50 protein-coding genes and 3 rRNA genes (2 of these 53 running past the window's edge) are annotated in these 57,671 nt (G+C 60.5%); 42 read left to right on the top strand and 11 right to left on the bottom strand.

The window, feature by feature from the left end; all coding sequences use genetic code 11:
* Positions 1-542 carry the 3' portion of a tRNA (adenosine(37)-N6)-dimethylallyltransferase MiaA gene (miaA, locus tag JOD50_RS07300; RefSeq protein ID WP_204880993.1) on the top strand. The gene continues 370 nt to the left of window position 1, outside the view, so the window shows 542 of its 912 coding nt (coding positions 371-912); the start codon falls outside the window, past its left edge; its stop codon occupies positions 540-542.
* Positions 543-551: 9 nt separating this feature from the next.
* Positions 552-1,493 (top strand): hypothetical protein, encoded by a 942-nt coding sequence (locus JOD50_RS07305; RefSeq protein WP_204880994.1) that lies wholly within the window; start codon positions 552-554, stop codon positions 1,491-1,493.
* 54 nt (positions 1,494-1,547) lie between these two features.
* On the opposite strand, the gene JOD50_RS07310 is transcribed toward JOD50_RS07305, so the two are convergent.
* Positions 1,548-2,156, bottom strand: coding sequence for a class I SAM-dependent methyltransferase (locus JOD50_RS07310; protein WP_204880995.1), 609 nt, complete (start codon positions 2,154-2,156; stop codon positions 1,548-1,550).
* Between the two features lie 179 nt (positions 2,157-2,335).
* On the opposite strand from JOD50_RS07310, the gene hflX reads away from it, so the two are divergent.
* Complete coding sequence (hflX, locus tag JOD50_RS07315; RefSeq protein ID WP_204880996.1) at positions 2,336-4,081, top strand: GTPase HflX; 1,746 nt, start codon at positions 2,336-2,338, stop codon at positions 4,079-4,081.
* Positions 4,078-6,159 (top strand): ATP-dependent DNA helicase, encoded by a 2,082-nt coding sequence (locus JOD50_RS07320; RefSeq protein ID WP_204880997.1) that lies wholly within the window; start codon positions 4,078-4,080, stop codon positions 6,157-6,159. The genes hflX and JOD50_RS07320 overlap by 4 nt, the downstream gene beginning before the upstream one ends.
* 89 nt (positions 6,160-6,248) lie before the next feature.
* On the opposite strand, the gene lexA is transcribed toward JOD50_RS07320, so the two are convergent.
* The gene (gene lexA / locus JOD50_RS07325) at positions 6,249-7,052 is read right to left on the bottom strand and encodes a transcriptional repressor LexA (RefSeq protein ID WP_204880998.1); all 804 of its coding nucleotides are present in this window, start codon (positions 7,050-7,052) and stop codon (positions 6,249-6,251) included.
* Positions 7,053-7,358: 306 nt separating this feature from the next.
* On the opposite strand from lexA, the gene JOD50_RS07330 reads away from it, so the two are divergent.
* From JOD50_RS07330 to JOD50_RS07365, 8 genes are all read left to right on the top strand, one after another.
* Positions 7,359-7,763, top strand: a complete 405-nt coding sequence (locus tag JOD50_RS07330; RefSeq protein ID WP_204880999.1) for a LysM peptidoglycan-binding domain-containing protein — start codon at positions 7,359-7,361, stop codon at positions 7,761-7,763.
* Between the two features lie 143 nt (positions 7,764-7,906).
* A complete protein-coding gene (locus JOD50_RS07335; protein ID WP_204881000.1) occupies positions 7,907-9,016 on the top strand; it encodes a histidinol-phosphate transaminase in 1,110 nt (369 codons plus the stop codon).
* Positions 9,017-9,181: 165 nt separating this feature from the next.
* Complete coding sequence (hisB, locus tag JOD50_RS07340; protein WP_204881597.1) at positions 9,182-9,802, top strand: imidazoleglycerol-phosphate dehydratase HisB; 621 nt, start codon at positions 9,182-9,184, stop codon at positions 9,800-9,802.
* Positions 9,799-10,443, top strand: a complete 645-nt coding sequence (hisH, locus tag JOD50_RS07345) for an imidazole glycerol phosphate synthase subunit HisH (protein WP_204881001.1) — start codon at positions 9,799-9,801, stop codon at positions 10,441-10,443. Before hisB ends, hisH begins: the two co-directional genes overlap by 4 nt.
* Positions 10,443-10,700, top strand: a complete 258-nt coding sequence (locus tag JOD50_RS07350; protein WP_204881002.1) for a hypothetical protein — start codon at positions 10,443-10,445, stop codon at positions 10,698-10,700. Before hisH ends, JOD50_RS07350 begins: the two co-directional genes overlap by 1 nt.
* Positions 10,701-10,759: 59 nt before the next feature.
* Positions 10,760-11,515, top strand: a complete 756-nt coding sequence (gene priA, locus JOD50_RS07355) for a bifunctional 1-(5-phosphoribosyl)-5-((5-phosphoribosylamino)methylideneamino)imidazole-4-carboxamide isomerase/phosphoribosylanthranilate isomerase PriA (RefSeq protein ID WP_204881003.1) — start codon at positions 10,760-10,762, stop codon at positions 11,513-11,515.
* Positions 11,516-11,556: 41 nt separating this feature from the next.
* On the top strand, positions 11,557-12,513 hold the full coding sequence (locus tag JOD50_RS07360) for an SseB family protein (RefSeq protein WP_204881004.1): 957 nt from the start codon (positions 11,557-11,559) through the stop codon (positions 12,511-12,513).
* A 3-nt stretch (positions 12,514-12,516) separates the two neighbouring features.
* On the top strand, positions 12,517-13,839 hold the full coding sequence (locus JOD50_RS07365; RefSeq protein ID WP_204881005.1) for an MFS transporter: 1,323 nt from the start codon (positions 12,517-12,519) through the stop codon (positions 13,837-13,839).
* A 115-nt stretch (positions 13,840-13,954) separates the two neighbouring features.
* On the opposite strand, the gene JOD50_RS07370 is transcribed toward JOD50_RS07365, so the two are convergent.
* Positions 13,955-14,344 carry a DUF1844 domain-containing protein gene (locus tag JOD50_RS07370; RefSeq protein ID WP_204881006.1) on the bottom strand — a complete coding sequence of 130 codons (390 nt, stop codon included), beginning with the start codon at positions 14,342-14,344 and terminating at the stop codon, positions 13,955-13,957.
* A 458-nt stretch (positions 14,345-14,802) separates the two neighbouring features.
* On the opposite strand from JOD50_RS07370, the gene infC reads away from it, so the two are divergent.
* The 8 genes from infC to pheT all read left to right on the top strand — a co-directional run bounded on the left by infC (position 14,803) and on the right by pheT (position 22,702).
* Positions 14,803-15,441 (top strand): translation initiation factor IF-3, encoded by a 639-nt coding sequence (infC, locus tag JOD50_RS07375; RefSeq protein WP_338052066.1) that lies wholly within the window; start codon positions 14,803-14,805, stop codon positions 15,439-15,441.
* A 196-nt stretch (positions 15,442-15,637) separates the two neighbouring features.
* The gene (gene rpmI, locus JOD50_RS07380) at positions 15,638-15,832 is read left to right on the top strand and encodes a 50S ribosomal protein L35 (RefSeq protein WP_035757002.1); all 195 of its coding nucleotides are present in this window, start codon (positions 15,638-15,640) and stop codon (positions 15,830-15,832) included.
* Between the two features lie 122 nt (positions 15,833-15,954).
* The gene (rplT, locus tag JOD50_RS07385) at positions 15,955-16,335 is read left to right on the top strand and encodes a 50S ribosomal protein L20 (RefSeq protein ID WP_109304286.1); all 381 of its coding nucleotides are present in this window, start codon (positions 15,955-15,957) and stop codon (positions 16,333-16,335) included.
* Positions 16,336-16,481: 146 nt separating this feature from the next.
* The gene (locus JOD50_RS07390; protein ID WP_204881007.1) at positions 16,482-17,348 is read left to right on the top strand and encodes a TrmH family RNA methyltransferase; all 867 of its coding nucleotides are present in this window, start codon (positions 16,482-16,484) and stop codon (positions 17,346-17,348) included.
* Positions 17,349-17,390: 42 nt separating this feature from the next.
* Positions 17,391-17,906: an NUDIX domain-containing protein gene (locus JOD50_RS07395; protein ID WP_338052067.1), complete on the top strand. Its 516-nt coding sequence runs from the start codon at positions 17,391-17,393 to the stop codon at positions 17,904-17,906.
* A 306-nt stretch (positions 17,907-18,212) separates the two neighbouring features.
* Positions 18,213-19,019: a hypothetical protein gene (locus tag JOD50_RS07400; protein WP_204881008.1), complete on the top strand. Its 807-nt coding sequence runs from the start codon at positions 18,213-18,215 to the stop codon at positions 19,017-19,019.
* Positions 19,020-19,057: 38 nt separating this feature from the next.
* On the top strand, positions 19,058-20,152 hold the full coding sequence (gene pheS / locus JOD50_RS07405; protein ID WP_204881009.1) for a phenylalanine--tRNA ligase subunit alpha: 1,095 nt from the start codon (positions 19,058-19,060) through the stop codon (positions 20,150-20,152).
* Positions 20,153-20,155: 3 nt separating this feature from the next.
* A complete protein-coding gene (gene pheT / locus JOD50_RS07410; protein ID WP_204881010.1) occupies positions 20,156-22,702 on the top strand; it encodes a phenylalanine--tRNA ligase subunit beta in 2,547 nt (848 codons plus the stop codon).
* A gap of 93 nt (positions 22,703-22,795) precedes the next feature.
* On the opposite strand, the gene JOD50_RS07415 is transcribed toward pheT, so the two are convergent.
* Positions 22,796-23,761 carry a quinone oxidoreductase family protein gene (locus JOD50_RS07415; RefSeq protein ID WP_204881011.1) on the bottom strand — a complete coding sequence of 322 codons (966 nt, stop codon included), beginning with the start codon at positions 23,759-23,761 and terminating at the stop codon, positions 22,796-22,798.
* Between the two features lie 171 nt (positions 23,762-23,932).
* Here JOD50_RS07415 and argC point away from each other — a divergent pair, with 171 nt between their 5' ends.
* From argC to argR, 6 genes are all read left to right on the top strand, one after another.
* Positions 23,933-24,964 (top strand): N-acetyl-gamma-glutamyl-phosphate reductase, encoded by a 1,032-nt coding sequence (gene argC / locus JOD50_RS07420; protein ID WP_204881012.1) that lies wholly within the window; start codon positions 23,933-23,935, stop codon positions 24,962-24,964.
* Positions 24,964-26,187, top strand: coding sequence for a bifunctional glutamate N-acetyltransferase/amino-acid acetyltransferase ArgJ (gene argJ, locus JOD50_RS07425; protein WP_204881013.1), 1,224 nt, complete (start codon positions 24,964-24,966; stop codon positions 26,185-26,187). The genes argC and argJ overlap by 1 nt, the downstream gene beginning before the upstream one ends.
* 191 nt (positions 26,188-26,378) lie before the next feature.
* Complete coding sequence (gene argB, locus JOD50_RS07430; RefSeq protein WP_338052119.1) at positions 26,379-27,305, top strand: acetylglutamate kinase; 927 nt, start codon at positions 26,379-26,381, stop codon at positions 27,303-27,305.
* Between the two features lie 3 nt (positions 27,306-27,308).
* Positions 27,309-28,643, top strand: a complete 1,335-nt coding sequence (locus tag JOD50_RS07435; protein WP_204881014.1) for an acetylornithine transaminase — start codon at positions 27,309-27,311, stop codon at positions 28,641-28,643.
* Complete coding sequence (argF, locus tag JOD50_RS07440; RefSeq protein WP_204881015.1) at positions 28,640-29,611, top strand: ornithine carbamoyltransferase; 972 nt, start codon at positions 28,640-28,642, stop codon at positions 29,609-29,611. The genes JOD50_RS07435 and argF overlap by 4 nt, the downstream gene beginning before the upstream one ends.
* Complete coding sequence (gene argR / locus JOD50_RS07445; RefSeq protein ID WP_204881016.1) at positions 29,608-30,171, top strand: arginine repressor; 564 nt, start codon at positions 29,608-29,610, stop codon at positions 30,169-30,171. The genes argF and argR overlap by 4 nt, the downstream gene beginning before the upstream one ends.
* 46 nt (positions 30,172-30,217) lie before the next feature.
* Here argR and JOD50_RS07450 read toward each other — a convergent pair whose 3' ends face one another.
* Positions 30,218-30,757 (bottom strand): ankyrin repeat domain-containing protein, encoded by a 540-nt coding sequence (locus tag JOD50_RS07450; RefSeq protein WP_204881017.1) that lies wholly within the window; start codon positions 30,755-30,757, stop codon positions 30,218-30,220.
* A gap of 108 nt (positions 30,758-30,865) precedes the next feature.
* Here JOD50_RS07450 and argH point away from each other — a divergent pair, with 108 nt between their 5' ends.
* Together argH and JOD50_RS07460 are read left to right on the top strand one after the other, a co-directional pair.
* Entirely contained in the window at positions 30,866-32,338 is a 1,473-nt protein-coding gene (argH, locus tag JOD50_RS07455) for an argininosuccinate lyase (protein WP_204881018.1), read from the top strand.
* A 76-nt stretch (positions 32,339-32,414) separates the two neighbouring features.
* The gene (locus tag JOD50_RS07460) at positions 32,415-32,981 is read left to right on the top strand and encodes an adenine phosphoribosyltransferase (RefSeq protein WP_239541799.1); all 567 of its coding nucleotides are present in this window, start codon (positions 32,415-32,417) and stop codon (positions 32,979-32,981) included.
* A gap of 84 nt (positions 32,982-33,065) precedes the next feature.
* Here JOD50_RS07460 and JOD50_RS07465 read toward each other — a convergent pair whose 3' ends face one another.
* Together JOD50_RS07465 and JOD50_RS07470 are read right to left on the bottom strand one after the other, a co-directional pair.
* On the bottom strand, positions 33,066-33,983 hold the full coding sequence (locus tag JOD50_RS07465) for a hypothetical protein (protein WP_204881019.1): 918 nt from the start codon (positions 33,981-33,983) through the stop codon (positions 33,066-33,068).
* 201 nt (positions 33,984-34,184) lie between these two features.
* Positions 34,185-35,081: a hypothetical protein gene (locus tag JOD50_RS07470; protein WP_204881020.1), complete on the bottom strand. Its 897-nt coding sequence runs from the start codon at positions 35,079-35,081 to the stop codon at positions 34,185-34,187.
* Between the two features lie 215 nt (positions 35,082-35,296).
* On the opposite strand from JOD50_RS07470, the gene JOD50_RS07475 reads away from it, so the two are divergent.
* The 6 genes from JOD50_RS07475 to rrf all read left to right on the top strand — a co-directional run bounded on the left by JOD50_RS07475 (position 35,297) and on the right by rrf (position 45,675).
* Positions 35,297-37,597 carry an AAA family ATPase gene (locus JOD50_RS07475; protein WP_204881021.1) on the top strand — a complete coding sequence of 767 codons (2,301 nt, stop codon included), beginning with the start codon at positions 35,297-35,299 and terminating at the stop codon, positions 37,595-37,597.
* Between the two features lie 49 nt (positions 37,598-37,646).
* A complete protein-coding gene (tyrS, locus tag JOD50_RS07480) occupies positions 37,647-38,945 on the top strand; it encodes a tyrosine--tRNA ligase (RefSeq protein WP_204881022.1) in 1,299 nt (432 codons plus the stop codon).
* A 78-nt stretch (positions 38,946-39,023) separates the two neighbouring features.
* Positions 39,024-39,539: a ferritin gene (locus tag JOD50_RS07485; RefSeq protein WP_204881023.1), complete on the top strand. Its 516-nt coding sequence runs from the start codon at positions 39,024-39,026 to the stop codon at positions 39,537-39,539.
* Between the two features lie 706 nt (positions 39,540-40,245).
* Positions 40,246-41,776: ribosomal RNA gene (locus JOD50_RS07490) — 16S ribosomal RNA — on the top strand.
* A gap of 505 nt (positions 41,777-42,281) precedes the next feature.
* A 23S ribosomal RNA gene (locus tag JOD50_RS07495) occupies positions 42,282-45,391 on the top strand.
* 167 nt (positions 45,392-45,558) lie between these two features.
* A 5S ribosomal RNA gene (gene rrf / locus JOD50_RS07500) occupies positions 45,559-45,675 on the top strand.
* Together the 16S, 23S and 5S rRNA genes form the textbook arrangement of a ribosomal RNA operon.
* Positions 45,676-45,919: 244 nt before the next feature.
* On the opposite strand, the gene JOD50_RS07505 is transcribed toward rrf, so the two are convergent.
* The 3 genes from JOD50_RS07505 to JOD50_RS07515 form a co-directional block, all read right to left on the bottom strand.
* Complete coding sequence (locus JOD50_RS07505; protein ID WP_204881024.1) at positions 45,920-47,395, bottom strand: aldehyde dehydrogenase family protein; 1,476 nt, start codon at positions 47,393-47,395, stop codon at positions 45,920-45,922.
* A gap of 40 nt (positions 47,396-47,435) precedes the next feature.
* Positions 47,436-48,551 (bottom strand): NAD(P)-dependent alcohol dehydrogenase, encoded by a 1,116-nt coding sequence (locus JOD50_RS07510; RefSeq protein WP_204881025.1) that lies wholly within the window; start codon positions 48,549-48,551, stop codon positions 47,436-47,438.
* Between the two features lie 442 nt (positions 48,552-48,993).
* Positions 48,994-49,347, bottom strand: a complete 354-nt coding sequence (locus tag JOD50_RS07515; RefSeq protein WP_204881026.1) for a hypothetical protein — start codon at positions 49,345-49,347, stop codon at positions 48,994-48,996.
* 27 nt (positions 49,348-49,374) lie between these two features.
* On the opposite strand from JOD50_RS07515, the gene JOD50_RS07520 reads away from it, so the two are divergent.
* From JOD50_RS07520 to xerD, 8 genes are read left to right on the top strand one after another with little or no spacing between them, the layout of a single operon-like run.
* Positions 49,375-49,992, top strand: coding sequence for a tetratricopeptide repeat protein (locus tag JOD50_RS07520; RefSeq protein ID WP_204881027.1), 618 nt, complete (start codon positions 49,375-49,377; stop codon positions 49,990-49,992).
* Positions 49,989-50,864, top strand: a complete 876-nt coding sequence (locus JOD50_RS07525) for an HAD-IIA family hydrolase (RefSeq protein ID WP_204881028.1) — start codon at positions 49,989-49,991, stop codon at positions 50,862-50,864. Before JOD50_RS07520 ends, JOD50_RS07525 begins: the two co-directional genes overlap by 4 nt.
* Complete coding sequence (locus tag JOD50_RS07530) at positions 50,857-51,048, top strand: hypothetical protein (protein WP_204881029.1); 192 nt, start codon at positions 50,857-50,859, stop codon at positions 51,046-51,048. The genes JOD50_RS07525 and JOD50_RS07530 overlap by 8 nt, the downstream gene beginning before the upstream one ends.
* On the top strand, positions 51,045-51,878 hold the full coding sequence (locus JOD50_RS07535; protein WP_204881030.1) for an SAM-dependent methyltransferase: 834 nt from the start codon (positions 51,045-51,047) through the stop codon (positions 51,876-51,878). The genes JOD50_RS07530 and JOD50_RS07535 overlap by 4 nt, the downstream gene beginning before the upstream one ends.
* On the top strand, positions 51,859-53,016 hold the full coding sequence (locus JOD50_RS07540) for an NAD kinase (RefSeq protein WP_204881031.1): 1,158 nt from the start codon (positions 51,859-51,861) through the stop codon (positions 53,014-53,016). The genes JOD50_RS07535 and JOD50_RS07540 overlap by 20 nt, the downstream gene beginning before the upstream one ends.
* Positions 53,013-54,740 carry a DNA repair protein RecN gene (gene recN, locus JOD50_RS07545; RefSeq protein WP_204881032.1) on the top strand — a complete coding sequence of 576 codons (1,728 nt, stop codon included), beginning with the start codon at positions 53,013-53,015 and terminating at the stop codon, positions 54,738-54,740. The genes JOD50_RS07540 and recN overlap by 4 nt, the downstream gene beginning before the upstream one ends.
* Before the next feature lie 40 nt (positions 54,741-54,780).
* Positions 54,781-55,452 (top strand): NUDIX domain-containing protein, encoded by a 672-nt coding sequence (locus tag JOD50_RS07550; RefSeq protein ID WP_204881033.1) that lies wholly within the window; start codon positions 54,781-54,783, stop codon positions 55,450-55,452.
* Positions 55,418-56,428 (top strand): site-specific tyrosine recombinase XerD, encoded by a 1,011-nt coding sequence (xerD, locus tag JOD50_RS07555; RefSeq protein WP_204881034.1) that lies wholly within the window; start codon positions 55,418-55,420, stop codon positions 56,426-56,428. The genes JOD50_RS07550 and xerD overlap by 35 nt, the downstream gene beginning before the upstream one ends.
* 63 nt (positions 56,429-56,491) lie before the next feature.
* Here xerD and mgtE read toward each other — a convergent pair whose 3' ends face one another.
* Positions 56,492-57,671, bottom strand: partial view of a magnesium transporter gene (mgtE, locus tag JOD50_RS07560; RefSeq protein ID WP_204881035.1) — the 3' portion only. It continues 164 nt past the right edge of the window; 1,180 of the gene's 1,344 nt are visible here — the last part of the coding sequence; its start codon lies beyond the right edge, outside the window; it ends in the stop codon at positions 56,492-56,494.

Raw genomic sequence — 57,671 nt, forward strand, 5'->3', positions numbered from 1 at the left:
AGATCGAAGAATGGGCGGCCGGACGCACCATCGAGGAAGTCCGCGAAAGCTTGCGCGACGTTGACCCCGAGAGCGCCGCGAAGATCAACGACCTGCGCCGCATGATCCGCGCGCTCGAAGTGCACCGCATCAGCGGCCGCACCTTCACGTCCTACATGCCGCAACGTATATATCACCAGCCCACGTTTCAGGTGGGGCTCGACCTCGATCCGGCCATCCTCAACGAGGCCCTCCTACGCCGGGTTCACCGCATGTACCATGCCGGCCTGCTCGACGAGGTCCGCGGTCTCATCCCGCGCGGCCTGCGGGAAGGACGGACCGCATCGGCAGCTATTGGATATAAGCAAGCGCTAGCGGTACTCGACGGCGAGATGAGCCAAGACGAAGCGATCGAAAGCACCCACATCGCTACACGACAGTTCGCCAAGCGGCAGAGGACGTGGTTCCGCGCTGATCCGCGGGTCACACATTACGATGCGGGGGCCGGCACGCGCGAGGTCGCCCGCGCTTTCGTTGCAGAAGCATTCCCTGACGCTCGGTAGGCTGGAACTATGTTCGATTCGCTTCCGAATGACGTTCCTGCCAGGCTTTCCGGCGCGAGTTTCGCCCGCGTCACCTCTGGCGCTGTCCCGTTTCTGATCAGCTCGGAGTTGGCCTTGAACGAGTCGGAAGCGCAGTGGTTGTGCGATGACTCCGCCGGCATCGGTGCGGCAGGTGTGCTAACTGTGTCCGAGCAGGGGAACGGCAGCTGGAAGTGCGTGCTGGTTGGGGCATCAGGTGCGCCTGTTTCTGAGCTGGAACCCGATGCGGCGCTCGCTGTGGCTGCCTACCTCGATGGCGCCGGGCAACTGGCTAGCAACGGTTCGCAGCTTGAATTCGGATCGGGTGAGCAGTACACGGTGGCCCGTTCGCGGGCCAACTATAAGGTCGCTGGGGTGCGGTGGTCGTTCGCGTTCCCGCAACAAGCGGAAGCCGAAGCGAGCGACGGTACGGTCCATGCGGAGGGCCTACCCGTGCCCCGGCCGTGCCTGACGATGACCGTTGGCGCGCCGGTGTCTGTGGTTGCGCTCGCCGATGTGTCCGAGCTTGAGGGGCTACGTTTGGACGGTCACGGTCTGCAGCTGGATTCTGAGGTGCTCGAGCGTTCGTCGACGAGCTTTGTGGTTCCGCATGATCCGCTGGTCGATGGCGGTATCGCCGCGGTGTCGATGCGTTTCCACCACGCGCCGGATGACCGGGCGGGTGGCTCGGGTTACTCGGCGGGGCAAAGGCTGTCGCGCGAATACGGATCGAGCGCCGCCGCGGCAGTCGCCGGTTCGCTCGCGTTCCAGTACTGGGCGGGAGCGGGTCGTGACCTCGCGGAAGGCTGGGCTGTAAGCCAGCCAGCAGCGCTCGTGGGGGTCCGGCTTGAGCCGGGATCCGCATCGAACGCTTCCGGAACGGCGCAAGTGACGGGGCCAGCCCGGGTCATCGCCAATATCCAGCTGAGCTAGCCCCGTGAAGGTAAGTTAGCCCCGTACAGCTGAGTTAGCGATCGAATGAGCGGCTCATTCGGGGCGGGCCACGCGCAGGATGCGGAACTCTTTCTTGCGGGCGTAGCGGTCAACCGTCCAGTCGGCTGGCAGATTTGCGGCGAGCCACTTCTGCAGGGAATCGGAGCCGAGGTTTTTCTGAACCACAAGATATGCCTCGCCGCCAGGGTTGAGGCGCGGAAGCCACGTCATCAGGATCTCGTGGAGCACCTGCTTGCCTACCCGGATGGGCGGATTCGACCAGATCAGATCGAAACCGACATCGGCCGGCACATCTTCAGGGGAACACACCGTGACGTTCTGAGCGCCCGCATCGGACGCGTTAAGCCGGGCGAGATCCATCGCGCGCTCATTGACGTCCACGCCCCACACGTCCGCTTTCGGTGCGCGCAAGGCCAAGGTGAGCGCGATAGGACCCCATCCGCAGCCGATATCGAGCATCGTCCCGCGGGCCGGCGGGGTAGGCGCTTCATCCAGCAGAATCTGGGTTCCCTTATCCACGCCGGCGGGGCTGAAGATGCCTGCCGCGGTGTGGACGTCAAGCTCACGGTCTGCAAGTGAAACAGTGATGCGCTTGCGGGCTTCGGGGGTCACCGGTTCCGCTGTGAAGTAATGCTCGGCCATGAAACACAAGCCTATCTGAACCGCGGGACTGGGCTTGGGCTCGCTGAGGGATTCGATGTTCACAGGCGCCAGAGTGCCCGAGGGTCGTCCACATGCGGCGAGCGACCCTCGCTGAGGCGTAGCAGCGGCTTAGAATGGTAGGGAACCCGCGAGTGCGGGAGATACGACGTCAGGAGACCATGACCGACCACGGCAGCAACACCCCCGATACCCCTTCGGAGAAAAGCTCAACAGAACACGACCGCGAGATCCAAGCGACGATCGAAAGGATCCTCGCCGCCGATCGTGAGCGTGAGCGGCTCGCTGGCCGCGGGGGTAGCTCCGCAGATACAACAGGCTCCGCAGATTCTGTAGCGGCAGAAGGTGTAGAAGTAGGGGCAGAAGGCTCAGATGCGGCCGATGCGGTGGATCCGGACGCGCAGGCTAGCGGGCGTGGGCAGCGGGGATCGTTCTTGCGCTTCGGTCAGGCTGAAGCCCTTGACGTGGGGCAGACCGAGCATTCCCGCTTCGATGGTCTGCAACAAGACCTTGAGGAGCGCCGCGCGACCCGCCGTGTGCAAGGTCTCTCGACCGAGCTTGAAGATATTTCTGAGGTCGAATACCGCCAGCTGCGGCTCGAACGAGTCGTCCTGGCGGGCCTATGGTCTGACGGCACTGCCGAGCAGGCGGAGAACTCGTTGCGTGAGCTTGCCGCGCTCGCCGAAACCGCGGGCTCGGAAGTGTTGGACGGTGTGATCCAGCGCCGCGTGAAACCGGACCCAGGAACGTACTTCGGTTCGGGTAAAGCAACCGAGCTGCGTGACATCGTGAACGAAGTTGGCGCGGACACCGTGATTGTCGACAGTGAGCTCGCACCGTCCCAGCGTCGTGGTCTCGAAGACGTCATCAAGGTCAAGGTCATTGACCGGACCGCGTTGATCCTGGATATCTTCGCTCAGCACGCTAAATCCCGCGAAGGTAAAGCCCAGGTTGAGCTCGCACAGCTCGAATATCTCTTGCCGCGTCTTCGCGGTTGGGGTGAGTCGATGTCGCGTCAGGCTGGTGGTCAGGTTGCTGGTGGTGCCGGTATCGGTTCGCGTGGTCCCGGTGAAACGAAGATTGAGCTCGACCGTCGCCGCATTCGCAACCGGATGGCTAAGCTACGCCGCGAAATCAAAGGCATGAAGCCCGCTCGCGAAGCCAAGCGAGCCAACCGTAAGCGTCACTCGGTGCCTTCTGTGGCCATCGTCGGCTACACCAACGCAGGCAAGTCCTCGCTGCTCAATAGGCTCACGGACGCCGGGGTGCTTGTGGAGAACGCGCTGTTCGCCACGCTGGACCCAACCGTGCGTTCTACGGAAACCCCTGACGGCATCGGCTATACGCTCACCGACACGGTCGGTTTCGTGCGCAACCTGCCGACCCACCTCGTTGAGGCGTTCCGCTCCACACTCGAAGAGGCCGCGGACGCTGATGTGCTGCTCCACGTGGTGGACGCGTCCCACCCGGATCCGATGTCGCAGATCCAAGCGGTGCACGAGGTTCTCGCGGATGTTGAAGCGGACGGCCCCGAGATCATCGTGCTCAACAAGGCGGACCTGGCCGATACGCACACGCTGGCTCAGTTGCGCCGCAACTACCCTGAGCACGTTGTGGTTTCTGCTCGCACAGGCCAGGGGATCGAGGAGCTTAAGGAAGCGATCTCACGGGCGATCCCGCGCCCGCACACGGAGGTCCGCGCGCTGATCCCGTACACCGAAGGTGACCTCGTGGCGCGTCTGCACGGCCACGACGCCGAACTGCTTGAACTTGAGCACGTCGAAGACGGTACGCGGATCCACGCTCTGGTTCGCCCGGATCTTGCTGATTTGCTCGCTCCATACGCTGAAGCGGACGGTGCGGAAGACGGAACGGATAAGGGAGCGGAAGCCGGTGCGGACGCATGAGTCCAGACACGCCGGAACCCGCTGCCGCATCGGAATCAGCAACCGGATCAGCTGACCCAGCGGTTCAGGAGGTTGAGCGCTTGCTGACCACCGCCGTCGACAAGATGGGTGGCCAGCGTCGCGACGGCCAGCACGAGATGGCACACGCGGTAGCGCACGCGCTCTCGTCTGGGAGGCACCTGTTGGTACAGGCTGGGACGGGTACGGGTAAGTCTCTGGCGTATCTGGTTCCCGCGATCACGCACGCGATCGATGCGGAGAAACCCGTTGTGGTTGCGACGGCGACGTTGGCACTGCAGTCCCAGGTCGTGGGACGTGACGTTCCGCGTTTATTGAAGGCTTTGGAAGATGAGCTTCCGCGGCCGGTTGATGTCACTCTGCTCAAGGGGCGGAACAATTACGCGTGCAAATACAAGCTCGCCGGCGGGTACCCGGAGGATGACGATGCGGGCTCGCTTTTCGATGCGTCCTTGACTGCTGCTGCAACTGATGGGGGCGCGGTTGACGATGGCCCGACCTCGCCCTTGGGTCAAGAGATCATGCGGATCCGTAAGTGGGCTGAGGAGAGCGAAACAGGGGACCGGGATGAGCTGGTCCCGTCGGTTTCGGATAAGGCGTGGCGTCAGGTTTCGGTGTCTTCGCTTGAATGCTTGGGCACACAGCATTGCCCGATGGCGGAGGAATGCTTCACTGAGCGTGCCCGCGGGTTGGCGGCTGAATCCGACGTTGTGGTGACGAACCATGCGATGCTCGCTTTTTCTGCGTTCGAGCAGCTACCGGTTTTGCCGGATTTCGATGTTGTGATCGTTGATGAGGCTCACGAACTTCAGGACCGGGTCACCAACACGTATACGCGCCCGCTGACGCACACTGCGATCACGCACGCCGCGCAGGGTGCTAAGAAGCATTTGAAGGTCGCATCAAAGGCGTTATCCGATGCGGCGAAGGAGTTCGAGAAATCGGTCACGAACATCCCGACAGGGCTTCAGCCGCGCGGTTTGACGGAGGCTCAGCGTGCGGCCGTGACGCAGGTTTTCGAGTCCGCGAAAGTTGTGATGTCGGATTCGAAGCGCGAGGCGGGCGATGCCGCTCCGGACGGTGGCTGGCAATCCGCGCGTTCTGCGGTGGCTCAGATTGTTGAACTGTGTGAGCGCTTGTTGAGTGCCGGCAAGGGAGAAGAGGTTGTGTGGGCGTCTCGGCCAGGCAGCTTCGAGCCGGGGCGTGGCTATGTTGTTCCGGATGATTCGGAGCCGGCTTCGCTGATGGTGGCTCCTTTGTCTGTTGCGATGCAGATGCGGGATGGCCTGTTTGAGGACCGGACTGTTGTGCTGACCTCGGCGACGCTCGCGGTGGGTGAGGCTTTTGAGCCGGTTGCTGGTGGGCTCGGGCTGATGGGGCCGGAGGCTCCTGAATGGGATTCGGTCGATGTCGGTTCGCCTTTCGAGTACGAGAAGCAGGGCGTCCTGTATGTGGCTCAGCACCTCCCGCCGCCGGGGCGCGGGGTCTCTGAAGAGGTCATTGATGAGCTCGTCGATTTGATCAAGGCCTCCGGTGGTGCGGCTTTGGCGCTGTTTTCCTCCCGCCGGGCTACAGAGGATGCGGCCGCTGCGTGCCGTGAGCGTCTTGATGTGCCTATCTTGGTGCAGGGTGAGGCGTCGATGATGGAGCTGGTGCGTGAGTTTTCCGCTGATGAGCAGACGTGCCTGTTTGGGACGATGACTCTGTGGCAGGGTGTGGATGTTCCGGGGCGTCATTGCCGCTTGGTAGTGATTGACCGGATCCCGTTCCCACGCCCTGATGATCCTTTGATGACGGCCCGGACGCGTGATGTGAATGAGCATGGCGGGAACGGGTTCATGTCGGTTTCCGCGCATCATGCGGCGATCCGTTTGGCTCAGGGAGTGGGCCGGTTGATTCGTTCTACTGAGGATAGGGGAGTGGCCGCGATTTTGGATTCGCGGATGGCTACCCGCCGTTACGGGGCGTATCTACGTAATGCTTTGCCGCCGTTGTGGACCACTACCGACCGGAATACGGTTCTTGGTGCTTTGGGCCGCTTGCGCGAGGCCAATAAGTAGGTCAAGCGACCGCTGACGCGGAGTCCTAAAACGAACGGCGTCTAGAGCGAACAGTATCCAGTGTGAGCGGAATCTCGAGTGAACGATATCTAAAGTGAACGCAGTACGGATACGACGCGCCCCATGATCTGAGCGTGGTCGCCCAGGATCGGTTCGTATTGGGAGTTCTGAGGTAGCAACCACGTGTGGCCGTCGCGCTGACGGAACGTCTTCACAGTGGCTTCATCATCGAGAAGTGCCGCAACGATTTCGCCGTTCTGAGCGGTGTTCTGGCGGCGCACGACAACCCAGTCACCATCGCAGATCGCTGCATCGATCATCGAATCACCAGAGACTTTGAGCATGAAGAGCTCGCCGTGCCCCACAAGTTGGCGCGGCAACGTCATGACGTCCTCGACCTGCTGATCGGCAAGAATCGGGCCACCCGCGGCGATGCGACCCACAAGCGGGATTGGGGCCGAATCTTCGTCGCCCTGAGCAAAATCGAGCGTCGCGGCGGTAGATGTTGCTGGTGCCTTTGCGCGTGCCGAACCCTGCGCAATCGAGGTCACTGGCGCGAGGCCAGGGGTGCCTTCAGAGGAGGCGTCTGCAGCGGCCGAGGAAACAGGCGCAGAGCTTTCCAACGTCGGGTCGGATGGATGGAGAACTTCGAGTGCGCGAGGCAACTTAGGGTCACGGCGGATCCAGCCGAGCTTAGTCAGTTGCTGCAACTGATGCGTTACAGAGGAGAGCGACTTCAACCCGACCGCATCGCCGATCTCACGCATCGTTGGCGGGTAGCCCTGCACATTCAGGAACGATTCGATGCACTCCAAAACGGAACGCTGACGAGCGGTGAGCGGCTTCGAGGGGCGCGCCGACTGTGTGTCCGGTGACGGTGTCTCGGTGCTCATTCGTTTCCCATCCTTGTCAGGTCTCCATGCTTGATAGCTCGGCGTCGTCAGTCGTCGTCAGCTACATGCCGATGTTCGAATGTATGGCTTTCACCTAGATGCGGTTTGAGCCGATTCAGTTTCAAACTGTCAGGGGGTCGTTCTTCACTGTAAACACAGGCCACATCGGTAGTTACACCCTATACGGCTTTTGAACATATTCAAAGATATGTACGAAGTTTCTTGAGCGTGTTCGAAGATGTGTGCTAGAAATATATCGAAGAGATATTCGAATAAATGTTCTGTTCGAAATCGGAAGGAATGACCATGCTGAACTCGTCTGAGCGCACTATCAACCCGGTTGCTGGTAACGCGTCCTCTGTGGACGTTGCCGAACCAGGTACGAATGACAGCTCCGCAGGTGTTCGCTTGACCCAACGTGGGCGTTTCTTGTTTTTCGGTTTGCCGACGGTCGCGCTGATTGTTGGCATCTTCCTGATGCTCTCGGCACTGCTCCAGCCGGCGCAAGCAACGACGGGTGAGCCGGTCACCGCACAAGGCGATCGCCTGGTTGAGGTCACCGTTGCGCAGGGGGATACCTTGTGGGGCCTCGCGGAACACTACGCCCCTGAGCGTGATGCGCGAGATACGGTAGCGCTGATCCACAAGCACAACTCGTTTGACGGAGCGCTTGTCCCTGGCCAGAAGGTCGTCGTTCCCGTTAGCTACTAATCAAGCGCTGGCGTGAGCGTCAAGTCGCGGTGTGAGTGGATGAATCTACCCTGATGAGGCATGACTGCTGCTGGGGTGGTGTTCCGTCGCAACAGGGCGACCCTAATTCGAAACGCCGCTCAGCCGATCTCTAGACTTGAACCATGTCTCAGGATGCTTTGCAACGGCTCAACCAGCTCCCATTGAGGGAGAACCTTCGCGGGCTCTCACCATATGGCGCCCCTCAGATTGACGTTCCAGTCCAACTGAATGTCAACGAAAACACGCACCCGTTGCCACAAGAAGTGATCGACGAGATCACCACGTCAGTGCAGGCCGCCGCGCGCACGCTGAACCGCTACCCAGACCGAGAATTCACGCAGCTACGGACCGCGCTCGCTGAGTACCTCGGACGCGGACTCACCGCAGACAACCTGTGGGCGGCCAACGGATCCAACGAAGTCCTCCAGCAGATCCTGCAAGCCTTCGGCGGGCCTGGCCGCACCCTCCTGAGCTTCCCTCCGACCTACTCGATGTACCCGCTCCTGGCGTCTGGAACGGACACGACCTATATCGCAGGTCACCGAGCAGACGACTACAGCCTCACCGCAGAATCTGCAGCGGAACAAGTTCGCGCGCACAAGCCGAACATCGTCTTCTTGTGCTCGCCCAACAACCCCACCGGAACCGGCCTCGACCTAGATGTAGTCAAAGCCGTCTACGAAGCCGGCGAAGAATCGCAAACCATCGTTGTCGTCGATGAGGCCTACGCCGAATTCGCCCACGACCCGAACTCGACCGCAATCACCCTGCTTAAAGGCCGCCAACGGTTGATCATTTCCCGCACCATGTCTAAAGCCTTCGGGCTAGCAGGCACACGGCTCGGCTACCTCGCCGCCGCACCAGAAGTGTCCGACGCGCTACGCCTCGTCCGGCTCCCGTACCACCTCTCCGCAGTAACCCAAGCGACTGCGCTCGCGGCACTCAAACACACGGACGCGCTCCTAGCCAACGTCGAAGCGATCAAGGAACAACGCGACCGCATCGTCAACGAACTCAAAGACATGGGACTCACCCCAACACTGTCTGACTCGAACTTCGTAACCTTCGGCGACTTCGAAGACCCCAACGACGTCTTCGAATACCTCCTGGCCGGCGGAGTCATCATCCGCAACAACGGCCTGCCAGGAAAGCTTCGCGTCACCGCAGGAACGGAAGAAGAAACCACACAGTTCCTCACGTTGATGCGCCAATACATGGAACGCCCTCAGTAATGACACGCTAAGCACTAGCGCTAAGCAGGGCAGCTCCTAGCCGAACCTCCAGCCGAGTCCCTGCAACCCATCTCACATAACCGTTGCCCCTCATAGAATGAGGGCAGAACACTCCAACGCCGACGCCCCGCGCGTCTGGCGCAATACATGAAGAAAGCGAGCACCATGAGCGCCAAGCTGATCGGTACCCGTGAAGCAACCATGGAGCGGATCACCTCCGAGTCCACGGTCAACGTCACCATCAAACTCGACGGAACTGGCATAGCGGACATCTCAACAACAGTCCCGTTCTATGACCATATGCTGACGTCGCTCGCCCGTCACTCGCTCATGGACATCACGATCAAGGCGCACGGTGACACCGACATCGACGTCCACCACACCGTCGAAGACACCGCCATCACACTCGGCGAAGTCTTCAAAACCGCACTCGGGGACAAGCGCGGCATCACCCGCTTCGGCCAAGCCACCATCCCACTCGACGAAGCCCTGGCGCGCTGCATCGTCGACCTCTCCGGCCGTCCATACGTCGTTCACGAAGGTGAACCCGAGGGTCAGCAGTACCACCTCATCGGCGGACACTTCACGGGATCCATGACCCGCCACGTCTTCGAATCCTTCGCCTACCACGCAGGCATCTGCCTCCACATCGACGTTCTGCGCGGTCGCGACCCGCACCACATCGTCGAATGCCAATTCAAGGCACTCGCACGCGCACTGCGCCAAGCCATCGAACCAGACGAGCGCATGGGCGACATCATTCCGTCCACCAAGGGAGCACTATGACCCAGGGCCGTAGGCCACACATCGCCGTCGTCGACCACGGGGCAGGTAACGTTCGCTCAGTCCTGCGCGCATTCGAACACGTCGGCGCCGACGTCTCACTCACCGCAGACGGGGAAGAACTCAAAGCAGCCGACGGTGTGGTTCTGCCCGGCGTCGGAGCGTTCGCGAGTGTCATGCAGGCGCTCAAGAAGGGTTCGCTGCTACGCCACCTCGGGTACCGGATCGCAGGCGGAAAACCCGTCCTCGGGATCTGCGTAGGCCATCAGGTGCTGTTCACCGAAAGCACCGAAGGCGGCACCACTACCGCGGGCCTGGACGAATGGCCGGGTGTTGTTGAGCGCCTCAAAGCTGACGTCGTACCGCACATGGGGTGGAACAGTGTCACCCCACCGGAAGACACGCAGCTCTTCCGCGGCATTGAAGATGAGCGTTTCTATTTTGTCCACTCCTATGCCGTTCAGAGCTGGGACTTCGATGTCGTGCAGCCCCTCATGAAGCCGCCGATGGTCACGTGGTCGGAGCACGGAAGCCCGTTCATCGCGGCGGTCGAGAACGGTCCGCTCAGCTCGGTTCAGTTCCATCCCGAGAAATCGGGGGACGCCGGTGCCCAGTTGATCAAGAACTGGATGGAGACGCTCTGATGCCCTCACCGATTGTGTTGATGATTTTGGGTGGCCTGTTGGTTGGTGGAACGTATTCGCTCGCGCAGCAAGGCGTCAAACGCGTGTGGGTCATCGTGTGCGGTGCGCTCGCGGTCATGTTCTTGATCGCGGCGTGGGCTGTTGCGCAGAAGGGCCCGGACGTGGATGAGCGAGGCAACGACGCGACCGTCACGGGCGGTCAGGTGACACACGTGCTCACCGAGGTGCCGCATCGTGCGTCCATCGCCGGCCGGTAGCGTCGAACCATGCCGCATCTATTCGTGAAATTCGCCTCTTGAACTTTTGAGAAAGATCCATGACTGAGCACAAAGCAACTGAGAATAAAGAACTTGTCTTGTTCCCTGCGGTCGATATCGTCAACGGTCAGGCCGTTCGCCTGACCCAGGGCGAAGCCGGTACCGAAACTGATCACGGCGACCCGTTCGAAGCGGCTTTGCGGTGGCAAGAGGCCGGTGCGGAATGGATTCACGTTGTTGACCTCGACGCGGCCTTCTCGCGCGGCGACAACCGTCCAGTGCTCAAGCGGATCGCAAACGAGCTGGACCTCAAAGTTGAGCTCTCCGGCGGCATCCGTGACGATGAATCGCTAGACCGCGCACTCGAATGGGGCGCGGCCCGCGTCAACATCGGCACAGCGGCACTTGAGAACCCAGAATGGACCGCTAAAGCCATCGAACGAGTAGGCGACGCGATCGCAGTAGGCCTCGATGTTCGCGGAACCACGCTCTCGGGCCACGGCTGGACCAAGGACGGCGGCGACCTCTGGGACGTCCTCGCGCGCCTCGATGACGCCGGATGCGCCCGTTACGTTGTCACGGACGTAACCCGCGACGGAACCATGACCGGACCTAACACCGAACTTCTTGCCGAAATCGCGAAGCACACCGACAAGCCACTCATCGCCTCCGGCGGCATGTCCACGCTCGACGATCTGCGCGCGCTCCGCGAGATGGTCGGCTCGGGTGTTGAAGGCGCGATCATCGGCCGAGCACTCTACAACGGCGCATTCACACTCGAAGATGCGCTCGCCGTCGCACGCGGCCAGAAGTAAGGCCAGAAGTAAGGCCAGAAGTAAACAGAGGTAAGAACTATATGGGCAGACACTCCGCTTCTGAAAACCCGGCCAACAACAGCCCGGCTGACAACAACAACCGGGCTGACAACAGCAACCCCGCCAACAGCAACCCTGCACCGGGTTCGAAGGCGTTGCCGGCCCACATCCAGCAGGCTTTGCTTGCGGGAGCTGGCGGCACATCGGACACTGCGGGGCAGTCGTGGGAAGGCCGTGACCTATCCGGCGAGGGTAATCCGCTTCACCAGTTCGATGGCGATGACGGCCTACCGAACGAGGCGCTGCAGGAAGCCCTTGATGCTTTGAAAGCCGGCTATGGCCCCGAGGACGATGTGGTTGAGGCTTTGGCTGATGCGCGCGTGTTCGTTCCGATTGTGCCTCAGACTGGCCACACGGAGATCGGTGAGCATGGTCATCTGGTGGAGAAGGAAGCGGACATGGCGCTGGTTATGATCGCGGCTCCAGACGGCCGGACGGCTTTGCCTGTGTTTTCCTCGGTGGATCGCCTGACTCACTGGCATCCGGAGGCCCGGCCTGTTGCGGTGTATGCGCCCCGTGCCGCGTTGTCGGCGGTGGATGAGGGCGCGCAGCTCTTGGTTTTGGATCCTGGCGCGAACGTCACGTTCGTGGTGCGTCGCCCGGCTGTGTGGGCTTTGGCCCAGCAGAGGGTGTGGTTGCCGAGCTACCGCGACGATTCGCTCGCGGAACCTCTGCAACAAGCGGTTTCTGATATCGATGGCGTGGGCGCGTTGATCTTGGGTCCAGCGGACGGGATTGCGTCGCGGGCGGCCGACGGCACGGTGATGCGGGGTGGTGGCCACGGGCCTGAGTTGGCTGTGACTGTAGTGGTGAATAACACGGTTACAGATCAGGATGTCTCGCGTATAGTTTCTGAGGTTCGCACTGCTCTTGAAGGTGCTCAAGAGGTGCAGGAGAAAGCTGATTCGTTGACCATTAGGGTCGCTCAAGGGGGGTAACGCATGACCCAAGCGGGTGTTGGAGAGCCGAACGGTGTTTTCCAGCGTTATGCACGGGTTCTGAAGCGCCCGCATGTGCCAACTCTTTTGTTGGTGGGTATTTTTGGTCGCTTGCCGCATTCCTCGGCCGCGATTTTGTTGACGTTGCATGTCCGTAATTCGTTGGAGATGGACTTCGCAGCGGCCGGCCTGGTTACGGCGATGCTCACTATCGGTATCGCGATCGGTTCCCCGTGGCGTGGCCGGGTCGTGGATATCAAGGGTGTCCGTAGGGCTGTTCTGCCGTCGATTGTGATTGAGGCAGGCGCATTCGGTGCCGCTCCTTTTGTGAGCTTCGAGGTGCTGCTGGTCCTCATGTTTTTGGCTGGCGTTTTCTCGCTACCGGTTTTCACGGTGGTGCGTCAGTCGATGGGTGTTTTGGTGCGTGGCCCCGATCGCACCACGGCGTTCGCTCTGGATTCGGTGACCACCGAGCTCGTGTTTGTGATTGCGCCGGGCGGCGTCAGTGTTTTGGCCACGGCCATTTCGACGACGGTCTCGTTGCTGTTGGTAGGCGCGCTCGTGGTGTTTGCCGGCGTGATTTTGATGATCACGAACCCGCCGACGCGTTCTTCGCAGTTGCCGTCCGCTCCGCGTGAGGCAGTTGACGACCTAGCGGCCCCGTCACACCCTCGGGATGCGCCGTCGGTTGCCGCGGTGACTGGCGCTATCCCAGTGGTTCCGCTTCCTCAACCTCAGCCTCGTCAGCGCCGACTCATGCCGTGGCTGAGCATTTCGGCGGCCGCGATGATGGTCATGGCGCTGGGCGCGGGCATGGCGCTTTCGGGTACTGAGGTCGCGGTGGTTGGCTTCAATGAGACCTTGGGCGGCGGCGGTGACACGCTGTGGATCATGTACGGCCTGTGGTGCTTTGGTTCGTTGATTGGCGGGCTCGTGTATGGCGCGTTGTCCCGTAAGTTCGATCCGTTCGCGATCATCATCGTTCTGGGTCTCACGCTACTTCCGGTCGCATTTTCCAAGACGTTGGCATTGATGTCGATCACGCTCTTCGTATCTGGCTTCTTCGTTGCGCCGTTGCTGACTGCGGCCTCGGAGCGTCTGACGGAGACTGTTCCGGAGCGTAACCGTGGCCAGGCGATGGGCTTGTATGGCTCGGCGATGACGGCAGGCACGGCAGCGGGGACACCGCTGGTGGGCATCATGCTGGATGTTGGTGGCCCGACTCTCGCGATTTCTGCGTTGGCTGGTGTCGCGGTGGCGACGGGTGCCGCTGCGATGGTTTTGCGGCAGATTCGCCGCCGCAAGCGCGCGGCCCTGAACAAGTAACGGCGCAGCAAATAACGGCGCAGCAAATAACTTAAACAACGACGTGGGGTGAGCTTCCGTTGGGAAGCCCACCCCACGTCGTTGGTAGTGGTGTTCGCGTTGCCGCGTTTGTGTGTTAGCTGACTGGGCCGGTCCACTTTTCGCCTGGACCCTGTCCTGGCTTGTCTGGGATCAGCGAGGCTTCGCGGAAGGCGAGCTGGAGGGAACGGAGGCCGTCGCGGATTGGTGCGGCGTGCTGCGATCCGATCTCTGGGGCGCCGGCGGTCACGAGCCCTGCAAGTGCCGTGATGAGTTTGCGGGCCTCGTCGAGGTCTTTGAGCTCTTCGGCGTCGGGACCGTCAGCGAGGCCGACCTTGACTGCGGCTGCGGACATGAGGTGTACCGCGGTGGTCGTGATGACTTCCACGGCTGGAACTTCTGCGATGTCGCGGAGTTCTTGCTGGGCTTCTGCGTACTCGGAGTCCGAGAAGCTATGCACATGCTGATTCGAATTCTGATCGCTCATAATGCTAAGCTTGTCATAGACCGTCCTGCTTGTTGATGGTTTGTGCCTAAATGTGGCGATGATCGCGATGATCATTGAGGTCGGATCGCAGAGATCGGATCGTTTGCATTGGTTGCATGAATCGTTGCTATGCGGATGCGTTCCCCGGGCGAATAAGAGTTCGGTGTACGTGTTCGGCTTGAGAGCAGGAATTCAAAGCGGAGGCATCCCACCCGCGATCGCCTGAGGGCGGCCGGGTCAGGTCTAGCGAAACACGCAACACTGTATAGGTGTGCACTGTGCAAGTATGCGCAGCGCAGTAGCTTGCTGCGGATGTGTGTCTCGCTGGTATCTGGAGCCCCCGTGTTTGAACTCGGGGGCTTTTTTAGTAGGTCTTCGAGAACGTCGACCACACCATCGTATGAAGGAGCACTAACATCAGCGACCCACGCATCAACGATCGAATCCGCGTCCCAGAGGTGCGGTTGGTCGGACCTAACGGTGAACAGGTTGGGATTGTCCGCATCGAGGACGCCCTGCGCCTGGCGGTTGAAGCAGACCTCGACTTGGTTGAGGTTGCGCCTAACGCACGTCCGCCTGTGTGCAAGCTGATGGACTTCGGCAAGTACAAGTACGAAGCCGCGGTCAAGGCTCGCGAAGCTCGCAAGAAGCAGACGAACGCGTCCCTCAAGGAGGTTCGCTTCCGTCTGAAGATTGACACTCACGACTACGAGACGAAGGTGCGTAACGCGCATCGTTTCTTGTCTGCGGGTGACAAGGTCAAGGCGATGATTCAGTTCCGCGGCCGCGAGCAGCAGCGTCCTGAGTTCGGTGTGAAGTTGCTTCAGCAGTTCGCTGAGGACGTGGCCGATGTGGGTGTGATTGAGTCGCAGCCGCGCCAGGATGGTCGAAACATGGTCATGGTCGTTGGCCCTCTCAAGAGCAAGGCTGAAAGCCGTAAGGCTCAGCCTGAGAAGGCACCGCGCCGCCAGCGCCGCCAGCAGCGTCTGGATACGTCGGCCCCGCAGGATGCTTCCGGGCAGACGATTGCGGCATCGGCTCCTGAAGCGATGCGTCGCATGGCGCAGGCATCAAAGGACCAGGACACTGAGGACTAAGGTTTAGCGGCAACGCCAAACCAGTCCACACATATCAATAGTTTTTCTCCTCCAACCCATTTGCGGGCGAGTTCCAGTCGAGGATGTTCGGCAGGTGGGGGAGGAGCCCAGCGGGCGCCCGCCACACATTGTGTGCGGGTAGCTGCACCCGGTGACCTAGGGGTCATTCGGGAAGACGTACAAGGAGAAGGCTCTCATGCCGAAGTTCAAGACCCACTCTGGGGCTAAGAAGCGTTTCAAGCTCACCGGTTCTGGCAAGATCCGCCGTCAGCGTGCAAACCGCCGCCACTACCTCGAGCACAAGTCCTCGCGTTTGACTCGTCGCCTCAAGGGCGATGTGGTTGTGGCTAAGGCTGATCAGCGCACCATCCGCCGCATGCTGGGCCTCTAAACCCACGCTGGCGTGTTCGTGCGCTAACGCGCACACATACTTGAGACCTTCAAAACTTTTCTAACTGCGCCGCCAGTGTGACCGGCAGAGTGCAGTTAGACCCCACATGTTAGGAGACACACGTGGCACGTGTGAAGCGGGCAGTTAACGCCCAGAAGAAGCGTCGCGTCGTTCTGGAACGCGCATCTGGTTACCGCGGTCAGCGTTCGCGCCTCTACCGCAAGGCCAAGGAGCAGCTGCTCCACTCGTTCGTATACAACTACAACGACCGTCGTAAGCGTAAGGGTGACTTCCGTCGCCTCTGGATCCAGCGCATCAACGCTGCGGCTCGCGCCAACGGCATGACCTACAACCGTTTCATGCAGGGCCTCAAGCTCGCTGGCGTTGAGGTTGACCGCCGCATGCTTGCTGAGCTCGCTGTATCTGACGCTCACGCATTCTCGGTTCTGGTTGAGACCGCTAAGAAGGCTCTGCCAGCTGACGTGAACGCACCGCGCGCGTAAGTGAAGCTATAACGTCGCTGAGCCGCCGTGATGGCTGGGCGACGTGTCGCTCGGGGTTCCGACTCGCAAGGGTCGGAACCCCCAGCGGTTTAAGGCCCCAGCCGTTTAATGCGTGCGAACTAGCTGCGTTGCCGCAAGATGGGAAGATGAGTTCTGTGGAGATCATGGATAACCCGCGTGCAGACCGCGTCCGTGCTGCCGCGCACCTAGCGAAAGCTGCTGGCCGTAAAAAGGCAGGCGAGTTCCTTGTTGAGGGTCCGCAGGCCGTGCGGGAAGCGGTGAGTGAGCATCGCACTCAGCGCGGTTTTGTGCGTGAGGTGTTCATCACCGAAGACCGGATGGAGCGGGAACCTGAGCTCGCCGAGGTCGCCGATGCGCGGGTGAACGTCGTGACGGATCGCGTCCTGGCGGCGATCGCCGATACGCAGTCCCCGCAGGGCGTGGTGGCGCGGTGCCGTATCCCGCACACGACGCTCAAGCAGGCGGTCACTCCCAAGACGCGCCTTGTAGCGGTTTTGGGGCGGGTCCAGGATCCAGGCAATGCTGGCACCATCATCCGTGCCGCTGATGCCGCAGGTGCCGATGCGGTGGTTGCGCTCAAGGGAAGTGTGGATGTTTTCTCGCCCAAGGTGGTCCGCTCCACGGTGGGTTCGCTGTTCCACGTTCCGGTGGTCACGGGTGTAGAGCTCGATGGGCTGACGGAGCACATGACACGCTGCGGGATCGTTCTGCTGGCAGCCGACGGCGGCGGCGACCATGACTTGACGGTTCTTGAGGACGATGCGGCAGCTCGCCGGCACGGCGTGACCGTCAAGGGGTCGATGAAGCGGCCATCGCTCGCTACCGCGACCGCATGGCTTTTCGGCAACGAAGGCCAGGGGATTTCGGATGAAGAGCGCGCCGCATCGTTCGCTACTGTTTCGATTCCTTTGTATGGACAAGCGGAGTCGTTGAATGTTTCGACGGCGGCGACGCTGTGCCTGTATGCTTCTGCGCGCGCCCAGCGTAGCTAAGGCAGGCATGGTTGTCTTGACGAAGCTAGGGCAGGAGAAGTTGTGAACGGGCAGACTGATGCGACAATTCCGGGCCAGGTAGTGGGGCTCGCGATCGTGGACGATCTTGTGAATGCTCAGCAGGTGCTCGCGGCGCAGCGCGCGTATCCGGAATCGCTACGAGGCCTATGGGAGTTCCCAGGCGGCAAGGTTCGCGAAGGCGAGAATCCACTGGAAGCGCTTGAGCGCGAGATTTCCGAGGAGCTCGGGTATGTGTTCAGGGCCGGCCAGGAAATCGTTCCGCCGGCAGGTAAACCCGGATGGCCTTTGGATAACGGCATGACGATGCGGGTCTGGACGGGGGTGCTGATCGGCGCCGATGGGGTCGGTTCCGATGGGGCTGTGCTGAAGCCTGCCGACATCAATTCGGGCACGCAACCTGAAGGGGCGGACCACCTCGAAATCCGGTGGCTAACACTGGACCAGAACACCGAAGAAGCTGTCGAATGGATCCCCTCGGACAAGCCGATCGTCCGTGCTCTCGTAGAAGCTACGGGCAACATGCCGACATTCTGCTGACACGGCATTTTTCGAACACGTGTGTCTTACAGGCAGGGTCTCTCCAGCGCATGGGGTGAGGGGTGGGCGTGAAAGCCCACCCCAGACGAAGCGACACCGAGGGCATCCGCGGCAACCGCATCGTCGGAGCTTCCCATGCTCACACCAGTATTAGAACATATATTCGAATGAGTGTCACTTCGGTGTTAAATTTGTGGGGAGCACCTGAGTTCGCGCAACGTTCTTTCTATAAACACGGTGGCACCAATTAGGCTATATATGGCCCTCTTCACTAAGAGGCTCGGCCGTCGACTGAAGTAGGAGATTATGAAGTTCACCAAACCTGTCCGAGCAATAACCGCGGCTCTATTCGCCGGCGCTCTCGCGTTGACTGGTTGCTCTGCTGGGGGTGATGGCGCTCCGAACTCGGATCCGAAAGTGAACAAATTTACCTACGATGTAGAGCTCGACGCCGACGGCCGGACCCCGGAAAAGCTCGACGCTAACGTCGAGGTGCAGCTTGAGCTGAAGAAAGAAACGCTCAAGGAGATGCGTGAGGCATCTGGTGACGACAAGCTTTCGGCTAAGGAATCGATGGAAGGCCAGAAGAAGCTTCTGGCTCAGCAGTTCGGCATCAGCGAAGACAAAATGAAGGTCACCGCGAAATCTGAGCAGGTGGCGTCGTTCAAGGCTAGGGATCTCACCGAGCAGGAGCTCGAAGCGGTGACCTCGATCAAGGCTGGCTATACCGAAGACGGCACCTACATTGCGCAGGCCGCGTTGATGCTCGTTGCAGGCAACCCACAGCAAGAGGTAGAAGCAGAGCTGAACCTGACTCTGCCAGCTGTGATCACTGAGGCGAATGTTGGCGGCCAGATTAACGGCAACACCGTTACCTGGACCAAAGGGAACCTCGAAGAAGCTGTCAAAGCGAACGACGTCCCGGAGGTTCTGATCGCTGAAACCCGTGTTGCAAGCACGGTTGATCAGACGCCGATTTGGCTCTCCGCAGTGATCTTTGTGCTCGGTGTGATCGCGGCTGGTCTCATGGTCGCGCTGGCGGTGGTCCCAGGTAAGAAGAACACACCTGAGCAGAACACTCCAGATGCCGATGCCGCCGAGGGGAACGCGTAAGCGTCGCCGGATCTTTTGTAGAGATAGGACCAATATCCATGGAGAAAGAAACTGCTGTGTCAGAGTCTCCGGCGCAGGAAACTGCAGAGATTCCGCCGGTGCCGCATCCGACCGATGAGGCGGCAGTAGAGACTGTTGTTGCGGCCGCGTTGGCGGCGTTTGAGAACGCAAGCGACCTTGATGAGCTCAAGGTAGCGCGCCTGGCTCATCTGGGCGATAAGGCGCCGATCACGCTCGCTAACCGCGGCATCGGCAAGCTTGAAAATAAGGACAAGGCAACCGCCGGCAAGCTTTTGGGCGGCGCCAAGGGCCGCATCAATAAGGCCTTGGCTGCACGCACTGAGGTTCTTGAGGCGGAGCGTGCGGCTCGTCGTCTGCGCGAAGAGACCGTGGATGTCACGGCCCAGCCGCGCCGCACCGTCCTGGGCGCACGCCACCCGCTCTCGCTGCTGCAGGAACGCGTCGCTGACGTGTTCGTTGGCATGGGGTGGGAGATCGCTGAAGGTCCTGAGGTTGAATCCGAGTGGTACAACTTCGATGCGCTGAACTTTGACCAGGACCACCCGGCACGTGAAATGCAGGACACGTTCTTCGTGGATCCGCCGTCCCAGCACCTGGTTTTGCGCACCCACACCTCGCCGGTTCAGGTGCGTTCGATGCTGGACCGTGAGGTTCCGATCTATGTCCTGTGCCCGGGCCGCACGTTCCGTACAGATGAGTTGGACGCGACCCACACCCCGGTATTCCACCAGTTCGAGGGCCTTGCCGTGGACAAGGGGCTCACGATGGCGGATCTCAAGGGTACGCTCGAGCACTTCGCTCGCCAGATGTTCGGCGTGGAAGCGAAGATCCGCTTGCGCCCGTCGTACTTCCCGTTCACCGAGCCATCCGCTGAGCTGGATATTTGGCATCCGAACGCCAAGGGCGGTCCACAGTGGATCGAGTGGGGCGGCTGCGGCATGGTGCACCCGAACGTTCTGCGTTCCGGCGGCATCGACCCGGACGTTTACTCGGGTTTCGCGTTCGGCATGGGTGTTGAGCGCACCTTGATGTTCCGCAACATGGTCCCTGACATGCACGACATGATCGAGGGAGATATCCGCTTCAGCCAGCACTTCGGGATGGAGATCTAAGCAATGCGTATTCCACTTTCTTGGTTGCGTGAGTTCACCGAACTGCCTGAGGGTGCTCGCGCGGAAGATCTGATGGCCGATGTGGTGCGCGTTGGCCTCGAGGAAGAGGACGTTCACCGTCCCCTCGATGAGCTGACCGGCCCGATCGTGGTTGGCCAAGTGCTCAGCCGTGAACCGGAAGAGCAGAAGAACGGTAAGACGATTAACTGGTGCTCGGTGCGCGTGGTCCCGGAGGGCCAGGAGCAGACGCTGACGGGCGAGGGCATCGATCCGTTTGGTGTTCAGGGGATCGTGTGCGGCGCCCACAATTTCGATGTGGGTGACAAGGTCGTGGTGACGTTGCCTGGCGCCGTGCTACCAGGGGACTTCCGCATCAGTCCGCGCAAGACCTATGGCCACGTTTCGGCCGGCATGATGGCTTCGTCTCGTGAGCTCGGTTTGGGTGATGATCACGACGGCATCCTCGTGTTCTCCGACCTCGGTCTGGACCCGGAGATCGGCCAGGACGCGCTCCCTCTGCTCGGTTTCACGGATGAAGCCGCTGAAATCAACGTGACTCCGGACCGCGGCTATTGCTTCTCGATCCGTGGTGTGGCCCGCGAATACGCGTTGGCGACCAGCACATTGTTCACCGACCCGGCATCCAAGGTCACCGTGGCCGCGCCGTCCGAGGCGGAGGTTGAGACCCGCATCGACGATCAGGCGCCGATCCGCGGCGTCCAGGGGTGCACGCGCTTCGTGACCCGCATCGTCACCGACATCGACCCGACCGCGAAGACCCCAAGCTGGATGGCTGAACGCTTGCGCCTTGCGGGTATGCGTCCGGTCTCGCTTCCGGTGGACATCTCCAACTACGTCATGTGGGAGCTCGGGCAGCCGACCCACTGCTACGACCGCGATAAGCTCACCGGCGGCATCACGGTGCGCCGCGCCACGGTAGGCGAGAAGCTCGTGACCCTCGATGAGAAGGAACGCGAGCTCAACCCTGAAGACCTCGTGATCGCTGACGAGTCTGGGCCGATCGGCATCGCCGGCGTCATGGGCGGCGCGTCGACCGAGGTCTCGGATGAGACCCGCACGATCGTGATCGAGGCCGCGAACTTCGACCCCGTCAGCACGGGCCGCAGCCGTCGCCGCCACAAGCTTCCGTCCGAGGCCGCTAAGCGCAACGAGCGCGGCGTGGACTGGGACATGGCATCGGTGGCCGCGCAGCGCGTCGTGGATCTGTTGGTTGAGCTCGCGGGCGGACGCGACACCGGCAAGGGCGCCGATGTGGGCGAACGCCCAGAGCCGAAAGTCATCCACGTTCCGGCTCACTACCCGGCTGAGCGCGTCGGCATCGAATACACCGAAGAGCAGGTTGCAACCGCGCTCGAAGGCGTTGGCTGCAAGCTCAACCGCACCGATGACGGTTGGGACGTCACCGTCCCGCTGTGGCGCCCAGACATGACCATCGCTGATGACGTCGTCGAAGAGATCGCGCGCGTGGTCGGCTACGAGAACATCCCTTCCTCGATCCCGGTTCCACCGCCGGGCCGCGGGCTGACCGTGGAGCAGCGTAGCCGCCGCCGCATCGGCGATGCACTCGCCGGCGCTGGACTGACCGAGGTGCTTGCGTACCCGTTCGTGTCGCAGGCTCAGAACGCGGCGTTCGGTTCCGCTGACGCCGATGCCGAGGTTGAGGCTGTGCGCCTCGCCAACCCGGTGTCTTCCGAATACGGGTGGATGCGCTTGTCGCTTCTTCCGGGGCTCATCGAGATCGCGCGCCGCAACAACGGCCGTGGGTTCCGCGACCTCGCGCTGTTCGAGGGCGGTCTTGTGTTCTTGCCAGCCAAGAAGCAGGGCCCGGTCGAGTTGCCTGCGGGCGGGGAGCGCCCATCGGCGGATGTGCTCGCCGAGCTCAACGCGACGATCCCTGTTCAGCCGTGGCACATCGCCTCCGTCATGGTCGGTAAGGCCTCGCGCGCTGCCCTCGGCGAGAGCGAACGCGCGTGGGACTGGGCGGATGCGATCGATTCCGCGCGCCTCGTCGCTGACACGTTGGGTGTCGAGCTCGTGGTTCGCCAGGGCAGCCACCATTCGTTCCATCCGGGCCGTGCCGCTCGTCTTGAGTCGAAGGACGGTCAGCTCGTGGGCTGGGCCGGCGAGCTTCACCCTGACTGGCTGGCTTCGCATGATCTGCCGGAACGCATGGTCGCGATGGAGCTGGATGCCGAGGCGCTGATCAACCGGATGCCGGAGGCCGTGATCGCTGAGCCGCTCACGACGTTCCCTGCCGCTACGCAGGATGTTGCGTTGACGTTGGCGGCGGATATCCCGGCGGCCGATGTCCTTGAGACGCTGCGTGAAGGTGCCGGTGAGCTGCTGGAGCACATCGAGCTGTTCGATGACTACCGCGGCGAGGGCATTGACGAGGGCCAGAAGTCGCTCGCGTTCGGCATGCGTTTCCGCGCGGCAGACAGGACGCTGACGGCCGATGAGGCTTCCGAAGCACGCCAGGCTGCGGTGCAGTTGGCGGCAGAGAAGTACGGAGCCCAGCTGCGCGGCTAAAACGCGAACAGGCTCTACATATACAGACGATCGGGGCGGTGCCGTGTGGCACCGCCCCGATCCTCTGCTTTGGCTCAGCTCGTGAGAGTTGGTTTAGACCGTGAGCACGAGCTTGCCGGTCGTCGAACCGCTTTCAAGGTCCGCGTGGGCCTTGCCTGCATCGGCGAGGTCGTAGGTGCCGCCGATGCTGACGTCAAGCTTTCCGTCAGCAAGCATCCCGAACACATCGTTGGCGCGCCATTGAACTTCTTCAGCCGTGAGGGTGTAGTGGGCCAGCGTCGGGCGGCACACACTAATCGAGCCCTGCGAGTTCAACCGTTGCAGGTCGAACGGCGGGACTTGTCCGGACGCGCCGCCGAAGAGCACGAGCATCCCGCGGATCCGCAGGCTTGCCAGTGAGTTGTCAAACGTGTCCTTACCGACCCCATCGTAGGCGACATCCACGCCACGACCGTCCGTAATCTCAAGGACCTTCTCGGGTACCTCGCCGTATTTGAGCACGTAGTCCGCGCCCTTAGCCTTCGCAATCGCGGCCTTCTCATCGCTCGAGGTCGTCGTGATGACGGTTGCGCCCTTGGCCTTAAGCATCTGGGTCATGAGCCCGCCCACGCCGCCCGCACCGGCGGTGGTGAGAACCACATCGCCGGGCTGCACATCGTAGGTCGAGTTGATGAGGTAGTGGCTCGTGAAACCCTGCAGTGGCAGGGCCGCCGCGGTCGTGAGGTCGATGCCGTCCGGGATCCGCGCAAGCTTGCTCTCTTCAACAAGCATGTATTCGGAGTAAGAACCGCGCCCACCTGCGGTTGCGACGAGGTCGCCAACGGAGAAGTTCATGACCTCGGAGCCCACCGCGGTCACGGTGCCTGCGCCCTCGCTGCCTGGGGTGAAAGGCAAGTCCACACGGTAGACGCCGCTGCGCTGATAGGTCTCAATAAAGTTCACGCCAGCGGCAGCGACCTTGACGAGAACCTCGTTGGCCGCCGGCTCGGGAACCTCAACATCAGCGAGGGTGAGGACTTCAGGCCCTCCGGTCTGGGTCATCTGGATTGCGCGGGCCATGCGTGGACTCCTTTGCATATTTTTCGACACGTTCGGGCTTTCTGGAGCGTCTGCTCTGAGGCATCGGCTCGGGCTCACTGCGTATAGCCGTTCAGATGCGCTGATCATTCCCGGCCCGTCATGATTGCATAACTATTCGTTGGAGTGAATATAGCGGCGTATGATGGCCGTATGACGTATTCGGTAGCGGTTTCTGGTGCCACAGGTTATGCGGGCGGCGAGGTTTTGCGCCTGCTCACCCAGCACCCACATGTCAGCATTGGCGCGGTCACGGCGCATTCGAGTGCAGGGGAGCGGTTGGGTGTTTCTCAGCCGCATTTGCGTTCTTTGGCGGACCGCGTGGTTGAACCTACGAATGCCGAAACCCTCGCCGGCCATGACGTCGTGTTTCTAGCCCTCCCGCACGGCGCTTCCGCTGAGATCGCGGAGCAGCTCGGTGACGATGTCCTGGTGATTGATGCTGCGGCAGACCACCGCCTCGAAGACCCGGTTGCGTGGGAAAAGTTTTACGGCAGCGAGCACGCCGGTTCGTGGCCTTATGGCCTACCGGAGCTTCCAGGCCACCGCGAGAACTTGCGCGGTACTAAGCGCATCGCGGTCCCTGGATGTTATCCGACGTCGGCTCAGCTTGCGCTCGCCCCGGGTATGGAAGCGGGGCTTGTGGAATCGCAGGATGTTGTCATCGTTGCGGCCTCCGGGACGTCTGGCGCGGGCAAGTCGCTCAAGACGCACCTTCTCGGCGCGGAGACGATGGGCGGGATGAGCCCGTACGGCGTCGGCGGTATGCACCGCCACACCCCAGAGATCGAGCAGGGCTTGAGCGCGCTCGCCGGGGAACCAGTCCAGATCTCCTTCACTCCAACTCTTGCCCCGATGCCGCGTGGAATCCTCACCACGGCGACCGCGCGCGTCAAGCCTGGCGTGACCGCGGAACAGCTCCGCGACGCGTGGACGGCGATGTACCAGGATGAGCCGTTCGTGCACGTCCTCCCGGAAGGCCAGTGGCCACACACCAAGCACGTACTTGGCTCCAACCACGTTGAGATGCAGCTGGCCTTCGATGCACATGCCGGCCGCGTCATCGTGACCGCGGTGGTGGACAACCTGACCAAGGGGACCGCGGGTGGTGCGGTTCAGTCGATGAACATTGCGCTCGGGCTCGATGAGGTTGCTGGTCTGCAGCAGGAAGGTATGGCTCCGTAATGAGCGAAAAAGTCAGTATTGAACCGCTTCCGGCGTATACGTCAGCTGAGGATGCGCAAACGCTCGCGGGTGTTACTGCGGCGAAAGGTTTCCGTGCGGCTGGCGTGACGGCGGGCCTGAAGCCTTCGGGTAAGCCGGATGTTGCGTTGGTCGTCAACGACGGCCCGCACGATGTGGCCGCGGGCGTGTTCACGACGAACCGCGTGTGTGCTGCGCCGGTGCGTGTTTCTGGTGCTGCGCTTGAGCGTAACCGTTCCGCTCGCGCGATGATTTTGAACTCGGGTGGCGCGAACGCGTGCACGGGCCAGCAGGGACTCGCGGACGCGTTGGCGACCTGCCAGCACGTTTCTGATCTGTTGGGTTGCGAGCCTGATGAGGTTCAGGTGGCCTCGACCGGCATGATCGGTGTTTTGCTCCCGATGGACACGCTGCTTGCCGGCACAGACGATGCGTTTGCGAAGCTGTCGGCTGATGGGGGCGCTGATGCGGCGCACGCGATCATGACCACGGACACTGTCGCGAAGCAGGCCCAGGTGACCGCCGATGCGGGCTACACGATCGGTGGCATGGCGAAGGGCGCCGGAATGCTGGCGCCGGGACTTGCCACGATGCTCGTGTGCATCACGACTGATGCCGTGATCGCTCAGGAACGGCTCGAAACGGCGTTGCAGCAGGCTGTCGAAGTGTCGTTCAACCGGGCCGATTCGGATGGCTGCATGTCCACGAATGACACCGTACTGCTCATGAGCTCGGGTGCTTCCGGTGTCGAGGCGGACGACGATTTCGAACAGCTGCTTGCGTCGTTGTGCGTTGACCTGGCGCGCCAGTTGCTCAGCGACGCTGAGGGTGCAAGCCACGACATCGCTGTCACGACCATCAACGCCGCAAGCGAAGCTGACGCGCTCGAGGTTTCCCGTGCGGTGGCTCGCTCGAATCTGTTCAAGACCGCGATCTTCGGTAACGACCCGAACTGGGGCCGTGTGGTGTCCGAAGTCGGCACCACGCAAGCCGTCTTCGAACCCGAGAACCTGAGCGTGGCGATGAACGGAGTCTGGGTTGCCCGCAACGGTGGGGTAGGGGATTCGCGAGACCTCGTCGACTTGTCAGCGCAACGTGACGTGCACGTCGAGATCGATCTGAAGGCCGGCAACGCATCGGCGACGATCTGGACCAATGACCTCACCCACGACTACGTCGAGGAAAACTCGGCCTACTCGACCTGAGTTGCCTGCCTCGCCTGAGCCGTCCGTAGCTCCGTCGCCGTCGTCGGCTACAGCACTCTTAACCACACCACTAAGGAAACGTTGTGAGCACCCCACACTCCCGCCCACAAAACCCAGATCCACAGAATCAAACAACACAGAACTCAGCAGCACAGAACTCGGCACCGCAGACATCGTCGATCAAGACGCCGATCAATCAGCGTTCCCAGGCGGAACGCCTCGCGCTCGCCGCACGCAAGGCCGAGGCGCTGGTTGAGGCGTTGCCGTGGATTCAGCGGTTCGCGGGCACGCGCATGGTCATCAAGTACGGCGGCAACGCGATGATCAACGATGAGCTGCGGGAGGCGTTCGCCCAGGACATCGTGTTCCTGCACCACATGGGTGTGCACCCGGTGGTTGTGCACGGCGGCGGGCCGCAGATCAACGCGATGCTGGACCGTCTGGGTGTCGAGTCTGAGTTCCGGGGCGGCCTGCGGGTCACCACCTCGGAGACCATGGACATCGTCCGCATGGTTTTGACGGGGCAAGTGGGCCGCGAGCTCGTGGGCTTAATCAACTCGCACGGCCGCTATGCCGTAGGGCTTTCGGGTGAGGATGGCCAGCTTTTGCGTGCGAGCCGCCGCGGCACCGTGGTTGACGGCGAAGAGGTCGACCTAGGCCTCGTGGGTGAGGTTACGGGTGTTGACCCGAGCGCGGTCGAGGACCTGATCGATGCGGGCCGCATCCCGGTGATTTCGACTGTCGCCCCGGAGATCGATGAGTGGGGCCAGCCCACCGGCGAGGTCCTCAACGTCAACGCTGACACCGCGGCTGCTGCGCTCGCGGGTGCGTTGGGTGCGTCGAAGCTCGTGATCCTCACGGACGTCGAGGGCCTGTACGCGAATTGGCCTGATAAGGATTCGCTGATTTCTTCGCTCACGGTCAGTGAACTCACGGAGCTTTTGCCGTCACTTGAGTCGGGCATGATCCCGAAGATGGCCGCGTGCTTGGCGGCGCTTGAGGCTGGTGTGTCGCGCGCTCACATCGTGGATGGACGTAAGCCGCACAGCATGATGCTGGAGATTTTCACGTCCGCCGGCGTTGGTACGCAGGTGGTTCCTGATGGGGAGGGTGAGTGAGTCATGTCTGTTGATGATTACGATGCGGTAGCTCAGTCGGCCTTGGCGCTGGCCCAGCAGGGGCGCGGGGGAGCGGCCGCTGAGGATGCGTCGAATGAGAGCCTGTTGGGGCGGTATAAGCACAGTCTCATGGGTGTGTTTGGTACGCCGCAGCGTCCGCTGGTGCGGGGTAAGGGCTCGTACGTGTGGGATGCGGATGGCAAGCAGTATCTGGATCTGCTCGCGGGTATCGCGGTGAATGCGTTGGGGCATGCGCACCCGGCCGTCGTGGGGGCTGTGACTGAGCAGATCTCGACCTTGGGGCATGTTTCGAACTTCTTTACGTCGCCGGCGCAGGTCGGGCTTGCAGAGAAGATCCTTGAGCTCACGGACGCTCCAGAGGGTTCGGCCGTGTTCTTCACGAACTCGGGTACTGAGTCCAATGAGGCCGCGTTGAAGCTGGCCCGCCGCAACGCCGGCACCGAAGACAAGCCGCGCACCCGCATCGTTGCGTTGAAGCAGGGCTTCCATGGCCGCACGATGGGCGCGTTGTCGATGACGTGGAAACCCGATTACCGTGCGCCGTTTGAGCCGTTGCTCCCGGGCGTTGAGTGGATCGAACCGGGTGATGTGGAAGCGCTCAAAGCCGCTGTGGATGACACGGTTCAGGCCGTTATACTTGAGCCGATTCAGGGCGAGGCCGGTGTGCGTGAGCTTCCGGAGGGTTACCTCGAAGCGGTTCGTGCCGTCACGCGTGAGCATGGCGCGCTCATGATTGTCGATGAGGTCCAGACCGGTATCGCTCGCACGGGCGAGTGGTTCGCCTCGCTGGGTCGCGTGACCCCGGATGCGATGACGCTGGCTAAGGGCTTGGGCGGCGGGATGCCGCTGGGTGCTTTGGTCACGTTTGGTGAGGAGAACTCGAAGCGGCTCAGCGCAGGCCAGCACGGTACGACCTTTGGTGGTAACCCGGTTGCGACGGCCGCAGGCCTCGCGGTGCTGGAGACCCTCGAAGCTGAGGGAGTCGTGGAGCACGTCAAAGAAACAGGCGCGTGGCTTGCCGAGCAACTCGCCACGTTGCCTGAAGTCGAGTCGGTTCACGGCAAGGGGCTTCTGCTGGGCGTTGAAGTGGGCGAGGGCATTGCGCCTCACATGGTCCGCATCGCGCTTGAGTCCGGTTTCATCATCAACGCAACGGGCCCATCGACGGTTCGTTTGGCTCCGCCGCTCAACATCACCCGCGACGAGCTGGGGACCTTCCTCGCCTCGTTCGCAAGCATCCACGCTCAAGCCGTGAAGGCGCTCGAAGCTGAGCGCACGGTGAACAAGAACACGCAGAAAGAGGGCACGAAAGCATGAGCTCTGTACGCCACTTCCTGAAGGACACAGACCTGAGCCCCGATGAGCAGCGCCGGGTTCTGGACATGGCGGTGCAGCTGAAAGCCGAGCGTTGGTCGCGCTCGCCGCTGGCTGGCCCGCAAACTGTTGCCGTGATTTTCGATAAGACCTCAACACGTACGCGGCTTTCGTTTGCGACCGGCGTCGCTGATTTGGGTGGGCATGCTCTCATCATCAGTCCGGGCGAAGCACAGATGGGGCATAAGGAGACCATCGAGGATTCCGCGAAGGTTTTCTCCCGGATGGTTGCCGCAGTTGTGTGGCGCACCTTCGCGCACGCTGACATTGAAGAGTTCGCGGCCCACTCGACCATCCCCGTCGTGAACTCGCTGACGGACGACTACCACCCGTGCCAGATCCTCGCCGATCTATTGACGATTCGCGAACACAAGGGCAAAACCGAGGGCTTGAACATCGCCTACCTGGGGGACGCCGCCAACAACATGGCGAACTCCTACCTCTTGGGTTGCGTCAACGCCGGAATGCACGTGCGGATCGCCGGCCCTGAAGGCTACCTTCCAGCCGAGGACGTTGTTGCTGAGGCCCAGACGCTCGCCGCGGAGACCGGCGGTAGTGTACTGGTGACAACCGACCCTGTAGAGGCCCTGAAGGACGTCGATGTGGTGGCTACGGACACCTGGATTTCGATGGGCCAGGAAGACGAGAAGGAACAGCGGCTCAAGCTGTTCACGGATTACACGGTCGATGATGACGCGATGGGCCACGCCGCAGATGACGCGATCGTGTTGCACTGCTTGCCGGCTTACCGCGGTTTTGAGATTTCCGAGTCGGTCATCGACGGCCCGCAATCGGTTGTGTTCGATGAGGCAGAGAACCGTCTGCATGCTCAGAAGGCTTTGTTGACGTTCCTGCTGGATGAATCCGGACTGTCGGCGGATGCCTCGAACAGCAAGGAGGACGCTCGATGAGTGAGTCGGTGCATTCGGCAGTAGCTGGAGCCAAAACGCCCACTCAGCTGACGACCAAGACCGCACGGCAGGCCCGCATCCGCGAGATCCTGAGCTCCGCGGCCGTGGGGTCCCAGGCTGAGCTGGTCGACATCCTGGCTGATGAGGGTCTTCACGTTTCGCAGGGCACGCTTTCGCGCGACCTGCTGGACGTTGGCGCTGTGCGTGTGCGTGGCGCGAACGGCTCGGGCTATGTGTACCGTCTGTTGGCCGACGGCGAAGACCCAGCCGCTTTGACGCGTCCGCACGCAAGCACCACGAGTGAGCCGGAAGCGTGGAGCGGCAAGCTCGCCCAGTTGTGCACGCAGCTTTTGGTTTCGGCTGATTCGAGCGCGAACATGGCGGTTCTGCACACCCCGCCGGGGGCCGCGAACTTCTTGGCTCAGGCGATCGACCGCGCCGGTATCCCACTGATTCTCGGCACGGTAGCCGGCGACGACACTGTGCTGATCATCACGCGGGATCCGCAAGGAGGGGACGATGTGGCCCGCCGCTTCCTGGATCTAGCGGGCGGTATCTGACAGCGGCAGCAGGCGTGGGTTTCACACGCCTGCCGGCTCTCGGCCTCTACTTACCTTCCAACAGCGGCAGCAGTGCCGCCTGTCCGAAGGTTTTCGCCGCGTCGATCGCGTTAGGGGTTCCCACATCGGGCTGTGCGCCACGCTCCAACAAGCCGCGTACAAGCGCCTCATCCCCGCGGAACACAGCGCAGGTCAAGGCCGACTGGTTCGACTGGTTGAGGTAGTTGACGTCGGCGCCAGCTTGGTCGATGAGCGCGAGTGCGAGCTCACCCTGGCCGGAGTAGGCCGCGAGGATCAGGAACGTGTCGCCGCGGCTGTTCTGGATCTCGGCGGGAACGCCTTGCTTGACGTATTCGATGAGCAAACGGTCACCTTCGCGCGCCATGTCGAAGAGCTTGTTGAGGAACTCGACCTGCTCGTCGCTCAGTTCCGGCCCGTTGCCGCCAACCTGGCTTGGTGCGGCGATCGCGGCTTCGAAATCGGTTCCGGAGCGGCGGCGAGGATCCGCCGGGTGCAGAGGCTGCGCTTCACCTAGCTCCGCGGCATCTGGTTGTTCATCATGTGTCGAATTGTGTGTCCCACTCATAGGAAACATCGTAACTAAGCGGGGCTTGCGGCCGCTTCTTGTAGCGGTCACAGATAGAATGGACGGCGGTGCATTGCGCCCGAATCTCGGCCTTTCAAGGAGTAGTACATGACGGCAGAAAAGAACGCACAACCTCACGGTACGAACGAGGGTTCGTTGTGGGGTGGTCGATTTGCCGATGGGCCCTCAGATGCGATGGCCGCGTTGAGTAAGTCGACGCATTTCGATTGGCGCCTGGCACGTTATGACATCGCGGGGTCGAAGGCGCATGCGCATGTGCTGCACCGCGCCGGCCTGCTGAGCGATGAAGAGCTCGACGGCATGCTCACGGGGCTTGAGAAGCTCGATGCGGATGTCGTTTCGGGCGAGTACCAGCCGGCTCTCAGCGATGAGGACGTTCACGGTTCGCTTGAGCGAGGCTTGATTGAGCGCACGGGAGCTGAGCTGGGCGGTAAGTTGCGTGCGGGACGTTCCCGTAACGATCAGATCGCTACGCAGGGCCGCATGTTCTTGCGCGATCACGCACGCCTGATCGCTCGCGGCGTCCTGGACGTCATCGACGCGTTGATTCAGCAGGCGCAAGCGCATCCGTACGCGCCGATGCCGGGACGCACGCACCTTCAGCATGCTCAGCCGATCTTGCTGAGCCATCACTTGCTCGCGCACGCGTGGGCCCTGTTGCGCGACGTCGAACGTCTGCGAGACTGGGATGAGCGCGCTAACGTTTCCGCTTACGGCTCCGGCGCGCTGGCTGGTAACACGCTGGGTCTGGACCCTAACCGGGTTGCCGCAGACCTGGGTTTCGCCTCGGCTACGTGGAACTCGCTCGATGGTACGGCTTCGCGCGATGTATACGCGGAGTTCGCGTGGGTGTGCGCGATCATCGGTGTGGATTTGTCGCGGATCTCTGAGGAGATCATTTTCTGGGCGACTAAGGAAGCGAACTTCGCGTTCCTGGATGACCGTTATTCGACGGGTTCCTCGATCATGCCTCAGAAGAAGAACCCGGACATCGCTGAGTTGGCTCGCGGTAAGGCTGGGCGTCTTATCGGTGACTTGACGGGCCTCTTGGCTACGTTGAAGGCCCTTCCTCTCGCATACAACCGAGACCTGCAGGAAGACAAGGAACCAGTTTTCGATGCCGCGGATACGTTGGAGATTCTGCTGCCGGCTGTTTCTGGCATGGTCGCTACGTTGCGTTTCAACACTGAGCGCATGGCAGAGCTCGCTCCGCAGGGCTTCGCGTTGGCTACTGACATCGCTGAGTGGCTTGTTAAGCAGGGCGTTCCGTTCCGCGTGGCTCACGAGCTGTCCGGCCAGGCGGTGTCTTTGGCTGAGTCGAAGGACTGTGAGCTGTGGGACCTCACCGATGAGGATTACGCGGGCATCTCTGAGGCGATGACTCCGCAGATGCGCGAAGTTTTGTCTACGCGTGGTTCGCTTGAGGCTCGTTCTGGTCAGGGTGGCACGGCGCCCGATGCGGTGGCGCGTCAGCTCGAGGCGCTCATCAAGTCTGTGCATCAGGTGCGTCAGTACGCTGATGATCCGTTGCATTCGGATTCGTTTGGTCCTCGCAACTAGGTTTTACAGCGCGGCTAAGTTTTAAGGAGAACACCCGTTGATCTCGAAGGATGCTGTCATGAATCAGCCTGTCCAGATGCGTCAGGGTAAGCATGCCGCGGATGCGGTGGGGGAACCTGAGGAATCTATTGAGCAGATGTTGGATCGTCTGTGCGCGATCATCCCGGATCACCCCGAGCCGGGCATCACGTTCCGCGATTTGACGCCGGTTTTCGCTGATGCTGAGGGTCTGCATCGTGTTGTGAATTCGTTGGCGGAGCCGTTCGCTGGCGAGTTCGATGCTGTTGCTGGCTTGGAAGCACGCGGCTTTTTGCTGGCTTCTGCGGTTGCGTATGCGGCCGGTGTTGGGCTGATGACGGTGCGTAAGGGCGGCAAGTTGCCGCGTGAAGTGTATTCGCGTGAGTATCAGCTTGAGTACGGTACCGCGACGCTCGAGGTTCACCGTGATGCGTTGCCTAAGGGTGGCCGCGTCTTGTTGGTTGACGATGTGCTGGCTACGGGAGGTACGGCCGCTGCGGCTGCGTCGCTGGTTGAACAGGTCGGTGGAACTGTTGCTGGTATTGCGGTGGTTCTTGAGCTGGATGGCTTGGGTGGCTGCGAGAAGCTTGACCCGTGGAAGGTTCATGCGTTGCAGCGCGTGTGATGGGTGGACATAAAGTAGGGGCCGATCGTCTTGTGACGATCGGCCCCTACTTTATGTGTTGTGAAGAGCGTAGCTGTGTGACGGTTAGAAGTTGCTACCGTTTGGGCTACCCATCAGCTCTTTCATGTCGACGATCTGGTCCTGGGATGGGGCCTGGATGTTGAACTGTTCGTTGATGTTGCTGATGCGCGCACGGCCCTTGGCGTCCTGTGCTTTCTGGCCGGTGGCGGACTGGTTACCTACGTTGACCTGCTCGTCGGAAACGAGGTCGGACGCGTTACCTTCAATCGCGATGACGGTCTTACCGTCTGCTGCGTCAACGAAGATCGAGGTCTCGGCGCCGTCTTTCGTTCCGCTGTACTTGAAGGCGTTCTGGCCGTTGACTTGCGCTGGCTCGCCCTGCTCCCCGAACTGCGAGAAGTCCAGGCCGTCAGTGAACTCGGTGAAGTCCTGTGGCGTCGGGGCGTTCTGGCCGCTTGCAGACATCGGCATGTTCATGAACTTGCCACGCATACCTTCGAAACGCTGGCGTATTTCAGGCGGAGCGCTTCCCATCTCGGCCATCATGGAGTCGAGGATTTGGTCGTCGAACTTCATGTACATCTGGTCGCCTACAAGCATGATGTGGAAGCCACCGTTGATCTTCTGACCCTTCTCGGCGATGTCCATCTTCATCTGCATATCCGCAGCGATCGATGGCTTGACGGTTTGAGACGAGGTGAGCTGCATCGTGCCGGTAGACGTGGTGATCTCGGCCTGCAACTTGTATGAACTGATATCCGTGAGCTGCTGCTGGACGTCGTCCTTGATCTCGGAGAACGGCTTGGCCTGACCCTGTGGCTGTGGTTGCGGCTGTTCGCCGTTGTTGCCTGGCTGCTGTGAATTTTGGCCGTTGTTCGGGGCAGGGTCGTTGCCGCCGTTGCCGCCGTTGCCGCAACCGGTGAGTGCCAGAGCGGAAAGGGAGAGAATCGCGATCCCTGCGCGAAGCTTAGTCGTCTTCATTCTTATCTCACGGTTCCTTTCGTTCCGTGTGATGGTTCATTCTGTGCGGTGGTCCGCCTGTCAGTAAACCATCGGGATGGCCGTGTGAAAGGTCATCTATGTGCAAGTTGCTGTCAGTTTCGTATGAAAAGATTACGGCCTTGCGGAATGGAAGTGAAGGACAAACGAACGGACCGGTCAGATTACTCGGGCAGCAAAACCCTATTGAGCTGACCAAGGAACTGTGTCGTTCGCCTCAGGTTGTGGGATCAGCGCGGTCTGGTTGAAGTGGCTGAACTGGACCATGTGGCCGCCGATGCGCGTGTCGATCGCGTGAAGCTCGTGGGACTCCGCATCGATGTAAATCACGACGTCATCTGCACCGAGGTACTTGAGTACCTTCTTGCCGTTGAACTCGGTTTCCTCCGCCGGTTCGGTGAAGGAATCCCACTTGATAGTCGCAAGCATCAAGTCGCTCAGACGAACCGGGTCGAGGTTATCTAGCTGGGCGTCTAGCGGGGTCATGCTGACGTATTTGTCGACTATGTTCTGAATGTGTTCGTCTGCGCCTTCTTGTGCTCCCGCTCCGAGGGTGTCCCAGAAGTCGCGGTCGCCCCGCAGGTATACCGTGTCCTCGTCGAGGAGTAGGACGAGCTGGCCGTCGGCGCGAGTGCCGGTTACTTGACCTTCGAGCGCCATGGCGTGGGTGGGCTGGCGGTGGAAGACCCCAACAAAGTCGATAGTGAGGCCCTTGAAGACGGTGGTTCCGCTCGCTTTATAGGTCGACATCGTCGCGAGAGTGTTGAGAATGTCGAAACGTATATCAGCAAATTGCGGAGCCTCCTGCCCGGCCTCATCTGCTCCGCTAGGTTCTGGCTTTTTTGAAGCGGACTCTGTCTCCTTGTCAGAAGCAGTTTCCTTGCCAGAAGCAGGGCCCGAGGACGTGGCATCAGATGAAGCCGTCGTTTCGCTGGAAGTGGCGCCGCCATCGTGCGTTGGCGTATCCGAAGGCGTGGGTTTCTCTTCCGTCGCTTGGGTGCAACCGGCCAGCAAACCTATCGCGAGCAGACTTGCCACGGAGCGCATGGCAAAAGCTCGGTGTGCGCGAGGCTCTGTCACAGCGGAACTCCTGATGTGAAGGACGGCAGGTCGGTTGTGTCGTGAATGATGAGGCGTACATATTGACGCGGCACTCCTTAGTAAGTGTATGCGAGTGCTGTAACCACGAACGCGTAGAATGGACGGTCGCGTATTTATTAGCTCGTCGTGGAGCCCTTAGATAGAGCCATGGGTAGAACACTAGGCAGACACGATGGCGGGTACAGGGAGGTCGCGTGCAGGAACCACGGTCTGACGAGGCAGAGCAGCGGTATGTTTCGCGGTTGTATGACCGCGTGGATCAGTTGCGTGCAGAAAAGGTTGAACAGCTTCGTCAGGTCCAGTCGACGGGCGCGATCGGTAGTGTGCAGAACGCGTCGGAGCGGGATTCTTTCGCAGCGCTCTATGAGGACCGGATTGCGCAGCTTGACGCGGTTGAACACCGCCTTGTTTTTGGACGTATCGACCGTAGCCAAGACATCGAGTGGCGTGGCGGTGATCCCGTTATCGATCAGGACAAGGCTCGCTATATCGGCCGAATCGGCCTGACAGACGGAGACCAGCAGCGGTTGCTGATCGACTGGCGCGCCCCGGAGGCCTCAACCTTTTATCAAGCGACGCCGTTTGAACCACTCGGTGTGGCTCGCCGCCGCCACTTGAGCCTCAAGGGCCGTACCGTGGCGGCCTGTGAAGACGACGTGCTGGACCCTGACCTTGCGACGGCGGCTGGCGCATCGCATTCCGATGGTGCACTCATCGCCGCCTTGAACGCTCCGCGCACGGGCAAGATGGGCGATATTGTCGCTACGATTCAGGCGGAACAGGACGCGATCATCCGCGCCCCGATGCGCGGTGTCACTGTTGTTCAAGGCGGGCCTGGAACGGGCAAGACCGCGGTGGCGCTGCATCGTGCCGCGTACCTCTTATATCAGCAGCGCGAACGTTTGGGGCGCGCCGGGGTTTTGATCGTGGGCCCTTCGCGGACGTTCATGTCCTACATTGAACGCGTGTTGCCGTCCCTCGGTGAGACCGGCGTCGTCATGTCCACCGTGTCGACCCTCTTCCCGGGTGTTGAGGGCGTCCCGGAGACTCATCGCCGCGCCGCCTACCTCAAGGGCTCTCTGCAGATGGCCGATGTCATCAAGCGTGCGGTAGCCCAGCGCCAACGCACCATCCCAGGCAAACGAAAGATCACCGTCGAAGGCCTGACGCTCACGCTCAAGCCCAAGGTCATCAAGCGGGCGCTCGCCGCGGCGAGAGCAAGCCGTCAACCGCACAACCAGGCGCGCGAGATGTTCGTGGATCACGCGGTCGAGCAGATCCTGGAGCTCTACCAGGAAGCTGTCAAGAGCGATGGCGTGCAGGGATCGGAACAGGAAGCCGCGGCCCTTGAGCGCGATGTGCGTGCAAGCCGCGATGTGCGCGTCGCGTTGAACTTGTGCTGGATGCCGCTGACCCCTCAGCAGCTCGTGGGTGAGCTGTTTAGTAAGCCGGAGATCCTGGACGCTGTGTTGCCGCGGCTGTCCGATGCTTCGCGTGAGGCGCTGCTGCGGGAGCCTGGGGCCGCGTTTACGGATGCGGACGTTCCGTTGTTGGACGAGGCCGCTGAGCTGCTCGGGCCGCTTCCCGCTGCTTCGAGCGAGCAGCGTGCGGAGAAAGCGCAACGTGAGCGTGATGCCGAAAACGCTAAGAAGGCTCTCGAAAACGTCAACGCGGAGCTTGAAGAGTTGGGCGTTGACGGCGTGGTTGACGAGAACATGCTGCTCGAGTTCAACGCGCACCGGGCTACGGGCCTGAGTGCGGTGGAGCGTGCGCAGCGCGACCGTGAATGGACGTATGGTCATGTGATCGTGGACGAGGCGCAGGAGCTCACCGGTATGCAGTGGCGAGTTTTGATGCGGCGTGGCCCGTTGAAGTCGTTCACGATCGTGGGCGATATCGCGCAGGCAACCACCGTGGGCTCTGCTTCGTCGTGGGCGGAGGCTTTGGAACCTCACTTGGGGGATCGGTACCGGCTGGAAGAGCTGACCGTGAACTACCGCACGCCGCGCCAGGTGGTCGAGCTCGCGGAAAAGCTCGCTCGGTCCGAAGGCTTGCCGATCTCTGCCGCTGAGGCGGTCCGGGACGCCGAGACCGACCCAGCGATTCTGGAACTCAGCGATTCCACTGAGATCCTGACCCACGCCGCCGATGCGGTGGCCCGCTTCCTGGAGCAGACGAGCCAGGGTCTCATCGCCGTGATCTGCCCGCAAGCTCAGCAAGGTGAGGTTTCGGAAGCTTTGTCGCGGCGATTTGGTGACCAGGTAGGAACCGGTGCCGGCGACGCGGCGGCCGGCCAGCGCATCGTAGTTTTGAGCACGGACCAAGCTAAGGGCCTTGAGTTCGATGCGGTGGTTGTTGTGGAACCGAATGTGATCGTCGCTGAGGACCACACCGCGGCGGGCCTGTATGTTGCCATGACCCGTACCACGCAGGACCTCGTCGTGCTCGCAACTGAGGGCGGTTTGCCGGCGGCGTTACAAACTGAACAACAGTAATCCGGTTGGTACCATTGCCTGTGTAACGGAAAAGGAGAAAGCCGACGTAATGGCACAAACAAACGACCCCTCATTTCAAAATATTTTCCAGGAGCTAAAGTGGCGCGGCCTCATGTACGTGTCCACCGATGAGGAGGCCCTGGAGAAGGTTCTGGCAGGGGATCCCATTACGTATTATTGTGGCTTCGACCCGACGGCCCCGTCGCTGCACTTGGGCAACTTGGTGCAGATTCTGGTTCTTCGTCGCCTGCAGCTGGCAGGCCACAAGCCGTTGGGTCTTGTGGGTGGTTCGACCGGTTTGATCGGCGACCCACGTCAGACCGCCGAGCGCGTTTTGAACACCCCTGAGACGGTCCAGGAATGGGTTAAGCGTCTGCGCGCGCAGATTGAACGTTTCTTGTCTTTCGAGGGCGAGAACGCCGCGCGCATGGTCAACAACCTTGACTGGACTAAGGACCTGTCCGCGCTGAGCTTCTTGCGGGATGTCGGTAAGTACTTCCGTGTGGGCACGATGATCCGCAAGGAGACCGTGGCTAAGCGCCTGGCCTCTGAGGAAGGTATTTCTTACACCGAGTTCTCGTATCAGGTTCTGCAGGGCATGGACTACCTGAACCTGTACCGCGAATACGATTGCGTTCTGCAGACGGGTGGTTCGGACCAGTGGGGCAACCTGACCTCGGGCGCGGATCTGATTCGTCGCGTGGAGGGTGTTTCGGTTCACGCGTTCGGTACGCCGCTCATCACGAACTCGGATGGCTCCAAGTTCGGTAAGTCTGAAGGTAACGCGATCTGGCTTGATGCCGAGATGTGCTCGCCGTACACCTTCTACCAGTTCTGGCTCAACACTTCTGATGCCGACGTCATTGACCGCCTCAAGGTCTTCACGTTCCTGCATCGCCCGGAGATTGAGGAGTACGCGAAGAAGGTTGAGGACGAGCCGTTCCGTCGCGAAGCGCAGAAGCGTCTTGCGTGGGAAGTGACCTCGCTGGTTCACGGCGCGGAAGCTACGCAGGCCGCGATCGATGCGTCGGAGGCTTTGTTCGGTTCCGGTGAGTTGGAAGCGTTGGATGCCGGCACGGTCGATGCCGTGTTCGCTGAGCTAGATGGCGCTGAGGCTGAGAGTGGCTCGAACATCGTTGATGTTCTGGTTGCTTCGGGGATCTCGAAGTCGAAGTCCGAGGCCCGCCGTTCGCTGGGTGAAGGCGCTATCAACGTGAATAACGTCAAGGTCAGCGACCCTGACAAAACCTTCGAGGTTGGTTCTGGTCTGGTATCAGGAACTGAGAAGAAGGACGTCCTGATTCTGCGCCGCGGCCGTCGTACGTTGGCTGCTGTTCGCTTGGTGTAAGCCTCTGAGGATAGTCCTGTTTTCACCTATAGCGATGAACCCTTCCTTACTAGTGGGGAGGAGCGTAGCATGAGGATCATGACGCTGACACCTGATTTTGAAGCAAAGATCAACGAACAGATCACTCTCGAATTCGAAGCGAACATGGTCTACCGCCAGCTCGCTATTGAGGCCGATAAGCAAGACCTGACTGGTTTTGCGAAGTGGCTCCGAGCGCAAGCTGACGAAGAGATCGAGCACGCGAACAAGTTCATCAACCACCTCTTGGCTCGTGACGGTTCCCCGAAGATTGGGGCTATCGCTGCTCCGGAGGTTGAGGAGAACGCGTCCCCGGAGACCATCTTCACTGCGGCACTGAACCACGAGAAGAAGGTCTCCCAGGCTATTCGCGACCTGTACCGCACAGCTGATGCGGCCGGGGATATCGATTCCCGACCGTTGCTCGACTGGTTCATCAGCGAACAGCTCGAGGAAGAGGACACCGTGGGCGAGATCCTGGGCCAGATCAAGCTGGTCGGCAACGATGGTTCCGGCTTGCTGCGTTTGGACGCCGCATTGGGTTCCCGCACGAGCGACGGAACCGAAGACGAATAATTTCAGGACCCGATGCGCGAGACACTCGCGCTGACTGTTCCTTAGTTGCAGGTGGCCATCGGCATGACGCCGATAGCCACCTGCAGTGTTTAAGTTGCTTCAGTGCGATCCGATCCGCTGCCTAGCAATTGAGCTAAACCCTGTGAATTCGCGGTTTTCAGGGGAGCGGCTTAGGCGGTTTTGCTTTTTGGTGTGGGTGTGTGTAGAGTGTTTTCCTGTTGCCCGCCGAGATGGAGTGCCGGTTGCCGGCGTGTCTGGTGGACAATAACCCTTCAAACCTCTAATAGTTTGTTGCTGTTTTGGTTTCGGGGTTTTATATCTCTCATATCGCTGCTTTCCTGGTTGAGGCCTAAGGGTTTCATGGTTGAGTTTCTGGGTGTTTACCTGGTTTTGTTCTTTTGGAAAGTTTGTGGTAGTGTGGGTATCCGCTCTTGAGTGAAGCGTCCTGGTTATTTTTCTTTTCTCGCATGTTGTGTGTGGGTTTGTGGGGCGTGGATTCTTGGGTGTCTGTTGTTTGAGAACTCAATAGTGTGCCAAGTTTGTTTGTTGATACCAAATATTTTTTTGTTTGGTGGTTGCCTGCATGCCTTGATCCCTGTCGGGGTGTGTGGGTTTCTGCTTGGATTAGATGTTGGCCATGCTGTGGGGGCGTTTTCCCGCTCTTTGTGGTGTGGTTGTCCGCTTTAGTGAACATCGTTTTATGTTTTTTGCGGAGAGTTTGATCCTGGCTCAGGATGAACGCTGGCGGCGTGCTTAACACATGCAAGTCGAACGCTGAAGCCTGGTGCTTGCACTGGGTGGATGAGTGGCGAACGGGTGAGTAACACGTGAGTAACCTGCCCTTGACTTCGGGATAAGCCCGGGAAACTGGGTCTAATACTGGATATGACCTCCTGCCGCATGGTGGGGGGTGGAAAGATTTATCGGTTGGGGATGGACTCGCGGCCTATCAGTTTGTTGGTGGGGTAATGGCCTACCAAGACGTCGACGGGTAGCCGGCCTGAGAGGGTGACCGGCCACACTGGGACTGAGACACGGCCCAGACTCCTACGGGAGGCAGCAGTGGGGAATATTGCACAATGGGCGCAAGCCTGATGCAGCGACGCCGCGTGAGGGATGACGGCCTTCGGGTTGTAAACCTCTTTCAGTAGGGAAGCAGCCCTTTTTGGGTGACGGTACCTGCAGAAGAAGCGCCGGCTAACTACGTGCCAGCAGCCGCGGTAATACGTAGGGCGCGAGCGTTATCCGGAATTATTGGGCGTAAAGAGCTCGTAGGCGGTTTGTCGCGTCTGCTGTGAAAGCCCGGGGCTTAACTCCGGGTGTGCAGTGGGTACGGGCAGGCTAGAGTGCAGTAGGGGAGACTGGAATTCCTGGTGTAGCGGTGGAATGCGCAGATATCAGGAGGAACACCGATGGCGAAGGCAGGTCTCTGGGCTGTTACTGACGCTGAGGAGCGAAAGCATGGGGAGCGAACAGGATTAGATACCCTGGTAGTCCATGCCGTAAACGTTGGGCACTAGGTGTGGGGGACATTCCACGTTTTCCGCGCCGTAGCTAACGCATTAAGTGCCCCGCCTGGGGAGTACGGCCGCAAGGCTAAAACTCAAAGGAATTGACGGGGGCCCGCACAAGCGGCGGAGCATGCGGATTAATTCGATGCAACGCGAAGAACCTTACCAAGGCTTGACATGGACCGGATCGGCGCAGAGATGTGTTTTCCCTTCGGGGCTGGTTCACAGGTGGTGCATGGTTGTCGTCAGCTCGTGTCGTGAGATGTTGGGTTAAGTCCCGCAACGAGCGCAACCCTCGTTCTATGTTGCCAGCACGTGATGGTGGGGACTCATGGGAGACTGCCGGGGTCAACTCGGAGGAAGGTGGGGATGACGTCAAATCATCATGCCCCTTATGTCTTGGGCTTCACGCATGCTACAATGGCCGGTACAATGGGTTGCGATACTGTGAGGTGGAGCTAATCCCAAAAAGCCGGTCTCAGTTCGGATTGGGGTCTGCAACTCGACCCCATGAAGTCGGAGTCGCTAGTAATCGCAGATCAGCAACGCTGCGGTGAATACGTTCCCGGGCCTTGTACACACCGCCCGTCAAGTCACGAAAGTTGGTAACACCCGAAGCCGGTGGCCTAACCCTTGTGGGGGGAGCCGTCGAAGGTGGGACTGGCGATTGGGACTAAGTCGTAACAAGGTAGCCGTACCGGAAGGTGCGGCTGGATCACCTCCTTTCTAAGGAGCACTCAACACCACCGGCTACACGGTATGTGTGTGGTGTGTTTGTGGTGTCAGAGAATATGTGGTGCTGCTGTCACGGGTGTTGACAGGTGCCATGCTCATGGGTGGAATATCAACGAAACCACGCACCGGATGGTGTGTGGGTCTTGGCGCATTGTTGGGTCCTGGAGCAACAGGCCACCACAGTGAAGGGCACCTCGTGTTGGTGTTGAGTGTGGTGTGGTTGTTTCTCTAGTGTCCCCGACCTAATACAACACGCTACTTGTTGCACTGATCTTTAGGGTTGGTGTGTGTGGTGTGGTTGGTGGGTGTGGGGTTGTTGTTTGGTTACTGCATAGTGGACGCGAGCATCTTGTGAGGATGACGCCCCCTCTTTTTTGTGGGGTGTTGTTTTCATGTATGTGATTTTCTCAACCCGACACGATCGGCTTGCTTTTTGCTTTTGTTGGTTGTGTGGGTTGTGTTTTGTTGCTCATGAATCAATGGTTTGCACTTGTGTGTGTAAGTTGTTGAGAGCGTATGGTGGATGCCTTGGCATCAGGAGCCGATGAAGGACGTGGGAATCTGCGATAAGCCTGGGGGAGTTGATAACCGGACGGTGATCCCAGGATGTCCGAATGGGGGAACCCCGCATGCTGTGAGGTGTGTGACCTGACACTGAATATATAGGTGTTATGGAGGGAACGAGGGGAAGTGAAACATCTCAGTACCCTCAGGAAGAGAAAACAATAGTGATTCCGTTAGTAGTGGCGAGCGAACGCGGATGGGGCTAAACCTGTATCGTGTGATACCCGGCAGGGGTTGCGGTATAGGGGTTGTGGGTGTATGTGTCCAGTTGCTGCCGTGGCTGGCTGGTGAGGTGCGGGCGTGGAGACGAAGCAGTGTGAGTGCTGCACCGTAGAGGGTGTGAGTCCCGTAGTCGTATGATGTTCCGCCGCTAGATCGTATGACCCGAGTAGCACGGGGCTCGTGGAATCTCGTGTGAATCTGCCAGGACCACCTGGTAAGCCTGAATACTACCTGATGACCGATAGCGGATCAGTACCGTGAGGGAATGGTGAAAAGTACCCCGGGAGGGGAGTGAAATAGTGCCTGAAACCATGCGCTTACAAACCGTCAAAGCCCTTATACGGGTGATGGCGTGCCTTTTGAAGAATGAGCCTGCGAGTTAGTGCTGTGTCGCGAGGTTAACCCGTGTGGGGTAGTCGTAGCGAAAGCGAGTCTGAATAGGGCGTTTCAGTGGCACGGTCTAGACCCGAAGCGGGGTGATCTACCCATGGCCAGGTTGAAGCGTGTGTAAGAGCACGTGGAGGACCGAACCCACCTAGGTTGAAAACTGGGGGGATGAGCTGTGGGTAGGGGTGAAAGGCCAATCAAACTCCGTGATAGCTGGTTCTCCCCGAAATGCATTTAGGTGCAGCGTTACGTGTTTCTTTACCGTGGTAGAGCTACTGGATGGCTGATGGGCCCTACAAGGTTACTGACGTCAACCAAACTCCGAATGCGGTGAAGTGAGAGCGTAGCAGTGAGACTGTGAGGGATAAGCTTCATGAGTCGAGAGGGAAACAGCCCAGAACATCAGCTAAGGCCCCTAAGCGTGTGCTAAGTGGGAAAGGATGTGGAGTTGCTGAGACAACCAGGAGGTTGGCTTAGAAGCAGCCACCCTTGAAAGAGTGCGTAATAGCTCACTGGTCAAGTGATTCCGCGCCGACAATGTAGCGGGGCTCAAGTACACCGCCGAAGCTGTGTCACTCCACATATTGTGGGGTGGGTAGGGGAGCGTCGGGCATGTGGTGAAGCCTGGGTGGAAACCATCAGGTGGAGCGTGTTCGAGTGAGAATGCAGGCATGAGTAGCGAATGGCGGGTGAGAAACCCGTCCGCCGAATGATCAAGGGTTCCAGGGTCAAGTTTTTCTTCCCTGGGTGAGTCGGGACCTAAGGCGAGGCCGACAGGCGTAGTCGATGGACAACGGGTTGATATTCCCGTACCGGCGAAGAACCGCCCATATCGAAGCGATGATGCTAACCACCCCAAGCATGCTTGACTGGCTACTTAGTAGCTGGCTGGTGTGTGCGGCGTGGGACCCGAATTGTGGAGGTAAACGTGTTAACAGGTGTGACGCAGAGAGGTAGCCGGGCCAGGCAATGGAATCGACCTGGTCTAAGAGTGTAGGCCGGTGTATAGGTAAATCCGTACACCACTTGAGGCTGAGACTTGATGGGCGCCCACAAATTGGTGGGTGATCCGGTGATCCTGTACTGCCAAGAAAAACATCGACGTGAGGTTCTAGCTGCCCGTACCCGAAACCGACACAGGTGATCTGGTAGAGAATACCGAGGCGAACGAGAGAATCATGGTTAAGGAACTCGGCAAAATGCCCCCGTAACTTCGGAAGAAGGGGGGCCTGCCCCGTGACCCCCACGTGCTGGGGTGAGCGGGTGTGGGCCGCAGAGACCAGAGGGAAGCGACTGTTTACTAAAAACATAGGTCCGTGCGAAGTCGCAAGACGATGTATACGGACTGACTCCTGCCCGGTGCTGGAAGGTTAAGAGGACCTGTTAGAACCCTTGTGGTTCGAAGCGGAGAATTTAAGCCCCAGTAAACGGCGGTGGTAACTATAACCATCCTAAGGTAGCGAAATTCCTTGTCGGGTAAGTTCCGACCTGCACGAATGGAGCAACGACTTCCCTGCTGTCTCAACCATGAACTCGGCGAAATTGCAGTACGAGTAAAGATGCTCGTTACGCGCAGAAGGACGGAAAGACCCCGTGACCTTTACTATAGTTTGGTATTGGTGTTCGGTGCGGTTTGTGTAGGATAGGTGGGAGACTGTGAAGCAGCCACGCCAGTGGTTGTGGAGTCATTGTTGAAATACCACTCTGATCGTATCGGATGTCTAACCTCGGCCCGTGATCCGGGTCAGGGACAGTGCCTGATGGGTAGTTTAACTGGGGCGGTTGCCTCCTAAATGGTAACGGAGGCGCCCAAAGGTTCCCTCAGCCTGGTTGGCAATCAGGTGTCGAGTGTAAGTGCACAAGGGAGCTTGACTGCGAGACTGACAGGTCGAGCAGGGACGAAAGTCGGGACTAGTGATCCGGCAGTGGCTTGTGGAAGCGCTGTCGCTCAACGGATAAAAGGTACCTCGGGGATAACAGGCTGATCTTGCCCAAGAGTCCATATCGACGGCATGGTTTGGCACCTCGATGTCGGCTCGTCGCATCCTGGGGCTGGAGTCGGTCCCAAGGGTTGGGCTGTTCGCCCATTAAAGCGGCACGCGAGCTGGGTTTAGAACGTCGTGAGACAGTTCGGTCCCTATCCTCTGCGCGCGTAGGAAATGTGAGAAGGGCTGTCCCTAGTACGAGAGGACCGGGACGGACGAACCTCTGGTATGTCAGTTGTACCGCCAGGTGCACCGCTGATTAGCTACGTTCGGGAAGGATAACCGCTGAAAGCATCTAAGCGGGAAGCCTGCTTCAAGATAACATTTCCATCCAAACTTGTTTGGGAGAGGCCCCCAGCTAGACCACTGGGTTGATAGGCAGGAAGTGTACGCACGGACCATAGACGTGTTCAGCTGACCTGTACTAATAGGCCGATCACTTACACACCAACACATCATCCTCAAACAACGAGGGGTTCGCGTCCACTAAGCGGTCACCACACCACAAACCCACCCCTTAGGGTGACACACACATAATTCAATACAACAGCACACACGCGTGTGCACGTAACACACAGGTTTCCCCACCAGCAACACTGGCAGGGGTGAGAGAGTTACGGCGGCTATAGCGTGGGGGAAACGCCCGGTCCCATCCCGAACCCGGAAGCTAAGCCCCACAGCGCCGATGGTACTGCAACCGGGAGGTTGTGGGAGAGTAGGACACCGCCGAACATAACCACATATAGAGGATGTTGGTCCTGAAGCTCCCAACCCCCACACCAGGGGTTCGGTCGAAGCATCAGGACCAACACTCCGTTTAAACCACCAACACACAACAACAAGAGCACACAACAAACATCGATCTTCGATTTAACAGCGTCGTGTGTCTCAACGGAAAGTGCGGCCCCTGCTTACAACACGGGCCGCACTTACCGTTTGCGCCGCGTCCTATATCAGCGGCAACGTAGATGATTCATTAGAACGGAAACTGGTCCGTGCCTTCCGAGACGCTAACCCAGTGATCGGTAGTGAACTCTTCGATTGCCCACTCACCATTGAAACGGCCCAGGCCAGAGTTCTTCTCGCCGCCGAACATCACATGAGCTTCATCGTTGACCGTGATGTCATTGACATGAGTCATACCCGCCTTAACATCGCGGGCGAAACGCATACCTCGCGTCAAATCACGCGTGTATACAGCCGAAGAGAGACCGAACTCGGTGTCGTTAGCGAGCTCAAGAGCGTGGGCCTCGTCATTCGCTTTGATGATGCCGACAACTGGGCCGAAGATCTCTTCACGGAACAGCTCCATCTCCGGGGTCACATCAGCGAACACGTGTGGTGAAATAACTCGGCCTTCAACGGTCCCCGCCACAACTTCACGCGCACCTTCTTCGCGAGCCTGAGCGATCTTATCGGTGACTGACTTCAGCTGGCTGTCGTTAATGACCGGCCCAACGATGGTGCTGTTATCCATCTGATCGCCGTACGCGATGCCTGCTGCACGCTTGGCGTAAGCTTCTACGAACTTGTCATAAAGCGGTGCCTCGACAATGATGCGGTTGATCGACATACAGATCTGGCCCTGGTGCAGGAACTTACCCATAATTGCGGCGCCAACTGCTTTATCAAGGTCCGCGTCGTCGAGTACAACGAATGGTGCGTTACCGCCAAGTTCGAGCGCGACCTTCTTGATGTGCTTACCACCAACCGCAGTCTTACCGACGTCCTTACCCACCGGGGTAGAACCAGTGAAGGAAATAAGTCGAGGAACAGGGTGTTCGACGAAGTAGTCGCCGATTTCTGAACCAGCTCCAACAACAACGTTGAGCACGCCCTTCGGAAGGCCAGCGGCTTCGAAGATCTTGGCAAGCAGGAGCCCACCAGTCAGCGGAGTGTCAGACGCAGGCTTGAGAACCACAGCGTTGCCGCAGCCCAATGCCGGCGCTACCGAGCGCATCGACAACGTGAACGGGAAGTTCCACGGGCTGATGACACCAACAACGCCCAACGCTTCACGGAACACGTAATTGGTTTTACCCGGGGTGCTGGACGGCAGGATCTGGCCGGTGATACGGGTAGGGAAGGTCGCCGCTTCACGCAGAGATCCGACCGCCAAACCAGTCTCGACCGTGGCCTTGAGTGCACTGGAACCAGACTCCGTGCGGATCAGTTCGATGACGGCGTTACGGTTCTCTTCAATCCAGTCCGCAGCTTTGTTGAGGATGTCGCCGCGTTCCTTCGGTGGGAGAGCGGCCCATTCACGCTGGGCTTTCGCGGCTGCCTCGTATGCCGCATCGACATCTTCCTGGGAAGCCTGACGGATGGTTGCGAGCGGCTCGTCGTTGAAGGGGTTTGAGGTAGTGGCGGAGCGCTCAGAACTACCGGCGCGCCAACCGTTGATGTACAGGTCTTCAGAAATCAGGTCCGCGTAGGATTTCGCTTCTGACATGTTGTGTCCTTTCTGTTTGGTGTGGCGTGAGATTCATTTCCTAAGAGGAAACCTGCAGGACGGCCTTGATGGTGCCACCTTCGTGAGCGTCGGCGATGGCTTGGTCGATGTCGTCGAAACCATAGAATTTAAGGAGCCGGTCGAACGGGAACCGGCCCTGCTTGTAGAGGTCGATGAGGGCAGGGATGAGGGTGCGGCTGTTGGAGGAACCACCCAGAGTGCCCACAACCGTCTTACCGAACAGGGTACGCATGTGGTCGAGGGAGAACCGTGCCTCTGCTGGGGCTCCACCGACCAGGATGAACGTACCCATGAGGCCGACCGCATCGGCGGCTTGTTCGATGACCTTGATGTTGCCGGTGCAGTCGATCACGTAGTCCGCTGGCCCGTCGCAGATTTCGTTGACCGCCTCAACGATGTCCTTATCGCGGGTGTTGACCGTGTGGGTTGCGCCGAACTCACGTGCGAGTTTAAGGCGTGAATCCTGCAGATCCATCGCGATGATCGTGGTGGCGGGCGTATTGCGCGCCGCCATGATCGCTGCGAGGCCAACCGCTCCGGCACCGACGATGACGACCGATTCACCGGGGCCCGGCTTCGCAGTGTTGAGCACAGCGCCTGCACCGGTCGTGATGCCGCACGCCAGAGGCCCTAGAAGATTCAGATCGATATCGTCGTCGACTTTGATGAGAGCGTTGGCGCGGGTCAGTGAGTATGTGGCGAAGGACGATTGGCCGAAGAAGTGGCCCGAGACGGAGGACCCATCCGCCCGGGAGTAGGCCGAGGTGCCGGCATCTGGGCCGTGAAGTCGAACACCTGCGAGCAGTTCGGCGCCAATATTGAGGCAATAGCGGTGTTCTCCACGGATGCAGGTCCGGCATTCCCCGCAGAAAGCCCAACCCATGATGACGTGGTCGCCCGGCTTGATGTCGGTCACGCCTTCGCCGACGGCTTCGACGATTCCGGACCCTTCGTGTCCAAAAACGCCCGGTAGGGGAAGTGGCATGTCTCCTGACTGGGTGTTGAGGTCGGTGTGGCACACACCAGTAGCTACAACTCGGACGAGGGCTTCACCTGGGCCGGGGTTGTCTAGCTCCAGTTCTTCGCGGACGAATGGTTCGTTGATTCCTTCTACAACGTACGCGTCGATCTTCATGTTGTCTCCTGTTTTGTGTGCGAATTATGTGTGGGATGCGAACTCATGGCGTGGATGAAGGACCCTGTAGTAGGGCTTGCCCACTGAATCTAACTGGCCCGCTGAACCTACCTCGGAGCCTATCAGTCAGTGATTCACCTCACATCGATGTTGCGTGAGTGGTCTCCCATGCTTGCGCCGCCCGACATTGTGGTTTAGCAATCGGCAGTCCACCGAGATATCTTCAGCAACAGACCCTGTCGATAGGAACCACGATGTGGTGGCGAGCTTTCGCTCGAAGTCGTCGCTAAAATGGTCAGAGGCGCTTGAAGCACGAGCGCGGCACAATCACAAAGAGGGAAACGTGGCAGACGAGCAGAAACGTCGCTCCCCGCGCGGAGCAGGCCAAGAACATGGCAAGAACCACCACAACCGTGGCGGGCACAAACGTGGATACGGCGCCTCACCACGTGGAGAACGTAGTCGTGACGACTGGAAGCGCGGCGAGCGTGGTGGCCGCGATGAACGGTGGAACCGTGGTGATCGTCGCCGCGACGATCGCCCAGGTCGTAGCGAATGGAAGCGTGACGAACACGATAACCGTCAAGACCGGCGCCGTGATAACCGCCGTAATGATCGGCAGCGTAACGACCGCCAGCATAATGAGCGCAACCGCCCGCAAGGACGTCGTGGCGGCGACATTCGTGCGGCCAACCGTCCAGACCGCGAACGCTCCCCAGAAATCGATCCGAGCGTAACCGGTAACGAACTCGATAAAGAAACACTCCGCGAACTCCGATTCCTCGATGAAAAACACCGCCCATGGGTAGCGAAGCACCTCGTTATGGCCGGCGCACTGATCGATGTTGACCCTGAACTGGCTTTCGCGCATGCAGAAGCCGCCTCGCGTCGTGGTGGCCGAGTTGCCCTCGTTCGCGAAGCTGTAGGACTGACTGCGTATGCGGCCGGCAAGTACAGCGAAGCACTCCGTGAACTGCGTACCCACCGCCGCATTTCTGGCGTCCACGACCACATCGCCACGATCGCAGACTGCGAACGTGCGCTCGGTCGGGTAGACAAAGCGCTCGAAACCCTGCGCTCCGACGAAGCGAAAGCGCTCAAGGGCCAGCCTCGAGCCGAAGCAGCGATGGTCGAAGCGGGGATCCTCCTCGACACCAACAAGAACGAAGAAGCCGTCAAGGCTCTGCAGATTCCAACGCTCGACATGAACCGCGCGTTTATCTTCAGCCCACGCCTCTTTGAGCTGTATGCAGACGCACTTGAATCCACCGGAGAAGACGCTGAAGCGGCCGCTTGGCGTGCGCGCATCCCCGTTGCGATGGAGGCGCTGGGACTCAACGATGTTGAACCAGAGATCGTTGACCTCGTGGAAGACGATGACGACTCGGCCGAGGGCGAGGCTAAGGACGGCGAGACCAGCCGCGAGGCCAGCGCGGAATGACCGGCCACACGCATCAGGACGCGTCCCTGCTAGACATGCATGACGCGTTGCTGTGCGACCTCGACGGGGTTGTATATGCAGGCCCGGACGCAGTTCCGCACGCGGTCGACGCGCTGGTTGCGGCTCAGGAGGCCGGTATTCGCGTTGCCTACTGCACCAACAACGCTTCACGGACCCCGGAAGAGGTCTCCGAACACATCAGCTCGCTGGGCATCCCGACCACACCGGAGCAGGTCTTCGGTTCCTCGCGAGCCGCTGCGGAACACGCACGGCAGAGCGCATCGGAAGCTCACATCCAGGAACCGGCCGCCTACGTCGTCGGGACCGAAGCTCTGCGCCGGGAAGCTACCAACGCGGGGTTCAAACTTGTTGATTCCGCCGCAGAGCAACCCGACTTTGTGCTACAGGGTTTCAACCCCGACGTCACGTGGCGGCACCTCGCAGAAGCCGGCTACGCGATCACCGCAGGCGCGCGGTGGATCGCAACAAATACGGACGCGACGATCCCTCGGGCGGAAGGTATCGCGCCGGGCAACGGGACGCTCGTCGCCGCGGTGGCGGCCGCGACCGGACAGGAACCAGTCGTGACCGGCAAGCCCGCCCCGACGCTCATGCAGATGGCGGCGCGGGCCGTGGGAGCACAGAATCCGCTCGTGATCGGCGATAGGCTCGACACCGATGTTGCAGGGGGAAACGCTGCCGGCTTCGCTACCGCGCTCGTCCTGACCGGGGTCGATACGCTCGCCGCCGCTAAGCAGGCGGAGCCTGGGCTGAAACCGCGTTACGTACTCAATGACTTACGCGAGTTGCGGGCACCAGCCCACTCCTGTGTACTCGAAGACAGCGGACCTCAAGAGAGCCTGAATGACTAGCGAGAACTCACCAGAACACGACGCGGCAACGGAACAGCCGGCACAAGATCTACCGGCGCAGGAGCTGCCGGAAGTGCTGCAGCCGCTCGCTGACCTCGATTCGCTACCGGTCAGCGAACACCCTGAACGGTTCAGCCGCGTTCTTGACGACCTCACCAATGTCCTGGAGAGCGATCTTCCGTGAGCGCCCCTCAACGCCTTGACGCCGCACTCGCCGACCTCGGCTATGCCCCGTCCCGGACCCGCGCGGCCGTACTGATCCGCGAAGGCCGTGTCTTCGTCGAAGGCAAGCCAGCGACCAAGCCTTCGGCCAAGGTTAAGCCGGGTGCCAGCATCGTTATCCAGGAGCATGCCGAAGACCGCTGGGTGGGGCGCGCGGCAGGCAAGCTGCACGCGGCGCTGGAGGCACTCAGCGCTCGCGGGATCAGGTTGCCGATCAACGGGGCAATCTGCATGGATGCCGGGGCGTCCACGGGCGGATTCACGCAGGTTCTGTTGGATTACGGGGCCGAACGCGTGTACTCGGTCGATGTGGGGCATGGGCAGCTTCACTCGAGCCTTGCTGAGGATGCGCGGATTGTGAACCGCGAAGGCGTCAACGTGCGTCATCTTGAGCCGGGGTTCATCCCGGGCGGTGTTGATGTCATGGTGGGGGATCTGTCTTTTATTTCGCTCACGCTCGTGTTGGAGCCGCTGGCCGCGCAGCTGCGTGAAGGCGGGCGAATGCTGATGCTGGTCAAGCCTCAATTTGAGGTGGGGCGTTCGGGGCTGAATAAGGCGGGCGTTGTGGTTCAACCTGCTTTGCGGCGCCACGCTGTGACGAAGGTTCTGGACTTCGCGGAGCAAGCAGGGCTGGGTTTGAGGCCTGTGGCTGTGTTGCGTTCCGAGGTGCCGGGGCAAGACGGAAACGTCGAATTCTTTGTCGTGTGGATAAAGGAAAACGCTGAATCGGAGGATTCATCCACAAGCGAGCGCAACCTGACGGCGTTGCTGGATGCCGTTGACTATTCTTGAAAGTCGGGAACAACAAGGAGCGTCAGTGCGTCGGATCTTGGTGATGACCCACACGGGTCGAGAAGAAGCTGTAGCGATCGCGATTCGTGCAGTGAGCGTTTTGTCGGCCCACGGCCTTTCACCCGTCATGATGCGTGATGAAGTCGATGTGATTGGCCAGTCCCGCATTGATTCCTCTTTGCCGGATGCGGCTTCAAACCTTGAGGTCCTGGGCGAGGGCGTGGGGCTCGATGAGCTTGAGCTCGTCATGGTTCTGGGCGGCGACGGCACGATGCTGCGCTCGGCCGAGCTGACGCGTGGCAGCAATGTTCCTTTGCTGGGCGTGAATTTGGGCCACGTTGGCTTCCTTGCTGAAAGTGAAAAAGCCGATATCGACGCGGTGGTTGAGGCGATCGCGAACCGCGCCTACACCGTGGATGAACGCATGGCGATTGACGTTCAGGTGTGGCATGAGGGTCGCAGGGGCGCGCACACATGGGCGCTCAACGAGGCAGCTGTCGAGAAATCGAACCGTGAACGCATGCTTGAGGTAGCGATCGATGTGGATGGGTCGCCGATCTCGACGTTCGGTTGCGATGGTGTTGTGTTTGCGACGCCGACGGGGTCCACGGCCTATGCATTTTCTGCCGGTGGGCCGGTGGTGTGGCCCGAGGTCGAGGCATTGGTGGTTGCACCGATTTCTGCGCATGCGCTGTTCGCTAAACCGCTGGTTGTTGCGCCTTCGTCAACGACCGCCGCTGAGGTTCTGACCCGTACAGATGCGGCGGGAGTTTTGTGGTGCGATGGCCGCCGCATGGTTGAACTGGCCCCGGGCTCCCGCGTTGAGGTGACCCGATCCAAGACTCCAGTGCGGCTTGTGCGTTTGACGAATACGCCGTTCGCGGAGAGGCTCGTGGCTAAATTCAAGCTGCCCACGGTGGGGTGGCGCGGCCCGATCGAGGACTCCGGAGCGCACCCTAAAACTTCGGAGTTGCCGGCGGTGCACCGCATCAGCGTTGTGGAGCCTCCGCATAATTCGGAGCGCCTGCCGTCGCATCGGGCCACGGAGCTGTACCACCACGAACCCAAACAGCCGTTAGGGGAGCAGCCGGGTGCGCGTCCGGGGGACCAACAGCGAGGCGGAGGTGAGCCGCGATGATCGAGTCCGTCAACATCCGTGGCCTCGGTGTTATCGAGGAAGCCTCCTTGCCGTTCGGGCCAGGACTGACCGTGGTGACGGGTGAAACCGGCGCAGGTAAGACGATGGTCGTGACAGCGCTCGGGCTGATCTCCGGGGCGCGTGCAGATTCCGGCGTGGTGCGCCGCGGCCAAGATGCTGCGGTCGTGGAAGCCACTGTGGTGGGCGCGTCAGAGGACGCCGCGTTTCAGATCGCTTCCGAAGCTGGCGCCGAAACCGACGGGGAAGGTGCCGAATCGGTTCTGTATCTCTCCCGCACGATCGCGGCGAAAGGCCGCAGCCGAGCTCATGCTGGTGGACGAGCCGTGCCGGTTGCTGTGCTCGGGCGCATCGGCGAATCTCTCTTGACCGTGCATGGGCAGACCGATCAGCTGCGTCTCCGTGGCGCGGCCGAACAAAGGGCCGCCCTCGACGCCTTCGCAGGCACCGAACTTGCGACGGCGCTCGCCGAATATAAGGACGTTTACCGGGAACTCAAGGCGGCACGCGCGGAGCTGACCGACGTCGAGCAGAACCGCTACGAACGTCAGATGGAAGAGCAGACCCTCCAGGCCGCTCTCGAAGAGATCGATGCGGTGGACCCGCAAAAGGGTGAAGCCCAGGAACTCGATGCGCGCTCACATAAGCTCAGCCACATCGAGGAACTCCGTACCGCTTCCGCGACCGCGCACGCCGCGCTGGTGTCCGAAGAGATCGGTGAAGCGGTCGATGTCGTCTCACTTCTGGATGCTGCTCAGCGCGCGCTGGAATCAGTTGACAGCCAGGACCCTGCGTTGGCGGAACAGACTCAACGCCTGCGGGAAGTCGGCTACGTGATCTCCGACATCGCGACTGAACTTGCAAGCTACCAGCAGAGCCTCGATGCAGATGGGCCATCCGAGCTCGCAGCGGTCGAAGAACGGCGCGCAGCTCTCAACGCGTTGACGCGCAAATACGCGCCGGACGTGGATGCCGTGATCGAGTGGGCCGCCAAGGCACGAGCCCGGCACCTCGAACTCATCGACGACCCGACCCGCGTCGAAGAACTCACCCAAAAACTCGACGAGCTCAGCTCGAAACTGACCGAACACGCTGAGAAAGTCCACGAGCTGCGTTCTGAGGCCGCGCAGCAGCTTGCCCAGAACGTAGACGAAGAACTTGCCGCTCTCGCGATGCCGAACGCTCACCTCACCATCCAGGTGACCGAGACAGAACCAGGGCCACACGGTGCCGACGAGGTCGCGTTCCTACTCGCCCCGCACCCTGGGGCTGACCCGCGTCCGCTGGGCAAGGGAGCCTCCGGCGGTGAGCTGTCCCGCGTCATGCTGGCTCTTGAAGTCGTGCTCGCAGCAACCGACCCGGTCCCGACGTTCATCTTCGACGAAGTCGACGCCGGCGTCGGTGGGGAAGCGGCAGTAGAAATCGGCCGTCGTCTGGCCCGGCTTGCCCGCCACGTCCAAGTCATCGTGGTGACCCACCTGCCGCAGGTAGCCGCGTTCGGCGACCAACACCTCACCATCAACAAGACCAGCCATCACGACGGCGTCGACGGGTTCACGACATCGGACATCAAGGCACTCAGCGAGGACGAACGAGTCAAGGAACTCGCCCGCATGCTTGCCGGCCAATCGGAATCCGAAGCGGCCCGCGCCCACGCACAAGAGCTGCTCACCGACGCCGAGCGCGAACGCAACGAAGCCAACTGAAACTCAACGTCAGCGACTCAAGCACGGTAACGAGGAGCCCATGTCCACGCATCATCCAGAGCATCAGGCCGAGACCGGCGAACACGAACTGGGCGACGTCCGGGTTCCCGCGGCTGTCACTCACGCAGAAACCGTGTTCAACGGAGCGATCTTCGACATCACCCGCGAAACGTTCACGATGCCCGGGGATGACGCGCCCATCACGCGCGAATTCATGACCCACCCGGGCGCAGTGGGAATCCTCGCCGTGGACGAACACGGCCGGATCCTGCTTCAGAAGCAACGCCGCCAGCCGGTCCGCGCCGAGCTGTGGGAAGTCCCAGCAGGGCTGCTCGACGTCCAAGGCGAACCAGCACTGGATGCCGCGCGCCGCGAACTCGCAGAAGAAGCCGATCTCCGCGCCGATACCTGGCATGTGCTTGCAGACCACTACATGTCGCCAGGATGCTCCTCTGAAGCGATGCGCATCTACCTTGCTCAAGACCTCCACGAGATCCCCGAAAACGAACGCCACGAACGCGCCGAAGAAGAAGCGTTCCTCGAACCACAATGGGTTCCGTTCGAAGACGCCGTCACAGCGGTATTGAGCGGCCGCATCGGTAACCCGACCACCGTCGTCGGGATCCTAGCGCTCGCCGCTCACAAGGCCCGCGGCAACCAAACCCTACGGCCAGCCGATGCGCCATGGCCAGCGCGCCCGCACCATGCGTGAGGCCGCGCCGACGCCGCTTGAAAAAAGCGCGGAGATCTACCTGCAACACCTCGTGGTTGAACGCGGGTTGTCAGCCAACACTGTCGCGGCATATCGGCGAGACATCCGCCGTTATACCGACTTCCTCGCGAGCCAAGGCATAACGCAAGCCAGCGATATCACCCCGCAGAACATCAGCGCGTTCCAGCAGTCCCTCCGCGACGGCTCGGACGGGAAGAAGCCGCTAGCTGCCCGATCCGCGGCGCGCACGATCGTCGCGGTGCGTGGAATGCACACCTTCTGGGCGCTCGAAGGCATCACCGCAGACAACCCCGCAGCCGACATCCACCCCAACGCCGTGCCCCAGCAATTGCCGAAAGCTCTGAGCGTTCAGGAGGTCGCGCGCCTCATCGACGCACCCGACACCTCAACCCCGGGCGGTCTGCGCGACCGCGCACTCATCGAATTCCTCTACGCAACCGGGGCGCGCGCATCGGAAGCGGTGGGCCTCGACGTCGACGATCTGAACCTCATCCTTGACAGCAACTCAAGCGCCGCCGACCTTGACGAGGACGGGAACAAACTTCCCTCTGTCGTGAGGGTTCGGGGTAAAGGGGACAAGGAACGCTACGTTCCGTTAGGTAGCTATGCGGTCGACGCGCTCAACGCATACCTTGTGCGTGGACGGCCCGCGCTCGCGGCAAAAGGCAAAGGCAGCCCAGCGCTGTTCCTCAACCAACGAGGGGGCAGGCTTTCGCGTCAGTCCGTTTTCAACAGCGTCACAGCGGCCGCGAGCAAAGCCAAGCTGACACAAGAAATCAGTCCGCACACCCTGCGTCACTCGTTTGCGACCCACCTCATCAGCGGCGGAGCGGACGTCCGCGTGGTCCAAGAATTGCTCGGCCATGCATCCGTGACCACGACCCAGGTCTATACGATGGTCACCGCGGAAACTCTGCGCGAAGTCTTCGCGACCTCGCACCCGCGGGCCCGCTGAGCCGAACGGCATAAATGCACTGAGCCGAACGGCATAAATGCGCTAAGCCGAACGGCTTAATCCTTAAATACCGAGAATCACAGACGCGATACCGAAGTAGATCAGCAAACCCGTCGCATCACAAAACGTTGAAATAAACGGGTTAGAAAACACGGCAGGGTCCGCGCCGACCTTCTTGGCGATGATCGGCATCATGCCGCCCACCACAGCCGCTTGAACACACACCGCGAGCAGCGTCAGTCCGATCACGGTCCCGAACGTGAAACCGTAAATGAACCCGGTGATGACAAACGCAAGCGATCCCAGAATCAATCCGAGAACAAATCCAACCCGCAGCTCCCGCCAAATCACCTTAGGTAAGTCGCGGATACGGACCTCACCGACCGCAAGGGCACGCGTCACAGTGGTAGCAGCCTGGTTACCGGTGTTACCGCCGGTTCCGGTGAGCAGCGGGATGAACAGCGCAAGGATCACGACCGACGAAAGTTTGTCTTCGAACAGATCCAGCACCTTGACCGTCAACGCCGCAGACAGCGCAAGCATCACAAGCCACACAACGCGCGACTGAACAATCCGCATGATCGAGGACGAGAGGTAAGACTTCTCGAGCGGCTCCGCACCACCCGAGCGAGCCGCGTCCTCCGCGTCCTCTTCGTTGATGATCTCGACCGCATCGTCATAGGTCAAAACACCAAGCAAACGGTGTTCAGCATCCACGATCGGCATCGCAAGCAATTTGCCGCCCAAGAACCGGCGCGCGGTCTCTTCACGAGGATCCGTAGCGTGCGCTGACTCGGCCTCACGCATGATTTCCCGGACGGTCAGGTCATCGTCCGAAGACAACAGACGGCGCAAACCCGTGACCCCCAAAAGGGTGCGGGAATCATCCAAAACAGGAAGCAGATAAATCGTTTCCGGCTCATCAATATGTGCTTTGACGTGATCGATGGCTCTGCGCACCGTCCACTCAGGATGCAGCCACAGCACCTCAGGCGACATGTAGCGGCCGATGGCGTCTTCGGGGTAACCGAGCACCGTTGTGGTCATGGTGCGTTGCTCGAGGTCGAGTCCAGACATCAGGCGGTCAGCAACTTTAGCCGGTAGCTCATCGAACAGGGACGCGCGGTCGTCAGGGTCGAGCTCGTTGAAGATCTCGAAGATTTCGCCGTGCCGCAGCTCAGCGATCAGCTCCGCCTGGGTTGCGGGGGAGAGGCTTTCGAAAACCGCGAGCGCCGTGTCTTTT

Origin of the sequence: Pseudoglutamicibacter cumminsii, from assembly GCF_016907775.1 — a bacterium.
Lineage (GTDB): Bacteria > Actinomycetota > Actinomycetes > Actinomycetales > Micrococcaceae > Pseudoglutamicibacter > Pseudoglutamicibacter cumminsii.

What these genes read in the sequence shown, in the direction of transcription:
- JOD50_RS07310 (WP_204880995.1), bottom strand. Translation starts at nt 2,156, where the DNA reads ATGGCCGAGCATTACTTCACAGCGGAACCGGTGACCCCCGAAGCCCGC.
- JOD50_RS07525 (WP_204881028.1), top strand. Translation starts at nt 49,989, where the DNA reads ATGACCGGCCACACGCATCAGGACGCGTCCCTGCTAGACATGCATGAC.
- JOD50_RS07465 (WP_204881019.1), bottom strand. Translation starts at nt 33,983, where the DNA reads ATGAAGACGACTAAGCTTCGCGCAGGGATCGCGATTCTCTCCCTTTCC.
- hflX (WP_204880996.1), top strand. Translation starts at nt 2,336, where the DNA reads ATGACCGACCACGGCAGCAACACCCCCGATACCCCTTCGGAGAAAAGC.
- JOD50_RS07460 (WP_239541799.1), top strand. Translation starts at nt 32,415, where the DNA reads ATGCGTCAGGGTAAGCATGCCGCGGATGCGGTGGGGGAACCTGAGGAA.
- hisH (WP_204881001.1), top strand. Translation starts at nt 9,799, where the DNA reads ATGACCCAGGGCCGTAGGCCACACATCGCCGTCGTCGACCACGGGGCA.
- rpmI (WP_035757002.1), top strand. Translation starts at nt 15,638, where the DNA reads ATGCCGAAGTTCAAGACCCACTCTGGGGCTAAGAAGCGTTTCAAGCTC.
- xerD (WP_204881034.1), top strand. Translation starts at nt 55,418, where the DNA reads ATGCGCCATGGCCAGCGCGCCCGCACCATGCGTGAGGCCGCGCCGACG.
- JOD50_RS07365 (WP_204881005.1), top strand. Translation starts at nt 12,517, where the DNA reads ATGACCCAAGCGGGTGTTGGAGAGCCGAACGGTGTTTTCCAGCGTTAT.
- hisB (WP_204881597.1), top strand. Translation starts at nt 9,182, where the DNA reads ATGAGCGCCAAGCTGATCGGTACCCGTGAAGCAACCATGGAGCGGATC.
- JOD50_RS07505 (WP_204881024.1), bottom strand. Translation starts at nt 47,395, where the DNA reads ATGTCAGAAGCGAAATCCTACGCGGACCTGATTTCTGAAGACCTGTAC.
- argJ (WP_204881013.1), top strand. Translation starts at nt 24,964, where the DNA reads ATGAGCGAAAAAGTCAGTATTGAACCGCTTCCGGCGTATACGTCAGCT.
- JOD50_RS07540 (WP_204881031.1), top strand. Translation starts at nt 51,859, where the DNA reads ATGCCGTTGACTATTCTTGAAAGTCGGGAACAACAAGGAGCGTCAGTG.
- argR (WP_204881016.1), top strand. Translation starts at nt 29,608, where the DNA reads ATGAGTGAGTCGGTGCATTCGGCAGTAGCTGGAGCCAAAACGCCCACT.
- JOD50_RS07390 (WP_204881007.1), top strand. Translation starts at nt 16,482, where the DNA reads ATGAGTTCTGTGGAGATCATGGATAACCCGCGTGCAGACCGCGTCCGT.
- pheS (WP_204881009.1), top strand. Translation starts at nt 19,058, where the DNA reads ATGGAGAAAGAAACTGCTGTGTCAGAGTCTCCGGCGCAGGAAACTGCA.
- JOD50_RS07435 (WP_204881014.1), top strand. Translation starts at nt 27,309, where the DNA reads ATGTCTGTTGATGATTACGATGCGGTAGCTCAGTCGGCCTTGGCGCTG.
- argF (WP_204881015.1), top strand. Translation starts at nt 28,640, where the DNA reads ATGAGCTCTGTACGCCACTTCCTGAAGGACACAGACCTGAGCCCCGAT.
- JOD50_RS07530 (WP_204881029.1), top strand. Translation starts at nt 50,857, where the DNA reads ATGACTAGCGAGAACTCACCAGAACACGACGCGGCAACGGAACAGCCG.
- JOD50_RS07400 (WP_204881008.1), top strand. Translation starts at nt 18,213, where the DNA reads ATGAAGTTCACCAAACCTGTCCGAGCAATAACCGCGGCTCTATTCGCC.
- argH (WP_204881018.1), top strand. Translation starts at nt 30,866, where the DNA reads ATGACGGCAGAAAAGAACGCACAACCTCACGGTACGAACGAGGGTTCG.
- JOD50_RS07335 (WP_204881000.1), top strand. Translation starts at nt 7,907, where the DNA reads ATGTCTCAGGATGCTTTGCAACGGCTCAACCAGCTCCCATTGAGGGAG.
- priA (WP_204881003.1), top strand. Translation starts at nt 10,760, where the DNA reads ATGACTGAGCACAAAGCAACTGAGAATAAAGAACTTGTCTTGTTCCCT.
- JOD50_RS07550 (WP_204881033.1), top strand. Translation starts at nt 54,781, where the DNA reads ATGTCCACGCATCATCCAGAGCATCAGGCCGAGACCGGCGAACACGAA.
- JOD50_RS07350 (WP_204881002.1), top strand. Translation starts at nt 10,443, where the DNA reads ATGCCCTCACCGATTGTGTTGATGATTTTGGGTGGCCTGTTGGTTGGT.
- JOD50_RS07370 (WP_204881006.1), bottom strand. Translation starts at nt 14,344, where the DNA reads ATGAGCGATCAGAATTCGAATCAGCATGTGCATAGCTTCTCGGACTCC.
- pheT (WP_204881010.1), top strand. Translation starts at nt 20,156, where the DNA reads ATGCGTATTCCACTTTCTTGGTTGCGTGAGTTCACCGAACTGCCTGAG.
- JOD50_RS07450 (WP_204881017.1), bottom strand. Translation starts at nt 30,757, where the DNA reads ATGAGTGGGACACACAATTCGACACATGATGAACAACCAGATGCCGCG.
- JOD50_RS07485 (WP_204881023.1), top strand. Translation starts at nt 39,024, where the DNA reads ATGACGCTGACACCTGATTTTGAAGCAAAGATCAACGAACAGATCACT.
- JOD50_RS07415 (WP_204881011.1), bottom strand. Translation starts at nt 23,761, where the DNA reads ATGGCCCGCGCAATCCAGATGACCCAGACCGGAGGGCCTGAAGTCCTC.
- JOD50_RS07510 (WP_204881025.1), bottom strand. Translation starts at nt 48,551, where the DNA reads ATGAAGATCGACGCGTACGTTGTAGAAGGAATCAACGAACCATTCGTC.
- argC (WP_204881012.1), top strand. Translation starts at nt 23,933, where the DNA reads ATGACGTATTCGGTAGCGGTTTCTGGTGCCACAGGTTATGCGGGCGGC.
- recN (WP_204881032.1), top strand. Translation starts at nt 53,013, where the DNA reads ATGATCGAGTCCGTCAACATCCGTGGCCTCGGTGTTATCGAGGAAGCC.
- JOD50_RS07320 (WP_204880997.1), top strand. Translation starts at nt 4,078, where the DNA reads ATGAGTCCAGACACGCCGGAACCCGCTGCCGCATCGGAATCAGCAACC.
- JOD50_RS07305 (WP_204880994.1), top strand. Translation starts at nt 552, where the DNA reads ATGTTCGATTCGCTTCCGAATGACGTTCCTGCCAGGCTTTCCGGCGCG.
- lexA (WP_204880998.1), bottom strand. Translation starts at nt 7,052, where the DNA reads ATGAGCACCGAGACACCGTCACCGGACACACAGTCGGCGCGCCCCTCG.
- JOD50_RS07330 (WP_204880999.1), top strand. Translation starts at nt 7,359, where the DNA reads ATGCTGAACTCGTCTGAGCGCACTATCAACCCGGTTGCTGGTAACGCG.
- JOD50_RS07360 (WP_204881004.1), top strand. Translation starts at nt 11,557, where the DNA reads ATGGGCAGACACTCCGCTTCTGAAAACCCGGCCAACAACAGCCCGGCT.
- JOD50_RS07520 (WP_204881027.1), top strand. Translation starts at nt 49,375, where the DNA reads ATGGCCGGCGCACTGATCGATGTTGACCCTGAACTGGCTTTCGCGCAT.
- tyrS (WP_204881022.1), top strand. Translation starts at nt 37,647, where the DNA reads ATGGCACAAACAAACGACCCCTCATTTCAAAATATTTTCCAGGAGCTA.